48 protein-coding genes, 1 tRNA gene and 2 pseudogenes (1 of these 51 cut by a window edge) are annotated in these 57,671 nt (G+C 71.8%); 33 read left to right on the top strand and 18 right to left on the bottom strand.

The genetic code is table 11. The features are described from left to right. From NQO67_RS15630 to NQO67_RS15565, 14 genes are all read left to right on the top strand, one after another. On the top strand, positions 1–1,381 hold the 3' portion of the coding sequence (locus NQO67_RS15630; RefSeq protein WP_255950577.1) for an amino acid adenylation domain-containing protein. Its footprint begins 146 nt before the window's first position; the window shows 1,381 of its 1,527 coding nt (coding positions 147–1,527); its start codon lies off the left edge, out of view; the stop codon is at positions 1,379–1,381. Positions 1,382–1,501: 120 nt separating this feature from the next. Beyond that, complete coding sequence (locus NQO67_RS15625) at positions 1,502–1,726, top strand: MbtH family protein (protein WP_255950576.1); 225 nt, start codon at positions 1,502–1,504, stop codon at positions 1,724–1,726. A 34-nt stretch (positions 1,727–1,760) separates the two neighbouring features. Further along, complete coding sequence (locus NQO67_RS15620; RefSeq protein WP_255950575.1) at positions 1,761–2,723, top strand: fatty acid desaturase family protein; 963 nt, start codon at positions 1,761–1,763, stop codon at positions 2,721–2,723. Between the two features lie 2 nt (positions 2,724–2,725). Continuing rightward, complete coding sequence (locus tag NQO67_RS15615; RefSeq protein ID WP_255950574.1) at positions 2,726–3,808, top strand: class I SAM-dependent methyltransferase; 1,083 nt, start codon at positions 2,726–2,728, stop codon at positions 3,806–3,808. A gap of 3 nt (positions 3,809–3,811) precedes the next feature. After that, entirely contained in the window at positions 3,812–5,593 is a 1,782-nt protein-coding gene (locus NQO67_RS15610; protein ID WP_255950573.1) for a non-ribosomal peptide synthetase, read from the top strand. A gap of 14 nt (positions 5,594–5,607) precedes the next feature. Then, on the top strand, positions 5,608–6,843 hold the full coding sequence (locus NQO67_RS15605) for a condensation domain-containing protein (protein WP_255950572.1): 1,236 nt from the start codon (positions 5,608–5,610) through the stop codon (positions 6,841–6,843). A 38-nt stretch (positions 6,844–6,881) separates the two neighbouring features. Beyond that, positions 6,882–8,636 carry a condensation domain-containing protein gene (locus tag NQO67_RS15600; RefSeq protein ID WP_255950571.1) on the top strand — a complete coding sequence of 585 codons (1,755 nt, stop codon included), beginning with the start codon at positions 6,882–6,884 and terminating at the stop codon, positions 8,634–8,636. Positions 8,637–8,686: 50 nt separating this feature from the next. Then, positions 8,687–9,991, top strand: a complete 1,305-nt coding sequence (locus NQO67_RS15595; protein WP_255950570.1) for an MFS transporter — start codon at positions 8,687–8,689, stop codon at positions 9,989–9,991. Positions 9,992–10,162: 171 nt separating this feature from the next. Further along, a complete protein-coding gene (locus tag NQO67_RS15590) occupies positions 10,163–10,720 on the top strand; it encodes a DUF2087 domain-containing protein (RefSeq protein ID WP_255950569.1) in 558 nt (185 codons plus the stop codon). Between the two features lie 194 nt (positions 10,721–10,914). Beyond that, entirely contained in the window at positions 10,915–15,351 is a 4,437-nt protein-coding gene (locus NQO67_RS15585) for a non-ribosomal peptide synthetase (protein ID WP_255950568.1), read from the top strand. 160 nt (positions 15,352–15,511) lie between these two features. Further along, positions 15,512–16,369: an oxygenase MpaB family protein gene (locus tag NQO67_RS15580; protein ID WP_255950567.1), complete on the top strand. Its 858-nt coding sequence runs from the start codon at positions 15,512–15,514 to the stop codon at positions 16,367–16,369. Between the two features lie 159 nt (positions 16,370–16,528). Next, entirely contained in the window at positions 16,529–18,154 is a 1,626-nt protein-coding gene (locus tag NQO67_RS15575) for an alkaline phosphatase D family protein (RefSeq protein WP_255950566.1), read from the top strand. A gap of 109 nt (positions 18,155–18,263) precedes the next feature. After that, entirely contained in the window at positions 18,264–19,073 is an 810-nt protein-coding gene (locus tag NQO67_RS15570; RefSeq protein WP_255950565.1) for a DUF427 domain-containing protein, read from the top strand. A gap of 85 nt (positions 19,074–19,158) precedes the next feature. After that, positions 19,159–19,716: a pyridoxamine 5'-phosphate oxidase family protein gene (locus tag NQO67_RS15565; RefSeq protein WP_255950564.1), complete on the top strand. Its 558-nt coding sequence runs from the start codon at positions 19,159–19,161 to the stop codon at positions 19,714–19,716. A 6-nt stretch (positions 19,717–19,722) separates the two neighbouring features. Here NQO67_RS15565 and NQO67_RS15560 read toward each other — a convergent pair whose 3' ends face one another. Together NQO67_RS15560 and NQO67_RS15555 are read right to left on the bottom strand one after the other, a co-directional pair. Beyond that, positions 19,723–20,631, bottom strand: a complete 909-nt coding sequence (locus NQO67_RS15560) for an acetamidase/formamidase family protein (RefSeq protein ID WP_255950563.1) — start codon at positions 20,629–20,631, stop codon at positions 19,723–19,725. Further along, positions 20,628–22,001: an MFS transporter gene (locus NQO67_RS15555; protein ID WP_255950562.1), complete on the bottom strand. Its 1,374-nt coding sequence runs from the start codon at positions 21,999–22,001 to the stop codon at positions 20,628–20,630. The genes NQO67_RS15560 and NQO67_RS15555 overlap by 4 nt, the downstream gene beginning before the upstream one ends. Positions 22,002–22,465: 464 nt before the next feature. Between NQO67_RS15555 and NQO67_RS15550 the strand changes: the two genes are divergently transcribed. Continuing rightward, the gene (locus tag NQO67_RS15550) at positions 22,466–23,719 is read left to right on the top strand and encodes a hypothetical protein (protein ID WP_255950561.1); all 1,254 of its coding nucleotides are present in this window, start codon (positions 22,466–22,468) and stop codon (positions 23,717–23,719) included. A gap of 66 nt (positions 23,720–23,785) precedes the next feature. Here NQO67_RS15550 and NQO67_RS15545 read toward each other — a convergent pair. Next, positions 23,786–24,166, bottom strand: a pseudogene (locus NQO67_RS15545) (alpha-L-arabinofuranosidase C-terminal domain-containing protein); the annotation flags it as partial. A 173-nt stretch (positions 24,167–24,339) separates the two neighbouring features. Here NQO67_RS15545 and NQO67_RS15540 point away from each other — a divergent pair. Next, positions 24,340–25,017, top strand: a complete 678-nt coding sequence (locus NQO67_RS15540) for an HAD family hydrolase (RefSeq protein ID WP_255950560.1) — start codon at positions 24,340–24,342, stop codon at positions 25,015–25,017. A gap of 118 nt (positions 25,018–25,135) precedes the next feature. Here NQO67_RS15540 and NQO67_RS15535 read toward each other — a convergent pair whose 3' ends face one another. The 3 genes from NQO67_RS15535 to NQO67_RS15525 form a co-directional block, all read right to left on the bottom strand. After that, entirely contained in the window at positions 25,136–26,620 is a 1,485-nt protein-coding gene (locus tag NQO67_RS15535; RefSeq protein ID WP_255950559.1) for a hypothetical protein, read from the bottom strand. 313 nt (positions 26,621–26,933) lie between these two features. After that, a complete protein-coding gene (locus NQO67_RS15530; RefSeq protein WP_255950558.1) occupies positions 26,934–27,314 on the bottom strand; it encodes an immunity protein CdiI family protein in 381 nt (126 codons plus the stop codon). A gap of 225 nt (positions 27,315–27,539) precedes the next feature. Next, positions 27,540–28,343, bottom strand: a complete 804-nt coding sequence (locus NQO67_RS15525) for an SDR family NAD(P)-dependent oxidoreductase (protein ID WP_255950557.1) — start codon at positions 28,341–28,343, stop codon at positions 27,540–27,542. An 87-nt stretch (positions 28,344–28,430) separates the two neighbouring features. Here NQO67_RS15525 and NQO67_RS15520 point away from each other — a divergent pair, with 87 nt between their 5' ends. Then, positions 28,431–29,282: a helix-turn-helix transcriptional regulator gene (locus NQO67_RS15520; protein ID WP_255950556.1), complete on the top strand. Its 852-nt coding sequence runs from the start codon at positions 28,431–28,433 to the stop codon at positions 29,280–29,282. A 409-nt stretch (positions 29,283–29,691) separates the two neighbouring features. On the opposite strand, the gene NQO67_RS15515 is transcribed toward NQO67_RS15520, so the two are convergent. Genes NQO67_RS15515 through NQO67_RS15500 form a run of 4 tightly spaced genes read right to left on the bottom strand, consistent with a single transcriptional unit; the run spans position 29,692 to position 33,743 of the window. Next, positions 29,692–30,990: an FAD-dependent oxidoreductase gene (locus NQO67_RS15515; RefSeq protein ID WP_255950555.1), complete on the bottom strand. Its 1,299-nt coding sequence runs from the start codon at positions 30,988–30,990 to the stop codon at positions 29,692–29,694. 37 nt (positions 30,991–31,027) lie between these two features. Beyond that, entirely contained in the window at positions 31,028–31,720 is a 693-nt protein-coding gene (locus NQO67_RS15510; RefSeq protein WP_255950554.1) for a maleylpyruvate isomerase family mycothiol-dependent enzyme, read from the bottom strand. After that, positions 31,720–32,577: a fumarylacetoacetate hydrolase family protein gene (locus tag NQO67_RS15505; protein ID WP_255950553.1), complete on the bottom strand. Its 858-nt coding sequence runs from the start codon at positions 32,575–32,577 to the stop codon at positions 31,720–31,722. Before NQO67_RS15505 ends, NQO67_RS15510 begins: the two co-directional genes overlap by 1 nt. After that, positions 32,574–33,743 carry a cupin domain-containing protein gene (locus tag NQO67_RS15500; RefSeq protein WP_255950552.1) on the bottom strand — a complete coding sequence of 390 codons (1,170 nt, stop codon included), beginning with the start codon at positions 33,741–33,743 and terminating at the stop codon, positions 32,574–32,576. Before NQO67_RS15500 ends, NQO67_RS15505 begins: the two co-directional genes overlap by 4 nt. 149 nt (positions 33,744–33,892) lie before the next feature. Here NQO67_RS15500 and NQO67_RS15495 point away from each other — a divergent pair, with 149 nt between their 5' ends. From NQO67_RS15495 to NQO67_RS15480, 4 genes are all read left to right on the top strand, one after another. Then, the gene (locus tag NQO67_RS15495) at positions 33,893–34,666 is read left to right on the top strand and encodes an IclR family transcriptional regulator (RefSeq protein WP_255950551.1); all 774 of its coding nucleotides are present in this window, start codon (positions 33,893–33,895) and stop codon (positions 34,664–34,666) included. Between the two features lie 167 nt (positions 34,667–34,833). Continuing rightward, positions 34,834–35,751 (top strand): dioxygenase family protein, encoded by a 918-nt coding sequence (locus NQO67_RS15490; RefSeq protein WP_255950550.1) that lies wholly within the window; start codon positions 34,834–34,836, stop codon positions 35,749–35,751. A gap of 153 nt (positions 35,752–35,904) precedes the next feature. Continuing rightward, on the top strand, positions 35,905–36,492 hold the full coding sequence (locus NQO67_RS15485) for an NADPH-dependent FMN reductase (RefSeq protein ID WP_255950549.1): 588 nt from the start codon (positions 35,905–35,907) through the stop codon (positions 36,490–36,492). Between the two features lie 58 nt (positions 36,493–36,550). Next, positions 36,551–37,606 carry a maleylacetate reductase gene (locus NQO67_RS15480; RefSeq protein WP_255950548.1) on the top strand — a complete coding sequence of 352 codons (1,056 nt, stop codon included), beginning with the start codon at positions 36,551–36,553 and terminating at the stop codon, positions 37,604–37,606. Between the two features lie 33 nt (positions 37,607–37,639). Here NQO67_RS15480 and NQO67_RS15475 read toward each other — a convergent pair whose 3' ends face one another. The 3 genes from NQO67_RS15475 to NQO67_RS15465 are packed head-to-tail and all read right to left on the bottom strand — an operon-like array spanning position 37,640 to position 40,384. Continuing rightward, a complete protein-coding gene (locus NQO67_RS15475) occupies positions 37,640–38,074 on the bottom strand; it encodes a GNAT family N-acetyltransferase (protein ID WP_255950547.1) in 435 nt (144 codons plus the stop codon). Positions 38,075–38,133: 59 nt separating this feature from the next. Beyond that, positions 38,134–39,261, bottom strand: coding sequence for a hypothetical protein (locus NQO67_RS15470; protein ID WP_255950546.1), 1,128 nt, complete (start codon positions 39,259–39,261; stop codon positions 38,134–38,136). 1 nt (position 39,262) lies between these two features. Beyond that, complete coding sequence (locus tag NQO67_RS15465) at positions 39,263–40,384, bottom strand: TRAFAC clade GTPase domain-containing protein (protein ID WP_255950545.1); 1,122 nt, start codon at positions 40,382–40,384, stop codon at positions 39,263–39,265. Positions 40,385–40,867: 483 nt separating this feature from the next. Here NQO67_RS15465 and NQO67_RS15460 point away from each other — a divergent pair, with 483 nt between their 5' ends. Further along, on the top strand, positions 40,868–41,860 hold the full coding sequence (locus tag NQO67_RS15460; protein ID WP_255950544.1) for an AraC family transcriptional regulator: 993 nt from the start codon (positions 40,868–40,870) through the stop codon (positions 41,858–41,860). A gap of 45 nt (positions 41,861–41,905) precedes the next feature. Here NQO67_RS15460 and NQO67_RS15455 read toward each other — a convergent pair whose 3' ends face one another. Together NQO67_RS15455 and NQO67_RS15450 are read right to left on the bottom strand one after the other, a co-directional pair. Next, positions 41,906–42,850: a hypothetical protein gene (locus tag NQO67_RS15455; RefSeq protein ID WP_255950543.1), complete on the bottom strand. Its 945-nt coding sequence runs from the start codon at positions 42,848–42,850 to the stop codon at positions 41,906–41,908. 227 nt (positions 42,851–43,077) lie between these two features. Next, entirely contained in the window at positions 43,078–43,875 is a 798-nt protein-coding gene (locus NQO67_RS15450; protein ID WP_255950542.1) for an IclR family transcriptional regulator domain-containing protein, read from the bottom strand. Positions 43,876–44,043: 168 nt separating this feature from the next. Here NQO67_RS15450 and NQO67_RS15445 point away from each other — a divergent pair, with 168 nt between their 5' ends. The 7 genes from NQO67_RS15445 to NQO67_RS15415 all read left to right on the top strand — a co-directional run bounded on the left by NQO67_RS15445 (position 44,044) and on the right by NQO67_RS15415 (position 51,864). Beyond that, positions 44,044–45,465 carry a Rieske 2Fe-2S domain-containing protein gene (locus NQO67_RS15445; protein ID WP_255950541.1) on the top strand — a complete coding sequence of 474 codons (1,422 nt, stop codon included), beginning with the start codon at positions 44,044–44,046 and terminating at the stop codon, positions 45,463–45,465. Between the two features lie 10 nt (positions 45,466–45,475). Then, entirely contained in the window at positions 45,476–46,918 is a 1,443-nt protein-coding gene (locus NQO67_RS15440) for a glutamine synthetase family protein (RefSeq protein ID WP_255950540.1), read from the top strand. Positions 46,919–46,992: 74 nt separating this feature from the next. Continuing rightward, entirely contained in the window at positions 46,993–47,538 is a 546-nt protein-coding gene (locus tag NQO67_RS15435; RefSeq protein WP_255950539.1) for a cupin domain-containing protein, read from the top strand. 359 nt (positions 47,539–47,897) lie between these two features. Next, positions 47,898–48,752, top strand: a complete 855-nt coding sequence (locus tag NQO67_RS15430; protein ID WP_255950538.1) for a carbohydrate ABC transporter permease — start codon at positions 47,898–47,900, stop codon at positions 48,750–48,752. A 107-nt stretch (positions 48,753–48,859) separates the two neighbouring features. Then, positions 48,860–49,675: a carbohydrate ABC transporter permease gene (locus tag NQO67_RS15425; RefSeq protein ID WP_255950537.1), complete on the top strand. Its 816-nt coding sequence runs from the start codon at positions 48,860–48,862 to the stop codon at positions 49,673–49,675. Between the two features lie 39 nt (positions 49,676–49,714). Beyond that, complete coding sequence (locus NQO67_RS15420) at positions 49,715–51,121, top strand: ABC transporter substrate-binding protein (RefSeq protein WP_255950536.1); 1,407 nt, start codon at positions 49,715–49,717, stop codon at positions 51,119–51,121. Positions 51,122–51,309: 188 nt separating this feature from the next. After that, positions 51,310–51,864, top strand: coding sequence for a hypothetical protein (locus NQO67_RS15415; RefSeq protein ID WP_255950535.1), 555 nt, complete (start codon positions 51,310–51,312; stop codon positions 51,862–51,864). Between the two features lie 64 nt (positions 51,865–51,928). Here the strand turns inward: NQO67_RS15415 and NQO67_RS15410 are convergent, their stop codons facing one another. Together NQO67_RS15410 and NQO67_RS15405 are read right to left on the bottom strand one after the other, a co-directional pair. Continuing rightward, positions 51,929–53,164 (bottom strand): type III PLP-dependent enzyme, encoded by a 1,236-nt coding sequence (locus tag NQO67_RS15410; protein WP_255950534.1) that lies wholly within the window; start codon positions 53,162–53,164, stop codon positions 51,929–51,931. Then, positions 53,161–53,742 (bottom strand): annotated as a pseudogene (locus tag NQO67_RS15405) (IucA/IucC family C-terminal-domain containing protein); the annotation flags it as partial. The gene NQO67_RS15410 and the pseudogene NQO67_RS15405, both read right to left, overlap by 4 nt. Here NQO67_RS15405 and NQO67_RS44575 point away from each other — a divergent pair. Both NQO67_RS44575 and NQO67_RS15400 read left to right on the top strand, forming a co-directional pair. Next, positions 53,701–54,267, top strand: a complete 567-nt coding sequence (locus tag NQO67_RS44575; RefSeq protein WP_374119001.1) for a phosphotransferase — start codon at positions 53,701–53,703, stop codon at positions 54,265–54,267. The pseudogene NQO67_RS15405 and the gene NQO67_RS44575 overlap by 42 nt on opposite strands. Next, positions 54,162–54,737 (top strand): phosphotransferase, encoded by a 576-nt coding sequence (locus NQO67_RS15400; protein WP_374119007.1) that lies wholly within the window; start codon positions 54,162–54,164, stop codon positions 54,735–54,737. Before NQO67_RS44575 ends, NQO67_RS15400 begins: the two co-directional genes overlap by 106 nt. A gap of 9 nt (positions 54,738–54,746) precedes the next feature. On the opposite strand, the gene NQO67_RS15395 is transcribed toward NQO67_RS15400, so the two are convergent. Next, a tRNA-OTHER gene (locus tag NQO67_RS15395) sits at positions 54,747–54,845 on the bottom strand. Positions 54,846–55,093: 248 nt separating this feature from the next. Between NQO67_RS15395 and NQO67_RS15390 the strand changes: the two genes are divergently transcribed. Next, positions 55,094–55,762 carry a sortase domain-containing protein gene (locus tag NQO67_RS15390; RefSeq protein ID WP_255950532.1) on the top strand — a complete coding sequence of 223 codons (669 nt, stop codon included), beginning with the start codon at positions 55,094–55,096 and terminating at the stop codon, positions 55,760–55,762. Positions 55,763–56,267: 505 nt separating this feature from the next. Continuing rightward, positions 56,268–57,575: an MFS transporter gene (locus tag NQO67_RS15385; protein WP_255950531.1), complete on the top strand. Its 1,308-nt coding sequence runs from the start codon at positions 56,268–56,270 to the stop codon at positions 57,573–57,575. Positions 57,576–57,671: the final 96 nt, after the last annotated feature.

The following is a 57,671-nucleotide window of genomic DNA, read 5'->3' as shown; positions in this document are numbered from 1 at the left end:
TGTCGGCCGGCGGCGTCGCGTCGGGTTGCTCGCCAACCGCAGCGTGGTCACCTATGCCGGCTATCTGGCGGTGCTCCGGTCCGGCGGCGCCGTGGTGCCGCTCAACCCCGCGTACCCGGCTGCCCGCAACCGCGAGGTGCTGCGGCTGGCCGGCGTGGACGCCGTACTGGTCTGCGCGGGCCAGGACACGGCGTTCGCGGACGGGACCGGCGTCCCCGTCCTCGTGGGAGGGCCCGACCAACCGGACCCCGACCCGTGTGACACGCCCGACGTGCCCGAACCCGCGGGGCCACCGAGCCCCGACGACCTCGCGTACATCCTGTTCACCTCGGGATCCAGCGGCGTGCCCAAGGGCGTGCCCATCCGGCACCGCAACCTGCACGCCTTCCTGCGTCACAACATCGCACGGTACGAGGTCGGGCCGGGCTGCCGGATGTCCCAGACGTTCGGGCTGACCTTCGACCCGTCGGTGTTCGACATGTTCGTCGCGTGGGGCGGCGGCGCGGCCCTCGTGGTGCCCACCGAAGAGGAACTGCTCGACCCTGTGGGGTTCGTGACCGAGAACGACCTCACCCACTGGTACTCCGTGCCGTCGATCATCACCCTCACGCGTACCGCGGGCATCCTGCCCCCCGGCAGCATGCCGTCGCTGCGCTGGAGCCTGTTCGCGGGGGAGCAGCTGACCTTGGACCAGGCGGCCGCCTGGTCGGCCGCGGCACCGCGCAGCACCCTGGAGAACCTGTACGGGCCCACGGAGCTGTCGGTCACGGTGACGGCCTGCCGGCTACCACCTGATGAGCAGCGCTGGCCCCGCACGTCGAACGGCACGGTCCCGATCGGCACCGTCTACCCGCACCTGGACCACCGGACGGACCCGTGCACCGGAGAGCTGCTGGTCCGTGGGCCCCAGCGGTTCTCCGGCTACCTGGACCCCGCGGACAACACGGGCCGTTTCACCCGCGACGCCACGGACGGCTCCGCTGCCATCGACGCCATCGACGTCGCCGGTGGGCCCGGCCCGAAGGACTGGTACCGCACCGGTGACCGGGTCGCGGTCGAGGACGGCCTGCTCGTCCATCTGGGCCGGCTCGACCACCAGGTCAAGATCCGGGGACAGCGAGTGGAGCTCGGGGAGATCGAGGCCGCGCTGCGCAGCTACGCCGGACTGGCACAGGTGGTGGTGTCGACCGGGGTGGGGCGGGGTGGTGCGGCGCAGCTGTCAGCCGTCTACAGCGGAGCAGAGGTGCCGCCCGCGGAACTGCGCCGACGGCTGCGGGCCCGGCTGCCGGCTCACATGATCCCGAAACGGTTCGTCCATCTCGACCAGCTCCCCCTGAACGCGAACGGCAAGGTCGACCGCGATGCCTGCGGGCGGCTGTGACCGACCCAACTGCCGCAAAGCTACCTGCCCTCGTGCCTCCGCTCCCTTCCCGTCCGGAATTAATCTCCGAGGGACGGTCCGGGAATTGGACTCGATCGGAGAATCCCGCAGAGGAGAGGCATGGCGAATCCCTTCGATGACGATCAGGGCGTGTTCCTCGTGGTGGTGAACGAGGAGAACCAGCATTCATTGTGGCCGAATTCCCATGACATACCCGCAGGTTGGAGGCGAGTATTCGGGCCGGACAAGCGGAAGGACTGCCTGGAATTCGTCGAAGAGAACTGGACGGATCTCCGCCCGGCGAGCCTGGTCGCACACGCCATATCCGCTGGGAAATCCATGTGAGATCCCCTCCTTTCCCGCTCGACGAGGAGCGCGTATGACGTCAGAAACGGTGCGTCCCACCGCACCGGTACCCCGGCTCGTTTTCCAGCGGAGCCGGACGAGCGCGCGTGACCAGACGGCATTCCTCGGCAAGCTCGTCCTCGTCCTCGTGCTCGGCGCGGCCGGCGCGGCCCTGGTGCTCACCGGCGATGCCCTCATGACCACGGCGGGAGTCGTCGTCCTCGGCGGCCTCTACGCGCACATGGTGGAGTTGCAGCACCAGTGCCTGCACCACTCCGCCTTCCTGCGCACCGGCCCGCACCGTCCGGTGGGGGTGCTGCTCGGCCTGCCGATGTTCGTCGCGCACAGCCACTACCGGATCCGTCACCTGCAACACCACCGCTATCTCGGCACCGAGCGCGACAGCGAGTTCTTCGGATTCGACACCCGGCAGCCGTTGACCCCCACCGCGTTGCTGGCGGGCCTGTTCGACTACCGGCGGTTCCTCACGGTCGCCGTCGACGTGCAGCGCAGCTGGCGGGGGAAGTGGCGGTACGAGGACGGCCAGATATCGCCTCGGATGAGCCGGGCCTGCATGGCCGAGTACCGGCTGATGACCCTGACCGCGCTGGGCGGCACCGCCGCATGCGTGGCCGGCTGGACCGAGCAGGTCCTCCTGCTGTGGGTGCTCCCCGTGCTCCTGGTCTCCACCCCGGTGCACTTCCTGATCGAACTGCCCGAGCACATCAAGTGCGACGACGACACGACCGACGTGCTGCGGAACACCCGGTCCATCAGCGGCAGCCGGTTCAGCAGGTGGTTCACCAACGGCAACAACCTGCACGTCGAACACCATGCGGCGATGACCGTCCCCATCAACCGCCTCACCGAACGCCACGCCGAGGTACGGCAGTTCGCAAGGTACGTCGAGCACAGCTACTGGACCTTCTACCGGCGCGTGATCCGCGAGGCGACACATGCCGCGCGGCGCAGGCCCGGCCCCGACTCAGCGGAGTGACGATGACCCCTCCCGGCGATGCCGCCGTACTGCCCGAGAGCGCCGCGGCCGGACCCGCGCTGCCCGACGGGGACGCCGGCCGTTCCTACCTGCCCGGTATGACACTGGACGACTACGTGCGCGACGTCGTGGCACCGGACGCGTTGCTGCGGTCGGTGCTCGACTTCGGCCGACCGGGCAGCCGGGACGTCCTGAGCGCCCTCGCGTCGAAGGTCAACGAGTTCGACGACGACGACACCGGACGCGGTGACTCCTACCGCCGTGCACAGCGCGACGCCACGGTCCGCTGGACCGGGATGCGCCGGATGCTGCGGCTGTGCGCGCCCACCGCTGCCACGCGCGAGAGCGTCGTGCTGGACGTGCTCGGCGGGGACGGGACGGTGGCCCGCGCGGTCGCGGTGCAGGACGACGCGTCCCTGCCCGGCCTCACCCTGCTGACCGGGGACGTCTCCGCACGGATGATCGCGCAGGCGCTCGGCCACGGTCTGCCCGCCGTGCGGCAGCCCGCCGACTTCCTCTTCCTGCGGGACGCGTCGGTGGACGCGGTACTGCTCGCCTACGGAAGCCACCACATCTCCCCGCGGGATCGTCCCGCCGCCGTCCGGGAGGCGCTGCGGGTCGTCCGTCCCGGCGGTCGGGTGGTGCTGCACGACTTCCACCGGGCCAGTCCCATGGCCCGGTTCTTCTCCGCCGTGGTCCATCCGCACACCGAGGCCGGGCACGACTACGCCCACTTCTCCCGGTCGGAGATGACCGGCCTCTTCGCCGGGGCCGGCGTCCCGGCGCAGGTCGAGGACCTCTACGACCCGCTCGTCGTGGCCGGCGCCACCGAGGGGGAGGCCCGCCGCCGGCTGTGCGACTACGTCGGCGCCATGTACGGCGTCGGGCACGTGCTGGGGACGCAGGAGGGCACGGACGGGGCGTGGCGCCTGCTCCAGGACGTCTTCGACCATGGCGAGTACGTCGCCCAGCACGCCGTGGACCCCACTCTCCCGCGCACCCCCGCCGTCCGCCCCGCGCGCCACGGCTGGCTGGCCGAGCTGCCGCGGTGGGCGCTGGTGGCCGTCGCGCGGAAGGCGGTGTGAGCCATGGACCGTCCGAACCTCGTCGACCTGGTCCGGCGCCCGCACGAGAGCGGCGACGGGCCCGCCGTCATCAGCGCGGACGGAACGCTCGGCTACGACGAGATGTGGCGGCGCGTCGGAGCGACCGCCGCCTGCCTCGCTGACCGGGGGGTGCGGGCGGGTGACCGCGTAGGCCTCTACTTCCACCGGTCGGCGGAGTACGTGACGTCCCTGCTGGCGACCCTGTCGACCGGGGCCGTCGCCGTCCCCGTCGATCCCGAGTACCCCGCCGACCGTGTCGAGCAGATGCTGCGCGCCGCGGCACCCCGCCTCGTCCTGCACGGCGGCGACCACCGGCACGACGGCACTCCGGCGCGACCTCACGACTGGGTCGACGTCAGCGGCCCGGAGGTCGACGACACCGCGACGCGGCAACGTGCCCGGACCGTCCCGGCCCGCCGGGAGGGCCGCTGGTCGCGGGACCCGGCGCTCATCCTGTTCACCTCCGGTTCCACGGGCCGCCCGAAGGGCGTGGTCCTGCACCACGCCGGGGTGGTCAACCGCCTGGTGTGGGGCCACCGGCAGTACCGCCTGGACGACACCGACCGGGTACTGCACAAGGCATCGATCGCCTTCGACGCGTCCCTGCACGAGATCATGGCCCCGCTGATCGCCGGCGGCACGCTCGTCATCGCCCCCGCCGGACTGCAGTTCGACGGCCGCGGACTGGCCCGGCTCATGCAGGACACCGCCACCACCACCGCGCATTTCGTGCCGAGCATGCTCCGGCACATGCTCGACGAACCGGAGCTGGAGTTCTGCACCGACCTGAGACGGGTCTACAGCGGTGGGGAACCGCTCGACATGGACCTGGTCCGTCGCCTGCGGACGCTGCTCCCGCAGTGCGCCGTGTTCAACCAGTACGGCCCCACCGAGACCTCGCTGAGCGTCACCTACTGGGACGCCGACGAGCCCTTCGACGGACGGATCGCCCCGCTCGGCCGGGCCATCGACGGCGTCGACCTCCATGTCCTGGGCCCGGACATGGCCCCGGTCGCCGAGGGCGGGACGGGCGAGCTGTGGGTCGGCGGTACCGGGGTGGGCTGCGGATACCTCGACGACGAGGAGCAGACCGACGCCCGCTTCCGGCCGGACCCCTACGGGCCACCCGGCGGGCGGCTCTACCGCACCGGAGACCTGGTGTCCGTGGCCCCCGCCGGCTACCTGGAGTTCCGTGGCCGCGTCGACGACCAGGTCAAGGTTCGGGGAGTCCGGGTGGAGCCCGGCGAGGTCGCCTCCGTACTGCGCGGCCACCCCCAGGTGCGGGACGCCGCCGTGGTGAGCGTGCCGGATGCGGCCAGCGGTGTCCGGCTGGTCGCCTACGTCGCCGCCCGGCCCGGTGCGCCGCTCACCGCGGGGGACCTGCGGTCCCACACGGCCCCGGTGCTCCCGCCCGCCATGCAGCCGCAGCAGGTCGTCTTCCTGGCGGACCTGCCGCGACTGCCCAACGGCAAGCTGTCGCGGCTCGACCTCCCGGACCCTCCGGAGTTCCCGGCGGCCACCGAGGACCCCGGTGCCGTAGGGACGGCGGCGCGGCTGCGTGAGATCTGGCGGCAGACCCTCGGCGTCGACGCGATCGCGGACGACGACGACTTCGTGGCGCTGGGCGGCCACTCCCTGACGGCCCTGCGCATCAGCGCCCGGGCACGCGAGGAGACCGGGATCGAGACGGCACCGGTCAGCTGCCTGGAAGCGCCGAGCTTCGGGGAGTGGCTGGCTGCCGCCACCACCGCCGTACACGGATGACAGGGGAGCCCACCGTGCCCGTTCACCGGCCGCTCACGGATCTCCAGCAGTCCATGCTGGCCCACGAGGCACTCCAAGGGGTGCCTCTCTACAACGTGCCGCGGCTCTTCCGGCTCAGCGGACCGGTGGACGTCGATGCGTTGCAGGAGGCGTTCCGGCATGTGGTGCGCCGGCACCCGGTGTTGCGGTGCACCTTCGACGCGGACCACGCCGTGGAAGCCGGTGACGTGGTGCCGCTGCCCGAACTGGACCTGCGTGGCGGGCTCGCGCGGCACGATGCGGTGTCCGCCCTGGCGCCCGTCTGGGAGACACCGTTCCGGCCGGCCGAGGAGGTACCGGTGCGCGCCGTGCTCGCCACGGTGTCGCCCGACGAGCACCACCTGGCGCTGTGCCTCCACCACGTCGTGGCGGACAGCTGGTCCCTCTCCCTGTTGCTGCGCGACCTGGCTGCCGCCTACGTCCGGTTGCTGCACGGCGGGAAGCCCGACGACACCGCCGCCCCGGACTTCTTCGCGCTGGCCGCCGCCGAGCGAGCCCGGACATGGGACACCGCGTGGTGGCGGGAGCGGCTCGCGGGCGCGCCGCCGCAGCCCCGGCCCCGCGAGGAGCCGCCGCCACACGACCAGCAAGGCACTCACACCCGGATGGACCTCCGCCTGGACGCCGCGGCCACCCGGGGACTGCGGAGCCTGGCGCGCCTGGCGCGGGTCTCGCCGGCCGTGGTGCTGTTCACGGCCGTCAGCACGGCCGTGGCCACCGCCGAGGCCCCCCACGAGAGCACCCTCGGGCTGCCGGCCGTCCTGCGGGACACCCTGGAGCGGCAGGAGACCGTCGGACCGCTCCTCAACACCCTGCCCGTGCGCACGTCGTGGACCGGCGCCCACTCGGGCACCGCCCTCGTGCAGGAGCACCACGCGTCGGTGGAGGCGGCCCTCGCCCACAAGGGGGTGCCCTACTCCCGCATCATCAAGGCGTCCGGCGCCCGCCGCCGCCCCACCCCGCTGTACCTGCACGTCGTCAACGTCGACAACGAGGCCCCGCGGCTCCGCCTGCCGCGGGTGCGGGTGACGCCGACGCCGATCCTCCCGCGCTGGGCCGTCTTCCCCGCGCACTGGGTGTTCAGCTGGGGAACGGTCGGCAACATCACCGGTGTGCTGCACGCCGGCCTCGACGCCTTCACCCACGACCAGGCCACCACGTACGGCGAGAGGTTCCGGTCGAGCCTTCGCCGGCTACTGCGCGGCGTCTGACCATGCTCCCGTCCGCCGATCCGACATCGAGGGTTCCCGTGACTTCACCGCACCACGTCGAACACCCGGACACCGCCGCAGGGCGTGCACCGCACCGGCCTCAGGAGGAGATCCTGCGCGGACTCTTCGCGGAGGTCCTGGACCTCCCCCACGTCGGGCTCGACGACGACTTCTTCGACCTGGACGGCGACTCGCTGGACGCGATGCGGCTGATCAGCAGGGTACGGGCGGTACTCGGCCGGGAGCTGAACATCCGTGTGCTCTTCCGCAGCCCGACGGTCGCCGGCGTCGCACGTGCGCTCACCGCGGCCGCACCCGCCGCCGCCCCCGCGCCCGCCCCGCTCGAAGCGCGTCCCCGCCCCGACCGGATCCCGCTGTCCCACGCCCAGCAACGGCTGAAGTTCCTCGCCATGCTGGAGGGCCCCGCCCCCACCTACAACATCCCCGTCGCCCTGCGACTGACGGGCAGCGTCGACCCCGCCGCCCTGGAACGCGCGCTCGGTGACGTGGTCGAACGCCACGAGGCCCTGCGCACGGTCTTCCCCGACCAGTTCGGGGAGGCCCACCAGCACGTCCTCGACCCGCACGAGGCGCGATGCGTCCTGCACACGGCCCGCGTTCCCCGTGCGGACCTGGAACGGGAACTCGCGCGGGCGGCAGACCACGCCTTCGACATCGCCGTCGAACCGCCGCTGCGGGCCCGGCTGCTGACGACCCAGGAAGCGCCGGAGGAACACGTCCTCCTGCTCCTCCTGCACCACATCGTGGCCGACGGCTGGTCGCTGCGCCCGTTGCTGCGCGACCTCTCCCGGGCCTACCGCGCCCGCACCGCCGGCTCCGCACCCGGCTGGGACCCGCTGCCGGTCCAGTACGCGGACTACGCCCTGTGGCAGCGGGACGCGCTGGGCGGCCCGGACCGCCCGGACAGCCCGCTCGCCGCCCAGGTCGCCTACTGGCGCCGCGCCCTGGACGGCCTGCCCGAGCAACTGGCGCTCCCCTTCGACCGGCCGCGCCCCCGGGCCGCCGACCACGCCGGCGCCGGAGTGCCGGTCGCCCTCGACCCGACGCTGCACCGGGCGGTGGCGGGGCTGGCCCAGCGGGCCGGCGTCACCCGGTTCATGCTGTTCCAGGCCGCGCTGGCCGCGGTGTTCACCCGGGTGGGCGCGGGAGAGGACATCGCCGTGGGCACCGCCGTCGCCGGACGGGCGCAGGAGTCCCTGCACGACCTCGTCGGCTGCTTCGTCAACCTGCTGGTGCTGCGCACCGACACCTCGCGGAACCCGACCTTCCGGGAACTGCTCGAGCGGGTGCGGGCGGCGGACCTGGAGGCGTACGCACACCAGGACGCCCCCTTCGACCTCCTCGTGACAGAGCTGAAGCCCAGGCGGTCGTCCGCCCACCACCCGCTCTTCCAGGTGGTGTTGACCGTCGACGGCGGTGCCGCCGAGGCATGGGAGACGGACGGCCTGCGTGGTGCGGCGGAGTTCCCACCGACATCCGTGGCCAAGTTCGACCTCGGGCTGTACCTGCACGAGGCGACGCTCCCGGACGGAACCCCGCACGGCGTCAACGGCGTGCTCCAGTACGCGACGAGCCTGTTCGACCAGGCCACGGTCCAGGACCTCGCCGATCGGTTCGTGCACCTGCTGAGGGAGGTGGTCGACGATCCGGACCGCCCGGTCACGGCCGTCGACTCCGACCAGGGGGGTCCGTCGGGGCCTGAACGCCCGCCCGTCGGCACACCACCGGCAGCTTGGGCGAAGGTGGCTGCCCGCGGGCCGCGTCGCCGGTAGCTTCTCGAGACGGCCCGCACTCATCCACCCGACCCCGAACGGACGACGCCGTGACCGACACGACCACGCCCCAGCCGGCGCCGCCCCCGGCCACCGAGCCGGCCCGACGGCAGAGGGACGAGCGGCCCCGGTCATTGTGGCGCCACCGCAACTTCATGTTGCTCTTCAGCGCCCAGACCCTCAGCGAGACCGGCACCCGCATCTCCGGCGTCGCCGTTCCGCTGCTGGCGCTCACCGTTCTGCACGCCTCCGCGTTCGAGGTGTCCCTGCTCACCGCCCTGGCGTGGCTGCCCTACGTGCTCTTCGCACTGCCGGCCGGCGTGTACGTCGACCGGGTGCGCAAGCGCCGGCTCATGGTGGTGTGCGACCTGATCCGCATGGCGCTGACGGCATCCCTGCCGGTCACCGCCCTGCTGGGGACCGTGACCATCGCACAGTTGTATGTGGTCGTCGGCCTCTGCGGCGTCCTCACCGTGTTCTTCAACGTCGCCCAACGGACCCAGCTGCCCCTGCTCGTCGCCGGCGAACAACTGGTCGAGGGTCGTGGCAAGCAGGAGACGGCCGAAGGCGCCGCCGAACTGGTCGGCCCCGCCCTGGGCGGCCTGCTGGTCGGCCTCATCGGTGCGACCAGGACCGTGCTGGCCGACGCGGTGTCCTTCCTCGTCAGCGCCTGCGCCGTAGCGGCGATCCGCACCGAGGCGCAGGAGGCGCGGATCGACGAGGACGACCGCCTACCGTTCCGCGCCGCCGTGCGCGAGGGACTCTCGTTCGTGCTCGGGCACCCGATTCTGCGCCGCTTCCTGGGATGCAGCGCCACCAACAACTTCTTCGTCATGGCGATGACCGGCATCGAGGTCGTCTTCCTCGTGGACGACCTGAACGCCCGGCCGTTCGTCGTCGGCCTCGTCTTCACCGGTGGCGCCGTCGGTGGGCTGGTCACCGGCCTCGTCGCCCAGCCGCTGGCCGACCGCATCGGCTCCGCCCGGGTGATCTGGGTGGCCATGGCGGCTCCCGGTCCCCTGTACCTGCTCATGCCGCTGGCCTCACAGGGCTGGGGCGTCACGCTGTACGCGGTCGGCCTGACGGCCTTCTCCGCGAACGCCGTCCTCTACAACTCGGCCATGGGCGCCTACATGCAGCGAATCTGCCCCACGCCGATGCTGGGCCGAATGAACGCCTCCAACATGTGGGTGTCCTTCGGGGTGGTCCCGCTCGGGGCACTTTTCGGTGGCGCGCTCGGTACCTGGATCGGGCTGCGGGCCACGCTGCTCGTCTGCGTGCTCGGCGCCTGGTCCGCCTGCCTGTTCCTCGTCCTCTCGCCGCTCCGCACCATGCGCGACGTTCCCGAGGACTGACCGCACGGCCGCGGTGCCCGGCCGGCGTGCGGACGAGCGCGGCACCTTCCCGTCGGGTTCCGGACGGCGCACAACAATTCGGCTGCACAAGAAAAGCGGGTGGCGTGGCGGAGCCGACGATATCGTGCGCACAGCGATTTACATGCGTCAATTTCGACAGAAAGCAGGCCTATGAAGTCTGATGAAATTGTCGGTCTGCTCGCCGAGCCCGCGCGGCTGCGGGTCTTCTCCGCCGTGGTGCTCGGAGCCTCCTCCGCCGCACAGGCGGCCGCATCAGCGGGCACGTCGGCGAAGGAGACGAACGCGGCGCTTCGCCGGCTGCGTCGGGGAGGCTTGATAGCGGAGACCGACGGCGTGCTCCGGCCCCGGACCGATCACCTCAGGGAGATCGTCCGCGAGACGCGTCCCGCGCGTCCCGAGGAGAGCCACGGCTACGCGGACCAGCGCGTGGAGTCGCTGCTGCGCACGTTCGTGCGGGACGGCCGGCTGGTCAGCATGCCCTCGCACTTCCGCCGCCGCAGGGTGGTGCTCCAACACCTCGTGGAGCGGACGTTCGAGGTCGGGCGGACCTACGACGAGCGGACCGTCAACGAGAAGCTCAAAGTGTGGTGCGAGGGTGCCGAGACGGACCACGTCACCGTGCGGCGCTATCTGATCGACCTCTGCCTGCTCGGCCGCAGGGACGGCGGGGACTACTGGCGCCGCACGGACGTCCAACCAGCGCTCTGAGCAACTGCCTCTGCGATGCCGGTCGACGTGCCCCGTCGCCCGGTGTCCGCGGAGCTAGGGTGCGACACAGGGGGCGGCCGCCGCAGCGCAGCCGGAAAGAAACCGGCCGATGGATTTCCTCCCGCCCTTTTCCGGGTGCCGCCGGCTCCTTGTGCAACCGCTTCGCGGATCTGTGAGGAGAGACATTGATTCCGTTGTCCTACGCCCAACAACGGTTGTGGTTCCTCAACCGGCTGGAGGGGCCGAACGCGACGTACAACGCGCCGCTGCTGCTCCAGCTCACCGGGCGGTTGGACGTACCGGCACTGCAAGCGGCGTGGCGCGACGTGCTCGGCCGGCACGAGAGCCTGCGGACGGTGTTCCGCGACATCGACGGCGAGCCGCACCAGGTCGTGCTGCCCGCCGACGAGGCCGGGCTGGGGCTCACGGTCCGCACGCCCCCGCCCGGGGACGCGGCCGAGGAGCTGCGGCGACTCCAGGTGGAGCCCTTCGACCTGGCGGTCGACCTGCCCGTGCGCCCCTGGCTCGTGGGCACCGGCACCACGCGGTGGGTGCTCGCGCTGGTGACCCACCACATCGTCAGCGACGGCTGGTCCGCGACGTTGCTGCTGCGCGACCTGGCGCAGGCGTACACCGCCCGGGTGCAGACCGGCCGGGCACCGGTCTGGGAGGCGCTGCCCGTCCAGTACGCCGACTACACGCTGTGGCAACGGGACCTGCTGGGGGACGCCGCTGACCCGGAGAGCCTGCTGAGCCGGCAACTGGGCTTCTGGCGCGGCGCGCTGGCCGGCATGCCCGACGAGCTCTCGCTGCCGGCCGACCGCGCACGCCCCTCCACCGCGAACCACCACGGAGGAACCGTCCGCTTCGACCTGGGGCCCGATCTGGCCGCAGCACTGCGGACGGTGGCGCAGCAGGGGGGAGCCACCCTGTTCATGGCCCTCCAGGCAGGTGTCGCCGCACTGCTCACGCGCCTCGGCAGCGGAACGGACATCCCGCTGGCCACCGCCGTCGCCGGCCGCACCGACGAGGCGCTGGACGACGTGGTGGGCTTCTTCGTCAACACGCTCGTGCTGCGCACGGACACCTCCGGAGACCCGACGTTCCGTCAGTTGCTCGCCCGGGTCCGGAAGACCGACATCGCCGCCCTCGACCACCAGGACGTGCCCTTCGAACGGCTGGTGGAGGAGCTGAACCCGGCCCGCTCCCACTCCCGCAACCCGCTGGTCCAGGTCGCGGTGGAACTGCACAGCGGATCCGCCACGGACGTCCGCATGCCCCAGGTGGCGTGCACGGAACTCGCGGGCGACATCGCAGACGCCGTCAAGCTCGATCTGAACTGGGACTTCGTCGAATCCGGCACGGATCTCAGGGGCGTCCTGGGATATGCGCGCGACCTCTTCGACCGGGAGACGGCGGTGGACCTGACCGGGCGGCTGGCCCGGCTGCTTCGGGAGGCGACCGGCCGACCGGACACCCCGCTGTCCCGGCTCCCGCTGCTCGACGAGGCAGAAGAGCGCACTCTCCTGCACGACGGACACCGCACCCAGCACCAGGACCTCGCGCATGGAGTCGTGCAACGCGTCCGGGAACACGCGGCCGCGCGCCCCGAGGCCATGGCGGTGACAGGCGGCCGTCAGGACGTCACCTACCGGACCCTGGTCGGCCGTGCGAGCGCGCTCGCCCGACGCCTGCGCCGCACCGCGGCATCGGCGCCGGGCATCGTCGCGGTGCTCGCCGATCGCGGCCCCGACGTGGTCACCGCCCTGCTCGGCATCCTCGGCGCCGGGTGCGCCTACCTGCCGCTGGACACCGCAGCGCCACCCGCACGCAACGCCGCCCGGCTGGCGGACACCCACGCCTCGTGCCTGCTCACCGACTCCGGACACGCCGGCTTCGCACAGAAGGTGGCCGATCGTGCCGACCACCCGATCGACGTGCTGGTCCTGGACGACGCCGTGGACCCGCCCGACGACCTCGCCCCGGTCCTGCACGGGCCCGACGACCTGGCGTACGTCCTGTTCACCTCCGGATCGACCGGTCGTCCCAAAGGGGCGATGGTGACGCACCGGGGCCTGGTCAACAACCTGCTGGGCGAGGCCGAGGCCATCGGCATCACCGACGCCACCGAGGTGGTCGTCTCCAGTGCGCCGCTGACCTTCGACATCTCGATCTGGCAGATGCTCACCGCGTTGGTCTTCGGCGGACGCGTCCACGCGGTCGGCCAGGCCGAGGCCCGGGACCCCCAGGCGCTGTTCGACGAGGTGATCGCCACGGGGGCCACGGTGTTGCAGGTGGTGCCGAGCCTGCTCCAGACGACGCTGGACCAGTGGGATGTGCACGGCGGCGGGCCCGCACGGCTTCCGCTGCGGCGTCTGGCCGTCACCGGCGAGGCGCTGCCCGCGGACCTGTGCCGCCGCTGGCTGGCCCGCCACCCAGACGTTCCGCTCGTGAACTGCTACGGCCCCACGGAGTGCTCCGACGACGTCGCGCAGGCACTCATCACCGCGCGGACGCCCCCGGAGGGCACCCGCGCCCCCATCGGGGTCGCTACGCGGGGCCTGCGCCTGTACGTCCTCGACGACGGGCTCCGGCTCGTTCCCCCCGGCACACCCGGTGAGCTGTACGTCGGTGGCGTCGGTGTCGGCCTCGGCTACCTGGACGATCCCGCGCGCACCGCGACCGTCTTCGTTCCCGATCCGTACGGCGGCGAGCCGGGCCGGCGCATGTACCGCACCGGCGATGTCGCCCGCCGGCGCAGGGACGGCCAGCTGGAGTTCCTCGGCCGCCAGGACCACCAGGTGAAGATCCGGGGCCGGCGCATCGAACTGGGCGAGGTGGAGTTCGCGCTGAGGGAGCTCGCGGGCGTGCGGGAGGCCGTCGTCGCCGTGGCGGACGGCCCCGGCGGGCATCCGGTACTCGTCGGCTACTACACCGGAACCCCGGAGCCGGCTGACGTACGGGCCCGGCTGGCGACGGTGCTCACGGACGCCATGGTGCCCGGTGTCCTGCTGCCGCTGGACGAACTGCCGCTCACCGCGAACGGCAAGGTGGACCGCGACGCGTTGCCGTTGCCCGACCTCTCCGCCCGCGCGAAGGGGCGGCCGCCGAGGACCGCGCGGGAGCGTGCACTGTGCCGGGCCTTCGAGGAGACGCTGGGACTGGACGGCGTCGGGGCGGACGAGGGCTTCTTCGACCTCGGCGGCCAGTCCCTGCTGGCCGTGCGGTTGATCAGCAGCGTCAACAGGAGGCTTGACGCCCGGCTTCCGCTGGCCGCCGTCTTCGAGCGGCAGACGCCCGCGGGGCTCGCCGCCCTGCTGGACGAAGGCGCCGCCTGCAGGCCGGCCGTGACGGACCTGCGCCGCGAGATCCGACTCGACCCCGAGATACGAGCGTCGACGGTCCCCATCGCCGGGCCCGTGCCCGATCCCAGCGACGTCCTGCTCACCGGAGCCACCGGGTTCCTCGGCGCTTTCGTCCTCCGGGAGACGCTCGAGCGCACCTCCGCCACCGTCCACTGCCTGGTGCGTGCAGCGGACGACACCGCCGCCCTGCGGCGGATCGAGGCCGCGCTGACCGCCTACGGCCTGTGGGAGGACCGGCTGCGCGACCGCGTCGTGGCCGTGGCCGGAGACCTGACACAGCGCCTGCTGGGCCTGACCGAGAAGCGCTTCGATGCACTGGCGCGGACCGTGGACGTGGTCTTCCACAACGGTGCCCGGGTCAACCTGATGGAGTCCTACGAGACGCTGCGGCCCACGAACGTGAACGGCGTCCAGGAGATCCTTCGGCTGGCTGCCCGGCACCGCACCGTGCCGGTCCACTACGTGTCGACGATCAGCACGGTCGTGGCCGGCGAGGACGACCCTGAGATCCTTCCGGAGGACTGGGTCAGCGATCCGGCGCTGCTGGACCCGTACGGCTACGTGCGGACCAAGTGGGTGGCCGAAGGCCTCGTCCGGCTGGCACGGCAGCGCGGGATCCCGACGGCCGTGTACCGCCCGTCGCGCATCGGCAGCCACGCGCAGACCGGAGTCATGGGGGGCGACGACGCCTTCTGGCACTTCGTGCGGGCCTGCGTGGAACTCGGTGTCCGCCCCGAACCCGGCCTTGACGGCGAGGGACTGCGCGAGAACATCGTGCCGGTCGACTTCGCCGCCGCCGCGTTCGTCCACCTCGCGCTCACCGGGCGGGCCGACGGCGTCGTCTACAGCCTGACCAGCCCGGTGCAGACCGAGCTGAGCGCCGTGCTGGAACACGCCCAGCGCCTCGGATACCCGACCGTTCCCGTTCCGTACGAGCAGTGGCGGCACGTCCTGCGCACGGCGGCGGACGCCGTACCCGGCGCCGGTGGGTCCGTGCAGGCGGTGGCGCTGCTGGACAGCACGCTGGGGGAGACGCCGGGGCGCTACCCGGACGTCTTCGACCGGGCGAACACGCAACGCGGCCTGGACGGTACCGGGCTGATGTGCCCGACCATCGGCCCCGACCTGCTCGAACCGTGTCTCGCGTATTTCACCCGGCAGGGACTCCTGCGTCCGCCCCCTGCCGCGCCCGACCGGAACCCGCGTCAGTCCACCGCCTCCTGCGGCCCGTCCTCCGCCACCGGCCGGAAGCCGGCCAGGAGGTGACCGGGCCGGGTCGACGGCGCCCGACGGAACGGGTGCTCTGACCGGCGACGAGGAAACGCACGGTGACCAGCGAGCGGCGAGGCACGAGGGAACCCGGGGCGGGCCGAACACCGAAATCCGCGGCGTGCCGGACACTGGAAGGAGAGGGTGGTGGCCGACGATGCTGACGGATGTGCGCGAGCACCTGGGCAGAGCCCTGTTCGAGCGGGTCGCTGGCCCCGAAGGACCGGCCACCCGTGCCCGCATCCACGGCACCGAGGGCCCGCGCTGGTTCGCGCCCGACCGCCCGATCCGAACCGTGCACGGGGACGCCTCGATGTTCATCGGCGGGATCAGCGCCTTGCTGTTGCAGTCCCTGCACCCGCGCGCCATGGCCGCCGTCGCCGCCCACTCCGGATACCGCAGCGACCCGTGGGGCCGGTTGCAGCGCACCAGTGCCTTCCTCGCCGTCACGACGTACGGCACGGCCGACGATGCGCAGGCGGCCGTCGACCACGTCCGCGGCATCCACGAGCGGGTGCGTGGGACGACCGCCGAGGGACTGGCGTACCACGCGGCCGACCCGCACCTGCTGGGCTGGGTGCACGCCGCCGAGACGGACAGCTTCCTGCGCGCCCACCGTCGCTACGGAGCCCGGCCGCTCGACGCCACCGGCTACGACGCGTACGTCGCCGACACCGCCCGGGTCGCCGAGGCCCTGGGAGTGGTCGACGCACCCCGCGACCGCCGCGAGCTGGCCGACCGGCTGGCGGCCTACCGGCCCGAGCTGCGGGTCACCCCCGAGGCCCGCGCCGCCGCGCGCTTCCTGCTGCTGCGGCCCCCACTGCCCCTGCCGGCACGGCCGTTCTACGCCGGCCTGGCCGCGAACGCCGTCGCGCTGCTGCCGCCGTGGGCCCGGAGCATGCTGCGGCTGCCCCGTCTCCCCGTCGTCGAGGACATCGCCGTACGCCCAGCGGGCCAGGTCCTGACCCGGACCATCCGCTGGGCCATGGCCCCGTCCCGGCCACCCGCGCACTGACGACCGCCATCCGGTCCCGGCTCGGCGTCCCCCACACCGCGCCCCCACGGTGATCGACGGGTCTCCCGGGTATGCGCACCGCATCCCCGCCCCCTGCCCCTCGCCTGCCTCACCGGTTCGGGTTACCGTCGTCGCGCCTGGAAGGAGGGGCGATCAGTCGTGGCTGAGCTGGTTTTGGGACCGTTGTTGAGGTACGCGGACGCTTCGTTGGCGACCGTGTGGGTCGAGACGAGCCGTCCGTGCGTCGCCGAGGTGCGCTGTTCGAACGGCGCGGGCGGGGCGGCCGCCACCTTCCAGGTGGCCGGGCACCACTACGCCCTGGTCACGGTGACGGGACTCGAACCCGACACCGCACCGTCGTACGAGGTCTTCTTGGACGACGCCCCGGTGTGGCCGCTGGCCGATTCCGGCTTTCCGCCCTCCGTCATCCGAAGCCCCGCCGGCGGTGACGCCGTCCGGGTCACCTTCGGCTCCTGCCGCTGGGCCACACCCATGGCGGGCGGCAAGGCCCTGGGCACGGACGCCCTCGACTCGCTCGCCACCCGCCTGGCGGCCGACCCCGACGCCGAACGCCCCGACGTGCTGCTGCTCCTGGGCGATCAGGTGTACGCGGACGAGACCTCGGAGGAGACCCGGAAATGGCTGGCCACCCGGCGCGATCTCGCCGAGGCCCCCGGCGGCCAGGTCGTCGACTACGAGGAGTACTGCCACCTCTACTACGAGTCCTGGCTCGACCCGGAGATCCGCTGGCTGCTGTCCACCGTGCCCAGCTGCATGATCTTCGACGACCATGACGTCATCGACGACTGGAACACCTCCGCGGCCTGGCTCGCCGACATGCGCGCCACCCACTGGTGGCAGGAACGGCTGCTGAGCGGCCTGATGACGTACTGGGTGTACCAGCACCTCGGCAACCTCTCCCCGGCCGACCTCGCGGACGACCCGACCTACGCCGCGGTGCGTGCCACCCCGGACGGCACGGACGCGCTGCGCAGCTTCGCCCTGCGGGCCGACGCCGACGCCACCGCCGTCCGGTGGAGCTACCGGCGCGACTTCGGCCGGGTGAGGCTGGTGATGGTGGACTCGCGTGCGGCGCGGGTGCTCGGCGAGGACGACCGCGCCATGCTGGACGACGGCGAGGCGGCCTGGCTGCGCAAGCAGGTGCAGACCGACCCGGACGCCTACGACCACCTCCTGGTCGGCACCTCCCTGCCGTGGCTGCTGCCGCACCTGGTGCACGATGCCGAGGCGTGGGACGCGGCCCTGTGCGCGGGGGAGCACGGAACCCGCTGGGCCCGCTTCGGCGAGCGGCTGCGCCGGACGGCCGACCTGGAGCACTGGGCCGCCTTTCCGCGCTCCTTCGCCGACCTCGCCGACCTGCTCGTGGAGACCGCCTCCGCCCCACAGGGCCCCGCGAGCGTGTGCGTGCTCTCCGGCGACGTGCACCACGGCTACGTCGCCCGGGCCACCTGGCCGTCCGCCGGGCAGGACGCACGGGTCCTCCAGCTCACCTGCTCACCCGTGCACAACCGCGTGCCCCTGTACATGCGACTGGGGTTCCGTTTCGGTTGGAGCGCCCTGGCCCGCCGGATGGGCCGGGCCCTCGCCCGGCACGGCCGCTGCCCCGCCCTGCCGGTGCAGTGGCGCAAGCAGGGCGGCCCATGGTTCGGCAACCAGCTCATGACCCTCACCCTGTGCGGCCGTTCCGCCCGGCTCCGGCTGGAACAGGCTGCCCTCGACGGCACGTTGCACACCGCGCACGACTCCACCCTGACCCCCTCCTGAGCGGCGCGTGCGCGTCGGTGGTGGTCCTATCCACGCCCGCTGGGGAGACTGGGCGCACGGGAGCAGCCGGTGCGGACGGTGCAGCCGGCGCGGACGGAGGTGATCGCCGATGGCGGACGAACGTGCGGGCTACCCGGGTCTCATCGTGCCGGTCGGGCACGTCGAGCCCGTGCCGCGTCGCATCCGTGCCCAGGTCGGCGGCCGGTGGGTGCTCGACACCCGGCGCGCGCTGTACGTGTGGGAGTGGCCCGGCTATCCGCAGTACAGCATTCCGCTGCGGGATCTGGCCGAGGGCGTCCTCACCGACGACGGCCGCACCGGCCGGCTGAAACCCGGCCCGGCACGGCGGCACTCGCTGCGGGTCGGCTCCGAGGTCCGCGAGGGCGCGGCGTGGGTCTGGGACGAGGGGGCCCCGGAGGAGCTCCTCGGCACCGCCCGGTTCCGGTGGGACGCGCTCGACGCCTGGTACGAGGAGGAAGAGCAGGTCTTCGTGCACCCGAGGAGCCCGTACACGAGGGTGGACGCGCTGCGCTCGTCCAGCAGCGTGCGCGTCGAGGTGGACGGCACCGTCCTCGCGGACGCACCGTCCTCGGTGACGCTCTTCGAGACCGGCCTGCCGACCCGCTACTACGTGGAGCGCACGTACGTCGACTGGACCCGGCTGCGCCCCTCGGACACGGTGACGGCATGCCCGTACAAGGGGAGGACCAGCGGGTACTGGTCGTTCGCGAGCGGGACCGCCGGCCACGACGACCTCGCCTGGGCGTACGACTTCCCGACGGTGGCGTGCGCCGCCGTCGCGGGGCGGGTCGCCTTCTACAACGAGCACGTCGACCTGTACGTGGACGGTGTCCTGCTCCCGAGACCCACCGCCCTCTCACGGACCCAGTGGGACAAGGAACAACACGCGCGTTCCTGAGCCGAGGCGTGACGAACCGGGCCCGACCGATGACTGTGGCGCCGGCAGCCGGTCGTCAAGGGGGAAGAGGAAAGGAGATCCACCCATGTCGACACACGGACCCGCAAAGCAACCCACGACCGAGCTCGACGCCCGTTACAGCTCCGCGCTCCACCCCCGCCCGGGCGCGGCGGACGCCACGGCCACCGAGTGGGCCGAGGCCCAGCGGCAGTTGGCGACCGCCGAGATCTTCTGGGTGTCCACGGTGCGCCCGGACGGCCGGCTGCACGTCACGCCCGTGATCGCCGCCTGGCACGACGGGGTGCTGTACTTCTCCACCGGAGCCGGGGAGCAGAAGGCGAGGAACCTCGCCCATGACGGGCACTGCGCGCTGACCACGGGGCGGAACTCGCTCACCGAAGGGCTCGACCTCGTGGTCGAGGGCAGGGCGGAGCCGGTCGCCGATCCGGCGGTGCTCGACGAGGTGATCGCGGCGTACGAGGCGAAGTACGGGGCGCACATCACCTCCCCCGAGGGCACCTTCCACGGGATCGGGGACGCGTTCCGCAAGGGCGACGTGGTGGTGTTCGCGGTGGCACCGGACACGGCGTACGGCTTCGGTCGGGACGACGGCGTGTACACCCACACCCGGTGGGCGTTCTGAGCCGGGTCAGGGCCGCACACCGAGGTGGGCCGGCAACTCCAGTCGCAGGGTCACGTCGACGCCGCCGGTCGCCTGGCCCACGCGTAGGTCGCCGACCGCGGAGAGCAGCGCCAGCGCGTCGGCCGGGTCGAGACCGCGGGCCCGGCCCAGTGCCGTGATCATGGCGTCGACCGCGGCGCGGCGTGCCTCATCGAACGTGGGTCCGCTGGTCAGCACCGCCACCCGGTCCGCGGTCGTCACCCAGGGCCAGCGGAGTGCCGCGCCGCGCTCGAGGTCGACGCGCAGCGCCACCTCGGCGCGGACCTCCACCCCGGTCCCGGACAGCTCCCCGTCGCCCTGGACGGCATGCGCATCACCTACGTAGAGCAGGGCGTCAGGGACGAGGACCGGCAGGTGGACGGTGGCGCCGGCGCGCACGATGGAGTGGTCCATGTTGCCGCCGTGCCTGCCCGGCACGGAACTCGGCAGCGACTCACCCGGCAGGGCGACGCCGAGACACCCCACCATCGGGGCCAGCGGCAGGGTGATGCCGCCGGCGAACGTGACACCGTCTTCCGTGAGCTCGCAGATCCTGCCGTGGGAGCCGGTGATCACCCCGGCGGAGGCCGGATTCCTGCCCTCCCGGGCGCACAACCATCCTGGTGAGACGCAGGTGATCTCCTCGATGGTGACGACGAGGGCGTCCCCGGGGCGTGCGCCCCGCACGGCCAGCGGTCCGGTGAGCGGGTTGCCCTCCCCGGCCGGGAGCTCCGGCAGCTCGAACGGACCTGCCGGGTGGGCGAACATCCGCCCGGCCCGGGCGTCCCAGGTCTCCACCAGCACCCGCTCGCCCGGGTCGAGCGTGCAGCTCGGAGGGCGCGCGGCGCTGTACGCGTAGGCGGGCGACGACGGCCTGGAGATCCGTTCCCGCGTCATGCCGGCGGCCCGCTTTCGGCGGCGATGCGGCCACTCTCCGGGGGCCGACCCGCCGGGCCGCCTTCCGTTCCGGCACCCGCCGCTCTGCCGTCTGGAGCGCGCTTGACCGCCAGCGCGGCCAGGAGGCTGATCAGCGCCCCCGCCATGAGGAAGTACGCGGGCGCGCGCCGGTCGTGCGTCAGGTTGATGAGCAGCCCGGAGACATACAGCGCGGGCCCGCCGAGCGCGGCCGCCGCCAGGTTGTAGCCGATGGCGAACGTGGTGGCCCGGACCCTGGCCGGTACGGCCTCGGTGTAGGCGGCGGGAGCGACGGCCGTGTAGGCGGCCGGGCCGATCGCCATGACGGCGCACACCAGGATCACGACGGCAAGGTTGCCGGTGGCGCTGAGCAGCGCGAACAACGGGTAGGCGAAGACCACCAGCGCGGCGCACGCCGCCACCAGGATCGGGCGTCGCCCCACGCGGTCGGACCAGGGGCCGACGCAGGCCACGACGACCATCGCGACGATCAGCGCCAGCAGGGTGGCGAGCGTCGCCCGGTCGGTCGAGTGACCCAGCCTGATCAGGTAGGTCTGCACATAGCTGAACACCACGTAGTAGCCGACCTGCTGGATCGCGGCCAGCCCGAACACCACGAGCAGTGCCTCGCGATGGTGGGTGAACGTCTCACGCAGCGGCGCCCGCTCGACCGCGGCCTGCTGCTGGATCTGCTGGAACTCCGGTGTCTCGTCGAGGGTGAGCCGGACGACCAGGCCGATGACGCCCATGGGCAGTGCGGCGAGGAACGCCAGCCGCCACCCCCAGGCCGCCATGGCGCCGTCGCCCAGCAGGGAACCGAGCAGCAGCACCAACGTGGCGGCCAGGACCAGGCCGAGGATGCTACCGATCTGCACACGACTGGTCAGGGCGCCTCTGCGCGTCGTCGAGTGCTCGGCGACGTAGGTGACGGCCGTGCTGTACTCGCCTCCGGTCGCCAGCCCCTGGAGCAGCCGGCACAGGACGAGGAGGACGGGCGCGAGCACACCGGCGGTGTGCGCGGTCGGCAGCACGCCGATCGCTGCGGTGGAGCCGGCGATGAGGGCGAGCGTGAGAACCAGCGCGGCACGACGCCCCAAGCGGTCCCCCATCGCCCCGAACAGCACGGATCCGAGTGGACGGACGACGAAGGCGACGCCGAAGACGGCGAGCGTCGAGAGCAGTGCCGTGCCCGGTGTCTGTTCCGGGAAGAAGCGGCTGGCAAGGATGGTCGTGAGGTAGCCGTAGACGCCGTAGTCGAATGTCTCGATCGTGTTGCCCGCGGCGGCGGCGATCGTGGCCTTGCGGACCGTGGCCGGGGACTCGCGCGTGTCCTGGGCGTGTCCCGCGGTCATCGGCGCGCTCCTTCCTGGTGCCGTGGACCGCCGCGGTAGGAGCCGGTGCCGGGTTCGACGGGGGCTGCGGCCGAGCGTTCTTGAAGATAACCGCCGACGATGCGGCGCACAGTCCCGTTTTCGGTCGGCGTCCAGGGGGTGCGGGCGCGCAGGACGGCGGTGCGCGGGCCCGCTTTCACCGGCATCTGGCAGGCACCTTCGCACACGCGGGAGTGGCGGCCGCGGACCCCCTGTTAGCCTCCGCTTCACCCTTTTATGACCTGAGGAGGCCGAGTAAGATGCGATTAGCTGCTGAAAGTCGACTTTATGCGGTTGCTGTCGGTGTACTGGGCCTGGCGTTGGCCACCGGGGCGACATTTGCTCCGTCGGCGGTGGCGGCACCGCACGCCCGGGCCGCCGGGGCAGCCGTCTGTGCCTACGCGTCGGGAACCCCGAGTCCGGGGCAGGCCACCAACGCGCCGTGCGTGGAGCCGGCCGGTGAAGCCGGCAAGTGGAAGCTCCGGAAGGACACCTCCGTCGACTACGCCGCCGAGGTCGCCGACCTTGAGGCGCACGCCGGCGCGGGGGACACACCGCAGGCGCCGGCACCCAGCTGGAGCGGCATCCTCGGCACCGGGTCGCAGTACCGGCTGCCGTACACGAGCCCGTGCCGCAGCGCGTCGGCGTCACTGACCTCGCAGGGTTTCTGCTTCTCCGCAACCGATCAGAGCGCCTCGACCGGGCCCCTGACCTGGAACGGTGAAGGGGTCGAGCTACGCCCGCAGGGCCAGACCACGTCGGCGGACGCGGCGGGCCTCGACGGTGCCGACGACATGTACTGGGGCCGGCAGATCGTCGCGACCGGATGGTCGGCCTACAAGGGTGCCAACGGTTCCGGCGGAAGCGGCGACCCGGCCTACAACCAGATCAGCGCCCTCACATTCGCCGAGTGGCAGGGCACCCGTTCGGACTCCGAGGACCCCCGCTACCGCAAGGTCGTCCTCACGGAGAACACCGCGACCGGCGGCGCGTCCCAGCTGACGGATCCGGTGCTGCACCTCGGCGGTATCGCCTGGTACGGGCACTACCTCTACGCCACCGACGTGCACACCGGGAGTTCGCTGCACGGCGTGACCGTCTTCGACCTGGACCACATCGTCTACATCGGGGCCAACTCCCGCCTGGTGGCGGCGGCGCACGGCGCCCACTACGTGATGCCGGTGGTGGCCCGGTGGATCTCCACCGGCACGGGCAGCTACTACGTGCCCGGTGGGTCCATGTCGCTCGACCGAGGCCCCACCGGACCGAGCCTGCTCATCGGCGCCGGAAGCGCCAGACCGGCCACCGAGGTCATGCGGTTCGCGCTGCACACCGCCGACAGCGCCGCCGGCCCGACCCTGGTCACGGACTCCGGCGGCACCGCCAGCGCCGTGGCCGCCTACCAGTTGAACAACCCGGTGAACGATCAAGGAACACCCGAGGTGCCGTCGGGCGTCGTCTCGAACAACGGCGTGTTCTACTACCACATCGAGAACGCGCACGGAACGTCGAGCCGCCTGGACGCCTGGAACTCCACCACCGGGGCGCACTGCTCCGTGACGAAGTGGCCGAAGGCCTCGGAGGGCCTGTCGTTCTGGCATGCGGCCGACGGTGACCACCTGTTCGGCGCCACCGCGAACGCCGGCACCCGCACGGCGTACGACGCACAGCTGACGACCGTCTTCCCGGGCGGGTGCTGACCGGTACGTGCACGGTCCGCCGAAGCGGTGGGCGGTCGGGCCGCCCACCGCCACGGCCGGGTCCGGCTACCGCTCCTCGATCCTCATGAACGTCACCGAGTTCGCCGGGAAGGTGTACGTGAACCGGTCGGCGACCCCGGTGAACGTGGACCTCTTCGGTGCGACGAGGGTGTCCGTCTCGGTCTTCACCGCGTCGGGACCGGCCGCAAGCTTGGTCACGCCCGCCCGCGGCGCCACGTCACCGCCGCCGAGGTCGATCGCGGTGCGGGCGGCGGTGGACTGGTCGTTGACGGCCTTGAGGATCAGTTCGCCGGTCCGGTCGTCCCGGGTGACGACCTGGCGGAAGGGCTCGACCGGCTTGTCGTCGGTGAAGCCGCTCCACTCCTCGCCGTCGAGGAAGAGGCTGACCTGACGGCCCCGTACCTTGATGTCGACGTCGCCAGGCCGTAGGACTGAGAGCACGGGCATGGGCGCGTCAACACGCGGGACGCCGTCCGGACCGACCGACCAACAACCAGCCGACCGACCGGCCCGCACCCCACCCACGTGCCTCGAACGACGCCACCGGGCCGTCGCATAGATAATGGTCCCGCCCTGTCCGCGCACCCCGGGGAAGGTCGATGAGCGAGAAGCGTTGGGCCACCTTCGACTGCTTCGGCACCCTCGTGGACTGGCGTCACGGCATCGCCACCGGCATCGAGCTGGTGGTGCCCGGCAGGGGCCGGGAGCTGCTGGACGTCTACAACCGCCACGAGCCGGAGGTGCAGCGCACGCACCCCTCCCTGCGCTACGGCGACGTCCTGGCCGAGGCGTTCAGGCGCACCGTTGCCGAGGCGAAGGTCGAGCTGGTGGAGGACGACCTGCGCGTGCTGACGGCCGGAATCCCGTTCTGGCCCGTCTTCCCGGAGACCCGGCAGGCGCTGCGCGAGCTGCGGGCGGCCGGCTGGAACCTGGCCCTGCTCACCAACTGCGACCGCGTCATCATCGGAGAGACCCAGCGCCGCCTCCAGGTGCGGTTCGACGCGATCGTCACCGCCGAGGACTGCGGCGCCTACAAGCCGGCCCACCACCACTTCACGTTCTTCGAGCAGTCCCTCGGCGTCACCCGTGACCGCTGGGTCCACGTGGCGCAGAGCTACTTCCACGACATGGTGCCGGCCGGCGAACTCGGTGTCACCCGGGTGTGGATCAACCGTCTGGACGCGCGGGACGACCCCTCGATCGCCCACGCCGTCCGCCCCGACCTGAGGGACCTGGCGGCCACCGTCGACGAGGTCCACCAGAGGTTCAACGGCTGACCCGCACGGGGAGCGTGGCGGGCCCCGGGCCACCCTGACGGTGTCGCCACCAGCGGGGTGGCCCCGGGCCGCTCGCCGGACCCGGGGTGTCCGGTGTCCGCGCGCTTCGGCGCCCGCCTCAGCCGGTGGCACTCCACAGCACGGCGGTCGGGGCCTGCTGGGTGAGGGTCTGGCTGCCGTTCCACGTCACGAACGAAGTACCGGGGAGGTAGTCCTCGCCGAGGAAGAACGCCCGGCTGACCTGGCTGACCGTCAGCGTGGCACCGGTCTCCGTGATGGGCGTGCGCAGCGCCACGATCTCGGCGACGTCCGAGGCCTGGGTGCCTGCGGGCAACTCGACGGTGGTCGCGGCCGTGCCGTCCCGGTTCACCGAGGACGTGGCGACGTCGTGGTGGGAGGTGTACAGGGTGTCGTCGTTCTTGAGCCGCACGCCGATGCCCAGCCCGACCGCCGCGGTGTCGGCGGTCGGCGTGGCCGTGTGGGTCACCGCGATGTACAGGTAGGTGCGCTGGTCCCCGACCGCCGCGGTCTGCGGATCGGACGGTGACTCGATCTGCCCCTCGCGCAGCATCTCCTGCGCCATGACCTGGTACGTCCAGGGGTTCACGTCCATCTGGTGCTCGCGGGCCGCCCCGGCGGGCAGCTCCTCGAGCGGGGACAGCGAGAAGCGCATGGGGTCGTCGACCTTGTCGCACATGTTGTTGTTCGACGTGCAGGTCTCCAGCAGGGGACGGTCGCCTTCGAGGGTGCCTGCGAAGACGAGCGTCTGGTGGTTGGGCGCCTGGTAGACATCGGTGCCGGGCACCGTGTTGCCGTCCGCGTCGACTTCGACCCGGTAGGCCCACTCGATGTCCGTGGTGCGGCCCCACCGCGCCATCAGCGCGGGGGAGTCGGTGCCGCCGTCCTCGTTGCTCCAGACGATCGTGTACTGGAGCACCTTGTGCCCGGGCGTCGCTGCCGGAAGCACCTCGTGGTAGGAGATCAACGGGGTGTCGGTGGTGGCGCTCTGGAACCGGTCGCCCAGCTCGGCGATGTTCCTCCCGTACAGCACGGGGGAGTGCCTCAGCACCAGACCCTCCTCGCTGTCCTCACCGTGCACCTGCACGGAGACGTCGCCCAGCCGGGCACTGCTCACCCCGCTCGGCGACCGGTCGGACGCGAACTCCAGCTGAAGGGTGTGCTTCCCCGCGGCGAGGTGCCCGACGGTGAAGCTCCGCGTGGTCTCCTGGTCGGACGGGATCACGATGTCCGTGACGTAGCGGTGGTCGACGTGCACCGACACCACACCGGACTCGCTGCCTTCGGTCTGCCAGGAGGCGCCGGCCGCCCGCGAGGTCAGGGTGAGCACGGCCTCGCCCGTGCTCCGCACCGAGAAGGGCAGGGCCTTGGCGTGCTGCCCGCGCTTGACCGTGACGTCGGACGCGACGTGGGAACCGGTCTGCCGGCCCTGCTCCGGGCTGGCCGCCGCGCTCGACGAGGCGACGGCCAGGGCCGAGGCGCCGAGGACCGCTGCGAGCATCCCCCTGCTGAGCCTGGTCCCGAACGTGGACCTGGCCCCGGACGTGGACGAAGTCCGCCGTGGTGATCTGTCGTTGTCGTTCATGTGCGCCCTTCCGCTTGATCCGCCACGCCTCTATACCGTGTTGCGGCGTGGGCCGCCAGAGAGGATGCGGCAGCCGGCGGACGCCTGTCGGACCCGGATGCGAACGCGGGTTGAATGCTGGAGATCGGCCGGGCGGACGGCGCCGTTCCCTCACGGCGTGGTGCGGGAGCGCCGGCGTACGTCTGTGAACGGGATATGAAGAGCCCGTACGTCGCAGGGCCAGCAGCTGCGCTCAGGGGCGGGCTCGGCGTCGCCCTCATGGGCGCGGCCGCAGCCGCCTGCACCGGATGGTCCCTGCTGCTGTCGGCCGGCGTCAGCTCCGGTTCGGGCGGCAGGTGGCGCAGTCCGGATCGGTCGGCCGCCCGTAGACCACCGCGGCGCCCGTCTCGGCCTCCAGCCGTTCTGCGAGTCGTCGACCCAGCAGCGTGTGCTCGGCCCACTGCGCGGCGGTCGCCGAACGGCCGCCGCCCCACTGGCTGTGCGCATCCTGCCAGGTGGACCAGGCCCGCAACGCGTCCGTCAGCTCGGCCGAGACACCGAGGTGCTCCGGGCCCACCATGGCGTCCACCTGCCGCTCCTCGTGCCACGCCCAGACGGGGAACGCCCCGTAGTCGAACTGCACGTCCAGCCGCCGCACCCCGACCGGGCGCCCGTGCGGGCAGAATCGCGCGTGCCGCCGGAAATCGTCGTCCATCCGCACAGGGTAGGTGCGTCGCGAACCGGGTGGTCCCTGACCGTCCCGGGTGGCCGGCACCCGGGCGAACACCCGGGGTTCCGCCGGAGGACCGGCCTCGGTTCCGCTCACGCCGGCGGACTCCGAGACGCGCGAGCGGCTGGAGCTGCTGCGGGTCCCGGGCATCGAGGACTGCCCTTCGGGAACGCCCGACTGGTCCGCACGGTGGAGCCCGGCCGGCGCCGCTCAGGTCAGCGCGCCGCCGTCGACGCGCAGCACCGTGCCGGTCACGAAGGAGGAGCGGTCGCTGAGGAACCAGGCCGCGGCCTGGGCGATTTCCTCCGGGTCGGCCATGCGGCGCAACGGGTTGCCCGCCGAGAGCCGCTCGGTGAGACCGGGTGACTCCGCCTCCCAGGCACGGATCATCGCGGTCAGCGTGGCGCCGGGCGCGATGGCGTTGACGCGGATGCCCTCCGGGCCGTACGTGACGGCGGCCGATTCGGTGAGGCTGTTGACCGCCCGCTTCATCGCGGCGTAGGCGGGCAGCTCGGGGTTGCCCCGCAGGCTGCCGACCGACGAGTTGTTGACGATGGCGCCCGTCCCGGCGGTGGCTCGGATGGCGGCCACCTCGGCGACCATGGCCAGCCAGACGCCCTTGAGGTTGACGCTGTAGACGCGGTCGAAGTCGGGCTCCGGCATCCCGTCCAGCGGGCCGGGGTGCTGGATCGTCGCGCCGTTGTTGAAGGCGACGTCGAGGCGGCCGTACAGGTCCACGGCGTGGTCGACGGCGGCCCGCACGCCGGCCGCGTCCGCCAGGTCGCAGGTCACGTACTCCGCGGTGCCACCCGCCGCCCTGACCTCCTCGGTCACCGCCTTCAGCTCGGCCTCCGTCCGGGCGGCGAGGAGGACACGGGCGCCCTCGCGGGCGAACAGCCGGGCCGCGGCGGCGCCGATGCCGCGCCCGGCACCGGTGATGAACGCGACCTTGCCGGCCAGCAGGCCCAGGGCGGCCGGGGCGGCGGGTGCGGTGGAGGCGGGTGTGTTGTCCATGGCAGCGAGCCTGGAACGACCCGCGGAACCCATCCAGGCACCGGCAGTACCTGGCTGGGCCGGCCGGCGTGCGGCCACACTGGAGGCATGGACCGACGAGAGCTGGCGGCGTTCCTGCGGAGCAGGCGCGAGCGGATCACCCCGGCCGACGTGGGGCTGCCCGCCGGCCCGCGCCGCCGAACCCCGGGGCTGCGCCGCGAGGAGGTGGCGCAGCTCGCGTACATCTCGACCGAGTACTACACACGTCTCGAGCAGGCCCGCGCGCCGCGCCCGTCTCGGGAGGTGCTGGCCGGGCTGGCCCGGGCGCTGCGCCTGCCGGATGCCGAGCGCGACCATCTCCACCACCTCGCCGGTGCGCCGCCGCTGCCGCCGGCCGGCCCCTCGCGTGAGGTGCGCCAGAGCATCCTCGACCTGCTGCACCGGTTGCCGCAGGCGGCGGCGACCGTGATGTCCGCGACCCTCGAGGTGCTGGCGTGGAACGATCTGGCGGCGGCCCTGATGGAGGACTTCTCCGCGCTGCCGCGGCGCGACCGCAACCTCGTGCGCCGGGTCTTCCTCGGACCGCACTCGCACGGCCAGCGGCTGTACGGCGTCTCGGACGGGGACGCGTTCGCCCGCAACGCGACACGGCGCCTGCGTGCCGCAGCCGCGCGCTATCCCGACGATCCGGAGGTCGCCGAGCTGGTGGGCGATCTTCTCGCCGGCAGCGAGGAGTTCACCCGTCTGTGGGAGTCCCGCGAGGTGACCCCCTGGTCCACGCTGTGCAAGACCTTCCAGCACCGGCTGGTGGGCCCGGTCACCGTCAACTGCGACGTCCTCGACGTCACCGACCGCGACCAGCAGGTCGTGATCTACACCGCGACCCCGGGCTCGCCGTCCGCGGAGGCGCTCCAGCTGCTGTCGGTCATCGGCACCCAGCGCATGGACGTCATCGGCTGAGCCACCCCGGCCACCCGTCATTCCTGCTGGCCTCCGGCCCGGTACCGCGCCCGTGTCGGCCCTCGGACAAGGCCGCGCAGCGCCTCGTCGTCCGTGCTGCCGGGCGCCGCCGCGGCCCATCGGTCCGGTCCACCGTCGGTGACTTCCGCACCGCAGTGCTGCACCGCGCGGGACCGGCCGGCGTCGAGCGACTCCGTCGGGCTCTCCCTCAGCGCCTCGCCAGCGGTACGGCCGGGCGCTCGGGCCGCGCTGCTCCCGGTCTCCCGCGGCCCTGCCGGAACGCGACGTTCGTGACGTCCGCACGCTCTGGCACGCCGGGCTCGACGCCGACCCGGTGCAGCGGTGGCCGGCTGCGCGACGGCATCCGGCACGCCGTCTGACGGCCGTCGGGCGGCCCCCGCCGGCCGGGCTACCGGGCCCCTTCCCCGGCGAGTCCCGCCCCGTCGTCCTCCAGCGCCGCCGAGGACAGCGGGACCGGTGTGAACATCGCGGGTTCCTCGTCGGGGGTGAGCGCGGTCGGGCCGTACACCCAGTCGGTGAAGCCGTAGTCGTAGGTGTCGCGGGCGCGCATGATCGTGTTGCGCTGGCGGCGCGGCAGGTCGTCGAGATGCCACAACCTGCCCCAGGCGCGCGCCGTCGTCTGCACCCGGTGGCAGTGCTCGACGCGCACCGCCTGGTAGGCGGCGAGCGCCGCCGACCAGTTGGGCGATGCGCCGACCTGCTGCCGGGACAGGTGCTGGGCGAGCACCCAGCCGTCCTCGATCGCCATGATCGCGCCCTGCGCCATGTACTGGAGCGGCGGATGGGCGGCGTCGCCGAGCAGCGCGACCCGGCCGTGCACCCAGGTGTCGATCGGGTCGCGGTCGAGCATCTGCCACCAGCGGTCCCGCCACATCAGCGGGATGCCCTTGCGTACCGGGTCGCAGGTGACAGCGAACGCCGCGTCGAGCTCGTCCGGGCCACCCCACCGCTCGATGCCCGAATCGGCCGTCGGCGACTCGAACACGGCGACCTGGTTGAGCATCTCGCCGCCGCGCAACGGGTACTGCACGAAGTGGCAGCGCGGGCCGATGTACACGACGACGTCCTTCTCCGCGATGCCGTTGTCCCGCACCTCCTCGATGGGAACGGCCGCCCGGTAGGCGACATAGCGGGAGCTGACCACGTCGTCGCCGACCAGCGTGGCCCGCGCCGTGGAGTGCAGCCCGTCGGCGGCGACGACGAGCGGGGCCTCCTGGGTGCGGCCGTCCGCCAGGGTGACCCGGGCGCCGGCGCCGGTGTTCTCGTAGCCGACGACCTTCTGGTCGGTCAGCAGGTCGACGCCGGCCCGGCGGCAGGCGCGCAGGAAGAGGGCGTGCAGGTCGCTGCGGTGGATGACCATGTACGGGTAGCCGTAGCGGCGTTCCAGGTCGGCCAGGTCGAGCCGGGTGAGTTCGCGGGCGTCGAGCGCGTCCCGCATCACGATGTTCTCCGGGAGCACCCCGAGGCCCTTGGCCTCGTCGAGCAGACCGTAGTCGTCCAGGATCCGGGTGCAGTTGGGGGCGAGCTGGATGCCCGCGCCGACCTCGCCGAACTCCTTGGCCCTTTCGAGCACGCGCACGGAAAGGCCCGCACGGGTCAGGGCGAACGCGGTGCTGAGGCCGCCGATGCCGCCGCCGACGACGAGGACGTCGGGCCGGTCGCTGGTGGGGGATGTCGCTGCGGTCATGGTCGCTTCCTTGAGTCCCGGTGGGGTGGTGGCCCGCTCACAGCCAGGGGCCGAGGGCCGGTGCGGGTGCGCCGCCCACGTCACCGACCCGCCCGGTGAGGTAGGCCGTGATGTCGGGGAGGCTGCCGGTGACGTCGACGGGCTCGCCCTCGCCGGGCAGTTCCCAGCGGGCGTCCGGCGCCGTGAGGAGCAACGCGGGGCCGGGCGCCTTGCCGCGCTTGCCCACCACGTCGTCGCAGAGCGCGGTGAGGAAGTCGTCCGGCAGGTCGGCGAAGGACAGGCCGGTGCCCAGGTCGATCGCGTGCACGCAGACCTCGCGCGAGCGCATCCACGGCAGTTCGGTCGCCGGCACGGTGCGGCCCTGCGCGGTCAGCACCGGCGTCTGCCACTGCGCGGCGTCGAGCGCGTCCATGCCGGCGGCGAGCCGGTCGGCGGAGCGGCGCAGCCAGGCGGTGAGCTCGGCCGCGGGCAGCCGGGCTCCCGTCTCGATCCCGGCGGACCGCTCCTCGGGCGAGGAGTACATCGGGGTCGGCTCGCCCGTCGCTGCCCAGTGGACGAGGTTGCCCAGCGCATCGGCGTTGGCCGCCACGTGGGCCACCAGCTGCTTGCGGTTCCACTCGGGCAGCGCGCTGGGCGCACCGAGCCCCGCCTCGTCCAGGCCGGCCGCCTTCACGAACAGCGCGGTGCCCAGGTCGGCCCAGTGGCGGGCGTCGTCGAAGCTCCGTGGCATCAGGCGGACGCCTCCTTGACCACGCGGTTCTCCAGCCGGCCGATGCCCTCGATCTCGGTGACGACGGTCTCTCCGCCGACGAGGAAGCGCTGCGGGGTGCGTGCCTGGCCGACCCCGCCGGGCGTGCCGGTGGCGATGAGGTCGCCCGGGTTGAGCCGGATCACGGTGGAGACGTACTCCACGAGGGCCACCGGGTCGAAGAGCAGGTCCCCGGTGGAGTCGGACTGCATGACCTCGCCGTCGACCAGCAGTATCACGTCGAGCGACGGACGGACACCGCCCGGCAGCTCGTCCGGGGTGACCAGGTAGGGGCCGACGGGCGTGCTGGAGTCCCACATCTTGCCCTGGAGCCACTCACGGGTGCGGAACTGCCAGTCCCGGCAGGTGATGTCGTTCAGGACGGTGAACCCGGCGATCGCCGCCTCCGCCTCGGCCCCCCGCACCCGGCGCGCCGCCTTGCCGACGACCACCGCCAGCTCGACCTCCCAGTCGAACTTCTCGGTCTCCGCCGGCTTGACGATCGGGTCGCCGGCGCCGATCAGGCAGTCCGCGAACTTGGCGAAGAGCGTGGGGTGCTCGGGCAGGTCGCGGCCCATCTCCTGGATGTGGTTGCGGTAGTTGAGGCCGACGCACACCACCTTCGAGGGGGTGGGGACCACGGGCGCGAACGCGGCGCCGGCGACGGGGTACGCCGTCCCGGTGGCCGACGCGGCCCGCTCCGCCCAGCCGTCCTGCGCGAGCAGCGTGCCCACGTCCGGGACACCGAGGTCGACCAGGACGTCGCCGTCCAGCCGGACGGCACGGGTGGCGCCGTCGGCGCCGTCGGGGCCTGCGAGGCGCAGCGTCGCGAGCTTCATCGGGTGGTTCCTTCCACATGGGTGCGGCCCAGCGAGAGGGCCTCGAAGACGGGGGAGTCGCTGAACCGGAACAGGTCCAGGGCGCCGGAGTCGGAGTCGCTCGCCCCGGCCTCGGAGCGCACCGAGAGCGGCTCCCAGGACGGCACCACGAACAGGTCACCCCGCGTGACCGACCAGGTACGCTCGCCGACGGTGACCGTGCCGGAGCCGTCGAAGACCTGGTAGACCGACGAGCCGGTCTCCCGCACCGGCGCCGTCTCGGCACCCCGCGCCAGGCGGTGCATCTCGGCGCGGATCGTGGGCAGCACATCGGCGCCGGTGGCCGGGTCGGTGAAGCGGACGGCGGCGTGGCCGGGCTCGACGGTGCCGCCGTGGCCCTCGGCCTCGATGGCGAGCTGGTCGGCCAGCGCACGGTCGGTGTGCTCCCAGCGGTAGGCCAGCAGGGGCGAGCCGGGGGCCGTCGTGGTACCCGCCGAGACGGGTCGCAGGCCGGGGTGGCCCCACAGCCGCTCGGCGCGCGAGCGGTCGGGGGTGGTCCGCTCGGCGTCGCTGACCTCGTCACGGCCGAACTCGAAGAACTGGGCCTCGGTGACGTACTGGAACGGGATGTCGAGCCCGTCGATCCACGCCATCGGCTCCGCGGTGGCGTTGTGGTGGGCGTGCCAGTTCCAGCCGGCCTGCGGCAGGAAGTCACCGCGCCGCATCGCCACCGGGTCACCGCCGACGACCGTCCACACACCCTCGCCCTCCACGACGAAACGGAAGGCGTGCTGGGTGTGCCGGTGCTCGGGGGCGTCCTCGCCGGGCATCAGGTACTGGATGGCGGCCCACAGCGTCGGCGTCGCGAAGGGCCGGCCGCCGAGCGACGGGTTGGCCAGCGCGATGGCGCGGCGCTCGCCGCCGCGCCCCACCGGGACCAGGTGTCCGGCCCGGTCGGCGAGCTGTCGCAGCTGGTCCCAGTGCCACAAGTGGGGGACGGCACGGGAGCGCGGGTGGGCGGGCATCAGGTCGCCGATCTCGGTCCACAGCGGGACGAGCAGCTCCTTCTCGAATCCCCGGTACAGATCTTCGAGCGCCGGGGTGACCTCGGGCTGACCCGGCGCCGAGACCGCGTCGAGGTGGACCGGTGAATCCGCGACCACGTCGGTAGGAGAGATCTGAGTCATGGCGCCAGCCTGCGCTCCGTTCACCAGGAAGACATATAGATTCTGGACAGCAGAACCAGCCAGCAGAAGCAGCACCAGAGAGCAGGATCATCCGAACCGCCGGCCGTGGCGACCGTGCCCGGGCGCCCCCGTCCCCGTCGAAAGCCGCCATGGACAAGCCCCTGAAGAACCCGCCGCCCTACGCCATCGCCAGCGTCGACCACGCCCTGCGGGCCGCGACGATGCTCCAGCTGGAGGGCGGGCTGACCGTGTCGCAGGTCGCGGAGCGGCTGGGCGTCGCCCGCTCGACCGCGCACCGGCTGCTGGCGATGCTCGTCTACCGGGACTTCGCCGTGCAGGACGAGAGCCGCGTCTACCGCGCGGGACCCGTGCTCGAACTGGCCGCGCACTCCCAGTCCCAGGTCTCCCGGCTGCGCGCCGTCGCGCTGCCCCATCTGCGCCGGCTGGTGGACGTGCTGGAGGAGACCGCGAACCTCACCATCCGCACGGGCGACACGGCCCGGTTCATCGCCAGCGTCGAGTGCGCGCAGGCGCTGCGGGTCAGCTCCCGGGAGGGCATGGTCTTCCCGGCGCACCGCACCACCGCAGGACTGCTGCTGCTCGCCGACCTGACGGACGCGGAGCTCGACGAGGTGTACGCCGTCGAGCGCTACCGCGACCGGCCGGGCGAGCGCCCCGACCTCGCCGCCCTGCGGTCCGAGCTGGCCCGGGTGCGGCGCGGCGGCTTCGCCGTCAACCAGGAGCGTTCCGAACGCGGTCTGGTCGCCGTGGGCGTCCCGGTGCGCGGCGTGGACGCCGCGGCGCTGGCGGGCGTGTCGGTGTCGATGCCCAGCGTGCGCTACGACTCCGCCCACCTCCAGGCCGTGGTCGCCACCCTCAACGCGGCTGCGCGCGCCATGGAAGCCGACCTGGCCTCGCCGTAGCGCAGGGCCGGGACGGTCCCACGGCATCCGCCGTACGCTGGCACCGGCCGAAGCGACGCCGTCGCCCGCGCCCCGCCGCGGGCGACGGCGGTCCTGCCGTAAACCTTCACCGTCCAGCCGGCCGCGGGGTGCTTGCGCGACGGGGCCGACCGGGAAGACGAAAGGACATGACCGACCACACCGCTGACGTGACACCCAGCCCGACCTCCGGCCTGTTCGAGGCGGAGCGCTCCGCAGAGATCGTCGCCGCCAGTTTCGTCGGCACCGCTGACGACCGCCTCAAGGAGATCCTCACCGCCCTGGTGCGGCACGCCCACGCCTTCGTCAAGGACACCGGACTCACCGTCGAGGAGTGGGCCCAGGGCATCCGCTTCCTCACCCGGACCGGCCAGAAGTGCGACGCCACCCGGCAGGAGTTCATCCTGCTCTCCGATGTGCTGGGCGTGTCCATGCTGGTCGAGACGCTCAACAACCCGGCCGACGGCCAGTTCACCGAGTCCACCGTGGAAGGGCCCTTCCACATGGTCGACTCGCCGCCGCGCGCGCTCGGGGACAGCATCGACGAGGTGCACGGGGGCGGCGAACCCTGCCTGGTCACGGGCCGGATCACCGACGCGGACGGCATACCGGTCGCGGGCGCCGCCGTCGACGTGTGGCAGGCCGACGCCGACGGCTACTACGACGTGCAGCGGCCCGGCGAGGTACCGGACCGCAATCTGCGCGGGCTGTTCACCGCCGACGCCGACGGCCGGTTCCGGTTCCGCACCATCGTGCCGCGCTACTACCCCATCCCCACCGACGGGCCGGTCGGCGATCTGCTCAAGGCCACCGGACGCCACCCCAACCGCGCCGCACACCTCCACATCGAGGTGTCCGCACCCGGCATCCGCACGCTGACCACCCACCTGTTCGTCGACGAGTCGCCGTACCTGGACTCCGACGCCGTCTTCGGCGTCAAGGAGAGCCTGATCCGCACGTTCACGCAGGTCGACGACCCGGCCATGGCCGCCGAGCACGGGCTGCCCAACCCGTTCCGGCACGTCGACTTCCCCGTCACCGTCCAGCGCCGCGCCCCTGGTGGCTGAGCGCGCCGACGCCGCGCCCCGCCGGAGGGCGCCCCCCGACGCCGGTGCCTTGTGCCGGCCGTGTGACGAGCAGTTCCCCTGCCGTGCGTCCAGGGACGAGACTCCCCTCAGTGCCTGACGCCGGCACCCCTCACAGATCGGAGCATCACCAGCATGTCCAAGCCCGTCCTGCTGATCATCCTCGGCAGCACCCGCCCCGGCCGCGCCGGGCAGGCCGTCACCGAGTGGTTCACCGAACAGGCCCGTGCGCACGGCGGTTTCGAGGTGGACGTCGCCGACCTCGCCGAGCTGGACCTGCCGCTGTTCGACGAGCCCAACCACCCCATGACCGGCAATTACGTCCACGAGCACACCAGGGCCTGGAGCGCGCGGGTGGCCCGCGCGAACGCGTTCGTCCTCGTCACCCCCGAGTACAACCACGGCTACCCCGCGGCGCTGAAGAACGCCCTCGACTACCTCAACCGCGAATGGCGCTACAAGGCCGTCGGGTTCGTGTCCTACGGCGGTGTCTCGGCCGGTTCGCGCGCCGTCCAGCAGCTCAAGCAGGTCGTCACCGCGCTGCGCATGGTCCCGGTCGTCGACGCCGTCGCCGTCCCCTTCATCGCGCAGCGCCTCGACGAGTCGCGCACCTTCCGACGCGACGAGATAACCGACTCCGCCGCGAAGCAGATGCTCGACGAACTGCTCAACGTCGGCACCCCGCTGGCCCCCCTCCAGACCACCCCGGACCCGTCCAGCTGAAGCAGCCCGTCCCACCGAAGCAGCCCCGTCCCACCGAAGCAGAGAGGACCGACCGGCCATGTCCGAGCCCGCCACCGGGCGTCCGATCGTCCACGAGACCCTGCCCCACCGCGTGCTGGTGGGCCCCGGGGCACGCCACGCGATCCCCGAGGAGACCGAACGCCTCGGCGTGCGCCGCGTGCTGGTCGTCGCGACCGGCTCGGCGAGGACGGCCGCCGACGAACTCGCCCGTGCCCTGGGTCCCCGACTGGCGGCGCGGTTCGACGGGCCCGTGGTGCACACACCGGTCGCGGTCACCGCCGAGGCGATGGAACTCCTGCGGGACCGGGCCGCCGACAGCGTGGTGGCGATCGGCGGCGGCTCGGCCATCGGCCTCGCCAAGGCGCTGGCGGTGCGCGCCGGGCTGCCGCAGATCGCCGTCCCCACGACCTACGCCGGATCGGAGGTGACCCCCGTGCTCGGCGAGACCGAGGGCGGCGTGAAGACGACGCGCCGGGATCCGGCGATCGCGCCCGGCACGGTCGTCTACGACCCGGAGCTCACGTGGACGATGCCGCCCGGCCTCACCAGGACCAGCGCCCTGAACGCGCTCGCCCACGCGGTCGAGGCGCTGTGGGCGCCGGACGCGACCGTCGTGAGCGACGCCCTGGCGACCGAGGCGGCCGACGGCATCCTCACCGCACTGCCCGAGGTGCTGGCCGACCCGTCAGGGCCGGCCGGCCGCGCCCGCCTCCAGCAGGCCGCCTGGCTCGCCGGCGGCTGCCTGGCCCAGACCCGGATGGGCCTGCACCACCAGCTCGCCCACGCCCTCGGCGGCACCTTCGACCTGCCGCACGCCGAACTCCACGCCCTGCTCCTGGCCCACGTCCTGGCCTACAACCTCCCCGCCGCACCGAAGGCCGCAGCCCGCCTCGAACGGATCACCGGCGGCGACCCCGTGACGGTCATCGGCGAACTGGCCCGCGGTCACACCGGCCCGACCACCCTCGGTGCACTGGGCGTCCCGCGCGACGGCCTGCGCGCCATCGCCGAACGCATCGCGGCCCAGCCCTACCCGAATCCACGTACACTGCAGGTCGACGCGCTCGTGCGGCTCCTGGACGAGGCCTGGTAGGCGCCATCCGGGGAGGCACCGACCCGCCGCCCCTCACCCCGGGACGAAGCGGTAGACCCTGGAATCCCTCGCCTCGAAGCCGAGGCGCTCGTAGAGCCGGTTCGCCGCCGGCCTCGACGGACGCGAGGTGAGGTCCACCGTGCGGGCGCCCGCCTCCGCCGCCAGGCGCAGCGCCTCCTCGGTCAGGGCACCCCCCACGCCATGTCCCCGGGCGGCCTCGTCCACGACCACGTCCTCGATGCGGGCCCGCAGACCGGACGGCAGGGGGAGCAGCACCAGCGTCAGGAGCCCCACCACTGTGCCCTCGACCCGCGCCGCAAGCAGCGTGTTCGCGTTGCAGCCGAGCAGCTGCCCCACCGCGTCGCGGTCCAGGGCGCCGGCCGTGCTCGACAACTGGGGCAGCAAGCGGGCAAAGGCCGCGACCAACTCGTCGTCCGCCGCACGGACCACCACCACCTCGACGCTCATGATCCCGACCCTACCGAGCGAGTCCGCCCGCGGGACGGCAGAACACGGACGCGGGAAGCTCAGACCGGGTGCGTGCGCCACCACGCGTACAGCGCGTCCGCGTTCCTGCCGGATGCCCGCACGATGAAGTACTTCTGGTGCGCGTCGGTGAAGCTTCCCGTCGTGAACGACCAGACGACCCATGCCTTGCCGTCGGCAGCCCGGTAGGTGATGACGCGCCCGGTGCTCCCGCTGGCGCCCTTCCACTCCTCGGCACGTGCGAACGGCTTCCCATCCTGTGTGCCCTTTTGGCGGTCGGCGCGTTCCCTGCGTTCCTCCGTGGCCAGGAAGACGTTCAGCGCCTTCGCCGTGGTGAAACTTGCCGCGAAGAGGGGGGAATCGGGTCGCCGGTCCGTGACCGAGCAGCCCAGGGTGGCGTCCGCGCCGCCGATCCGGTCGGCACCCCGGGCCGGCACGCAGGCCTTCACATGCCCGGAAAGCCTGTCGTACAGCATCCGTTCGGCCGGCGGGAACCGCCTCGTGCTCGCCGGCGCGGAGCTGCTCCCGGACGCGGACACCCGCGGATTCCTCCGGTGCTCGTCGGAGGTGCCCAGCGAGGTCAGCACCAGCACCAGCGCACAGACCACGGCCAGGGCCGCGCCCGCGAGGACCAGGAGCGGTCCCCGCCGCCCCGGATCGGACACCGGACCGCGTGCCTGCTTCCCGTCCGCCTTCCCGCCCCGCACAGGTCCGTCGACCGGTGGCGAGACCCGGAGCCGGAACCCGCTCTCGTCGGCGATGAACGCCCGGAACGCCTCGGTCGCGGCCCGCTCGGCCTGGTCCAGTCGAGACAACGGAACGTCACGGGGGGTGCGGCCCTGGTACGCGACGCCGTAGACGATGCGGAGCGGACGGCCGAAGGCGTCCCGCGGAGGGGACCCCAGACGCCGCAGGCCCTGCTCGTCCAGATCGTCGGCCGTGACAGGACGGCTGGTGTAGGAGACGAAGACCGACCGCCCCCCGGTGAGCTCCGCACTGTCGTGGACGACTTCTCCGTCGGGATGGCCGGCGGAGGCCAGGTCGGAGAGGACATGGGTCCGGTGGCCCGTCACCAGGAACTCCGGAGCCGTCAGGACGCGGTATCCCTCGTCCCGACCGCGTGCGAGGGTGAAGGTGGCGGCCTGCGCGGCGCGTTCGCGTACGCTCACGTCAGCCGACCCTCCTCAGGACGCACTTCGGCAACGTGCCTTCCATGGCGTCCATCTCCCGGCGCATTTCCTTGACGATGGCCCGCGCGGCCTCCAACCCCGCACCGTCCTGCGCGTCGTGCGTCTCCAGCCAGGCCACGTCCGGCGGCAGGCCGGCCTCCTGCGCGATGCCCGGGTCCACGCCGACGATCCAGCGCACGATGTGCGCCGACAGCCCGCCCCCCGGCACCAGACCACTCAACTGGTCCAGGGCGGAGGTCAGGACGTTGAAGCGGAGTTCGGCCTGCTGCTGGCGGGCGCGGGCCTCCTGCGTGTGCTGACGGTGCAGGCGGGCCCGGTGGCGCGCCGCCACCTCGGTGCGGTCGAAGAGATCGGGGAGCACGGAGACGAACGGCAGCGTCACCCCGGTCGGACGGGTGGTGGCCGCCGCCGTCTTGATCACCTGCCCGGCGTCGTCGACCGTGGCGAAGCCGGGACCCACCGCGCTCACCGGGAACAACCGAACGGTGAATTCGGCGTCCTGCCGCTCCACCAGCCAGCGGAAGGCGTCATTGGACCAGAGGAGATCGCGTACCTCGTCGACGAGTTCGGCATCGGTCCGCCCGGTCTGCTGGAGCAGGTCCCACTTGGTGACGACGAAGCTGACGGAGGAGTCGACGTGCCGCAGCGCGTTGACGAACGTGCTGACGGCGTACTGGAGCCGCCCTTTCGCGTTGCTGACGCCGTTGATGCTCCGCAGTACGTCGTACCCGTCGAGGAGCGCCATGACCGCGTGCGCCTCGGAGAGTGCGTCCTGAAGCAGACCCTGGTTCCGGCCGCCGTCCTGGGAATTCGCCACGAGGAGTTCGCCGGCGTATTCGGTGTAGCGGATGGTGAAAGCACGATGGAACCCACTTCCGCGGACGGGAGCCGCAGCAGCGAAGTAGAACTGGTTGAATTCACCTGTGCTGGTCCCGGCCGGCCAGGGCGCCGAGGTGTCATTGATCCTGTGAAATGCGGCGTTCAGGTCGCGCGCCTGCGCGTCTGAGGCCTCCAAGTAGTAGCTCCGGCCACCCGCCGGGGTCTGGAACCGGTTGTAGATGCTCGCCAGCAGCACCGTCTTGCCCGCCCCGGGGAGGCCCACGGCGACGATGTTGAACTGCGGCAGTGGCGGCTGTGTGGGAGGAGCCCCGGTCCGTGTCCCCTGCTGCCCTCGTGGTGCACGCCGCCTTCGGTGGACCAGCAGCCCGGCCAGGACGCCACCGCCAACGACAACGACTCCGACAATCGCTGTTAATTCCATTTCGCTTCATTCCCCGCATTGATGTGCGTCATGGGCCTGCTGGCGGCCCCTGGGGCGAGTGGTTCGTTCGGTTCCCGTCCCTCGACGGCAGCAGCCGGCCACGGCGAAGGAATTCTTCGTCGTGTGGACATCCGCTCTCCCCTGCCGGCGCCGCTCGCATAAAATGGCGGAGGTCCACTCCCGACGGAAACCCCGCGCCAACCCTCCACCGCAGGACCAGTGTTCAGCGCGGGGCGATCGCCGGATATCCACTTGGCGCGGGCCTTGTACGGTTTGCGTGGCGTGGTCGGCCAGCCGCCCGACGACAATCCCATGGAGGCGCTCATGAGCCCGCCGCCGCCCGCCACGCGTCTGCCGCTGTCCCGTTTCGAGCAACTCCACACCGCGGACGTGGACCAGGCCCGGCATGTGGTGGCCGAGGCCTTCTGCCCGCACCGGCTCACCGCGCTGGACAAGGCGCGCCGGTTCGAGACCAGATTCCACGCGATACGCACCAGTCAGGTGAGCCTGTGCTACCTGGACTACGGCGGCCGTGTCCATATCGCGCCCCATGAACAGGAGAGCTTCTATCTGGTGCTGATCCCGTTGGCCGGCCAGGCGGAGCTCAGCCACGGCCGCGAACGGGCCCTGTACGACGCCAAAGGGGCGGGAGTGCCCCCGGTGGACCGCACGTACCACATCCACGTCAGTGCAGGAAGCCCTCACCTCGTGGTACGGATCGCACGGGACCGGCTCGAGGAACACCTGCGCTCGATGCTGGCACGCCCGGTGGACGCACCGATCCGGTTCGACCTCGGGATGGACATGACGGCACCCGCGATCCGGTCGTGGCGCAGGGTCGTGAACCTGCTCCTCGACGAGATCGACGGCGATGGCCTGATCCCCCGCCAGCCCCTGGCCATGCGAGAGCTGGAGCGGCTGCTCCTGGGCCAGTTACTGCTCGCCCAACCCAACAACTACTCCGCCCTGCTGCACGGACCACCACGCGGCACGGCGCCCAAGGCGATCCGCCGCGCCGCCGAGCTGATCGAAACGCATGCCGCGGAACCGCTCACCGTGGAGGACCTCGCCGAGGCCACCGGCCTCAGCGTGCGTACGCTCCAGGAAGGCTTCCGACGCTTCCTGGACACCACTCCCATGAGCCACCTGCGCGAGATCCGGCTCCGGCACGCCCGCGAAGAACTCACCGCAGCCGACCCCACCAGCACAACCGTGACCGAGATCGCGGCACGCTGGGGTTTCCTGCACGCCGGTCGTTTCTCGGCGCGGTACCACAAGCGTTTCGGCGAGTCTCCATCAGTGACACTGCGCCACTGACACGGCAGCGAACGTGTACCGGTAGGGCGGATGGTCCGACGGCGATCAGCCCTGCTGGGCGATCTTCAGCAAGAGCTCTCGCGCCGCCTTCTCGTCTCCCTCGGCCGCCAGCCACTGCGCGTACCGGGACGCCGCGTAGGAGTCCGCTTCGGGTCCGGGGCCGTGCAGCCGGACCAGCTTGCCTTCGAGGATGTCGAGGTCGGCCGGTGTCCCGTCCTCGTCGCGTATCCGGGCGATGGCGGCGGTCACCCGGTCTTCGACGTGGCCGGCCACCTCCTCACGTGCCTCCCGTGCTTCGCGGACGTGGTCGGCCACTGCTTCGTACGCCGCGCCGGCCGTCTCGACATCACCGGTCTCGTCGAGCAACCGGGCGAGCCTGACGGTGGCCATGGCCTCCGCCGCCGTACGACCGAGGTCGCGGACCCATACGTAGGCGGCACGTGCCGCAGCGGTGTCACCGGCGTCGTGGAGCAGGCGGCCGAGCTCGAGGACGGCCCCGTCCGCCGCCTCGACACCGCCGAGCTCGCGGACGCATGTCCAGTACGCCTCGTGGCACCAGTCGTATGACCGTGTGCCGTACACCTCGTAGTCGGACGGCGGCAGCGACGACGGCGCGGTCAGCTTCCTCCCGATGGTGGCCACGGCGTCAAGGGGGTGGGCGGAACCGTTGTCCAGGGCGTAATGCCATGCGCCGAGCGCGAACTCGTTCCGGCTGAGCAACTTCAGAGCGGCTTCCATCGCCGGGTCGTCGGCCGCGCGGGCGTGGCGGAAGGCCAGGTCGACGGCCACGCATCCCACATGAACTTCCTCGAGGTCGCCGCCGATCCGCCCCAGCGCTGCCTCCGCCGCGTCGAAGTCCCCGGCGTACAGCGCCAGGCCGAAGTCGACGGGAACGGAATGGGGTTCGTAGGCCCGCCGCAACTCCGCCGCCGCCGCGGCACGGTTGCCCTCCTGCGCGAGGCGGTAGCCGTGTTCGGCGGGTGTCTCCATGCCGGCTCGCTGCCGGGCCTCCGCGAGGAGGGCGGGGTCGCCCGCCTGGTGGACGATCAGGTACGCGGCCCGTGCCTAGGCCAATCGACATGTGTACGGTCCCGATCAGGAGGAGGCTTCACATCGCCACGTGCCGCGGCTTCCGCAACGCTACGAGCCACCTGTGACATCGCGGCTGACTCCCGTTCGGGGGCCGCGATCCCGCGGCCATCGCCCGGAACCGGGCCTCAGACGAGCTGGGGCTGGAGCGCGGCGGCGGTCTCCCGCAGCACCGGCAGAACCCGCTCGTGCATCTGCGCCGCGGGTATCCGCTCCACACCGGTGCCCATGTTCAGGGCCGCGACCACGGTGCCGTCCCAGCGGCGCAGGGGTACCGCGAGAGAGTGGAAGCCGGCCTCCACGTCGTCGGCGACATACGCGTGGCCTGCCTCCGCCGCCGCGGCGATCCTCGTCTCCAGTGCCGCCACCGCCCCGTCGTCGAGTCCTGCATGTGCCACCAGGTGGTGGTGGCGGCGTTCCTCGTCGAGGCCGCTCAACAGGGCGAGGCCCAGGGCGGATCGGGCGGCGGGCACCTGGAAGCCGATGCCCTGGCCGAGCGGGAGTGCGTGCCGCGGCAGCGCCCGGGCGATCATCACGGCCGCCGCGCCGTCGAGTACCGCGACGGTGCACGAGGCCTGGAACTCCTCGGCCAGCCGGTCGCACACCGGCTGCACCACCTGGCTCACCGGATTCGTGGTCAGGTAGGCCGAGGCGAGCGTGAGGACCTTGGGGCCGAGCCGGTAGGCCCGGTCCTCCGGAACCACGTAGCCGAGGTGGGCCAGGGTGAGCAGGGCGCGACGCACGGTCGCACGGGGGAGCTCGAGCTTGCGGGCCACCTGCGCCTGCGTGAGCCGTTCCTCGGCGCGCTCGAAGGCGGTCAGGACGAGCAGACCGCGTTCGAGCGCTTCGGAGTAGTCCGCCCGGTTGCTGCCCGCCACCTCGCGTGCGGCCCGCCGTTCCTCGTCCCGCGCGTTGAGCTTCGCCACACCCAGCTCCGTTCGATTAACGCACACAGTGCCCTGGAATATAGCAGTGGCGTGTTCGAGGCCTTGTGGCGGACGATCACGGCTGCCTACAGTGCTCATATTGGAGTCAAGAGTTCGCTAATCGAACTCACTCTGGGCTACCTGGAGAGATCTCAGGGGAGGGCTGTCATGCGCGCGGAGGACAACCGGAAGATCACCGAGACCGGTCCCGGCACCCCCGGCGGTGCCTGGATGCGCCTGTACTGGCAGCCGGTGGCGCTGTCGGAGGAACTCCAGACGCCACGCCCCGTCGTCCCGGTCCGGGTCCTGGGGGAGGACCTGGTGCTGTTCCGCAACGACGACGGGACGCTCGGCCTCGTCGGCCGCCGCTGCGCGCACCGCAGTGCCGATCTGTCCCTGGGCCGCCTGGAGGACGGCGGGTTGCGCTGCTACTTCCACGGCTGGCTCTTCGACGCCGGCGGCTCCTGCCTGGACACCCCCGCCGAACCGCCGGACGGCCGGCTCAAGTCGAAGGTGCGGATCCGTGCGTACCCGGTACGGGAGTGCAACGGGATCGTGTGGGCGTTCCTCGGCGACGGGCCCGCACCGAGCCTGCCCGCGCTCGACTGCTTCATCGCCCCCGAGCCGTACACCTTCGCCTTCAAGGGCTACCTGGACTGCAACTGGCTCCAGGCGCTGGAGGTCGGCATCGACCCCGCGCACGCCTCCTACCTGCACCGCTTCGAACAGGACGAGGACACCGGTGCCGCTTACGGCAGGCAGTTCCGGGGCGCCTCCCTCGGCACCGACCTGCCGATGACCAGGATCCTCCGTGAGTACGGCCGGCCCGACATCCGCAACGCGCGCACCGAGTACGGCCAGCGGATCGTGGCCCTGCGCACGCTCGACAAGGACGGCCTCGACGGCACGTCCACGCACGTCCGGATCACGCACCAGGTCTTCCCGCACGGCATCACGATCCCGCTGAGCGCCACGATGGCGATCACGCAGTGGCACGTACCGATCGACGACGTGTCCTGCTACTGGTACGCGATGTTCACCAGCCTCGACGAGCCGGTGGACAAGGAGGTCATGCGGGCCCAGCGCCTGGAGGGCGTCACCCTGCCGGACTACAAGCCGGTGCGGAACCGCGCCAACAACTACCGCTTCGACCCGGAGGAGCAGCGCACCCTGACGTACACCGGGCTCGGCCCCGACATCAACGTCCACGACCAGATGGCGGTGGAGGGGCAGGGCCGCATCCACGACCGTACCCGCGAGCACCTGAGCCGGTCCGACCGGGCGATCGTCACCTACCGGCGGATGGCCCTCCAGGCGATCGACACCGTGGCCGAAGGCGGCAGCCCGGCCACGCTGCTCAGGGACACCGCGGACGTGGAGAGCCGCGGCCCCATCCCGATGGACGGCATCGGGCCCACCGGGCAGTGGGAGGAGTACTGGGCGCGGTCCATCGCCGACCTGCGCAAGGCGAGCCCGTGGGCGTCCGGCCTCCAGGCCGCGCTGGCGACCGGGCCGGCCGGCGTGCCCGGGACACCGGTCGAGCCCGACCGCTCCGCGTCGCCGGACGCCTACGACCTCTCGGACGGCTGAGGCGGGCGGCATGGGATTCATCGAGAAGTTCGGCCTGTGGAGCGAGGCACAGCAGGAGGCGGCCCGCGCGGTCCTGGCCCGTGTCGACGAGGCGGGCCTGCGGTCCGTGCGGGTGTCGTTCGTGGACCAGCACGGGCTGCTGCGCGGCAAGACGATCCCGGCGAGCGGCCTGGCGGCCGTGTTCCGCAGCGGCATGACCTGCGTGTCGACGCTGCTGTCGAAGGACACCTCCGGCACCACCGTCTTCGCGGCCTTCAACGCGGACGGCGGCCTCGGTGTCGCCGAGATGGCCGGCGCCGCCGACCTGGTGATGGTCCCGGACCCGGCCACCTTCCATGACGTGCCGTGGGCGGAGGGGACCGGCCGCATCCTGTGCGACCTGCGCCTGAAGAACGGGGAGCAGGTGCCGTTCTGCAGCCGCGGGGTGTTCCGCACGGCCCTGGACCGTGCCGCGGCCGCCGGCTACGACTACCAGACGGGCCTGGAGATCGAGTTCCACCTGTACCGGCGGGCGGAGCACGTCCCGAACGCCGACGGCATCGGCAGATGCGTGCATCCGACACCGGTCGAACCGGTCAACCAGGGCAACCAACTGCTCGCCGAGGACCGCGGCGACGAGGTCGAGCCCGTCACCCGGCGGATCCGCGAGGCGCTGGACCGGATGGGGATCGAGCTGCGCAGCATCGAGGTCGAGTACGGTGCCAACCAGCTGGAGGTCACGCTCGATCCGGCCACCGGCATCGGTTCGGCGGATGCCATGGTGCTGCTGCGCAGCACCATCAAGCAGCTGGCGCGGCGCACCGGATACCACGCCACGTTCATGTGCCGCCCGCAGCTGGCGGAGAGCAAGTCGAGCGGCTGGCACCTGCACCAGAGCCTGCTCCGCACCGGTGCGGACGCCGACCGCAACGCGTTCGTCCCCGCGGACGGCGAGGGCCCGATCGCTCCGGTGGGACGGCACTTCATAGCGGGTCAGCTGGCGCACGCGCGGGCGGCGTGCGCGTTCGCGAACCCGACGATCAACGGTTACAAGAGGTTCCAGCCGTACTCCATGGCTCCCGACCGGATCGCCTGGGGGCACGACAACCGGGGCGCGATGATCCGGGTGGTCGGCTCGGCCGACGACGGCAGCACCCACCTGGAGAACCGGATCGGCGAGTCCGCTGCCAATCCCTACCTGTACATGGCCTCCCAGCTGCACTCCGGCCTCGAGGGCGTCGACGCCGCCCTGCCGCTGCCCCCGTCGGCCGACGACCCGTACACCACCGAGGCCGGGCGGCTGCCCGCCAACCTGCGGGAGGCCGTGGACTCGCTGGCGGCGGACAGCGGTCTGACCAAGGCGATGGGCGCGCAGTTCGTCGCGTACTACACGGCCATCAAGCGCGCCGAGATCGCCCGCTTCGAGCGCGCGGTCACCGACTGGGAGCAGCGCGAGTACTTCGACCTCTACTGAGGATGATCACGGCCTGACGGCATCTTATGGGATGATTGCTGGCGCAATGTCATGATTTTACGGAGGTGGGTGCGATGACCGACGAGGACCGCATCGGAGTCACGGTGGTGTCACCCGGGGAGGGTGACACCGTGCCGCTGCCGGGGTTCGGGGCCGTGTTCAAGCTGTCCAGCCGGACCAACGGGGGAGAGGTGGCGATCGTCGAGCACCCCTTCGAGGTCGGCACCATCACCGCGGCGCACCGGCACACCCGTGAGGACGAGCACTCGATCGTGCTCGAAGGGGAGATCGGCTTCCGCTCCGACGACAGCGAGGTGGTCCTCGGGCCCGGTGGCTACATCACCAAACCGCGCGGCCAGATGCACGCCATGTGGAACGCCGGGGACCGGCCCGGGCGCATCGTCGAGGTCATCACGCCGGGCGGATTCGAGAACTACTTCCGGGAACTGGGCGAACTGCTCGTCGCGCACTCCGGCGGTACGGCGGGCCAGAGTGCGGGACCCCTTCACGCGCTGCCCGAATTCGACGAGCTGGCACAGAAGTACGGGCTGACCTACGGCACGCCGGACTGGATGGACGACGTGGTACGCCGCTACGGCCTGCGGTCGCCCTCGCACTGACGCCGGTGCAGGACGAGCCGGCCGCGACGCCGAACGGCCGGCCGTCCGCGCCGCGTAGCCCCCGGTAACTACCGTGCGGAGCCGGTGCGGCACGGCGAGCTGCATTCCGGGCGGGTCTTCGTCGGACACCGCCGCACGGTGTCATGCACATCGCACAACGATGCGAACACAACGATGTTCCCGGCCCGCTACTCGCCATTAATATGCCCGCCATGATCAAGAGGGGTGACGGTCACCAAGCGCGTTCAAGGCCCCGCGGTGTGACGTCTTCTACGATCGATTCCGATCGACCGGCGACGCCTGAGCCGGAGTCCGGGCCATCAGCTCGACCGGGCCGCTTCCCGCTGCGCGAAGCCCTGTTGGGCGCCTTGTTCTGCATACCCGCGCTGGCCGGACTGGGAACCTTCGTGGTCTTCCCGCTGTTCCAGGCGATCTTCCTGTCCACCCGCGGGACCGACATCAACGGCAACCCCTCGCGCTCGGTGGGCGGGGCCAACTTCTCCGCCCTGTTCACCTCGGAGTTCGGCACGGTTCTGCTGCACACGCTGGTGTTCACGGTGTTCGTCGTGGTGGTCGGGGTGGCCCTGCCGATGGTGCTCGCGGTGCCGATGGCGCAACGCCTGCCGGGGATGCGGGTGTTCAGGACGCTGTTCACGCTGCCGTTCGCCTACTCGGCGTCGGCCGCGAGCGTGGTGTGGCTGCTGATGCTCGATCCCTCCCTGTCGCCGGTGAACTGGCTGCTCAGGATGTTCGGGGTGACCGCGCCCGGCTGGACCACCGACTCGCGGTGGGCGCTGATCACGGTGGCCTGGGCGACCACCTGGGTGGTGGCCGGATTCAATCTGCTGGTGTTGGGAGCCGGCCTGGCCGGTATCGACGAGGAGGTACTGGAGGCCGCGAAGATCGACGGGGCCACCGGGCTGCGGAACTTCTTCAGCGTGGTGCTGCCGATGATCTCGCCCAGCGTGTTCTTCGTCGTGGTCACCACCACGCTCAACGCCCTCCAGGCACTCGGGCAGGTCCAGGTCATGACCGACGGCGGACCCAACGAGAGCACCACGACCCTGGTGTTCTCGATCTTCCACAACGCCTTCGAGCACGGGAGCAACGACTACGGACTGGCCAGCGCGCAGGGCCTGGTCCTGCTGGTCGTCGGCATCGTGCTGGCGGCGATCCAATTCGGCGTCGTCGAAAGGCGGGTGCACTACCGGTGAGCCAGGCGATCGAACAACGGGCCCCTTCCGGAGCCGCTGCACCCCCGGCCCGCACGCGCACCGGGCGCCGCCGTCCTCCCAAGTCACTGAGCCGGCCGAGCACCACGGTGAGCACCTTCACCTACGTGTGGCTGGTGCTGGCCGCGGCGGTGCTGCTGTTCCCGGTGCTGCTCACCGTCATCGGCGGTCTGCTGCCCGAGGGGCAACTGGTGCGGCAGCCGCCGGCGCTGCTGAGCGGTCACTACTCGTTCGGCAACTACAGCGCGGCACTGCGGCAGACGGTCGTGCCGCTGATGCCCGCGCTGTTCAACTCGCTGTTCGTGGGCCTGGTGATCATGCTGGCGCACCTGGCGACCTCGTGCCTGGCCGCCTACGCGCTGGTGTTCGTGCGGATGCCGCTGCAAAAGCCGATCTTCTGGCTGTTCCTGGCCACGATCATGGTGCCGTACGAGTCGATCGTCGTGCCGAACGTGCTGTTCGTCCGCAGTCTGGGCCTGGAGAACAACCGCTGGAGCCTGGTCCTGCCCTTCCTGGCCAACGGGTTCGGCGTGTTCCTGATGCGGCAGGCGTTCAAGCAGTTCCCCACCGAACTGCGGCAGGCGTCCCTGATCGATGGCTGCGGCCATCTGCGGTTCCTCTGGCAGATCGTGTTGCCGTCGGTGCGTCCGTCGCTCACCGCGCTCGCGGTCTGGTCGTTCCTCCAGGGCTGGAACATGTACTTCTGGCCACTGATCATCTCCTCGTCCAACAACTCCATGAACACGCTCCAGACGGCGGTGTTCGCTCTGAAGGCCGACGGAAGCGGGACCCAGCACGCGCTCGTCCTCGCCGGGGTCACCCTCACGTTGCTCCCCACGCTGCTGCTGGTGATCTTCGGCCAGCGGTGGCTCGTACGCGGCTTCATGGCGGGAGCCGTGAAGTGATCCCCACCCATGCTTGATCATTTCGAGGAAGGAAACACCGTGCGGAACAAGCTCCGCCGCAGCGCCTGCGCGCTCGCACTCGCCCTCACCACGGCCATGGCAGCCGGGTGCTCGTCCGCCGCGAACTCGTCCGACTCGGACGACTCCGGCGCCACCACGGCGCCCGGCGCGGACGCGCTCAAGGGCAAGGGAGAGGTCGACGTCTCGTTCTGGCACGCCATGAGCGGCGTCAACGGCGACACCCTCAAGAAGCTGGTGGACTCGTTCAACCAGCAGCACAAGGGCAAGATCAAGGTCACCCTGAGCTACAAGGGCCAGTACGACACCGCACTGGCCTCCTACAAGAACGCCTCGTCCCAGCAGCGCCCGAACCTGATGCAGATGTACGACGTCGGCACCCGGTACATGATCGACTCCAAGACGGTCGTCCCCATACAGTCGTTCCTCGACACCGACGGCACCAAAGCGTCCGACATCCAGCCGAACATCGCCGGTTACTACACCGTCGACGACAAGCTGTACTCGATGCCGTTCAACACCTCGATGCCGCTGCTCTACATCAACCGCGAGGCGTTCGAGAAGGCCGGCCTCGACCCGGACAAGCCGCCGACGACGCTCGACGAGATCAGGACCGCCGCCGAGAAGATCAAGAAGACCTCGGGCGAGACGGTCCGCTACGGCTTCGGCGCGACGCTCTACGGCTGGTTCTTCGAGCAGTGGGACGCCATCGCCGAGAAGACCCTGTGCAACGCCGACAACGGCCGCACCGGGCGCGCCTCCAAGGCCACCCTCGCCACCGACACCAACGTCAAGCTGCTGACCTGGTGGCGGAAGATGGTCGACGACGGCCTGGCGATGAAGCTGGACAGCAACACCGACAACGGTGACGCGGCGTTCTCCTCCGGCACCGTGGCGATGGCCCTGGAGTCCACCGGCTCCCTCGGTGGCTTCATCCAGGGCGCGGCGACCGCGAAGAACCCCTTCAAGGTGGCCGTCGGCAACTTCCCCAAGGTCAACGCCTCCGACCCCGGCGGCCCGATCATCGGCGGCGCCTCGCTGTGGGTGGTGCGGGGCAAGGACTCCGCCAAGGAGCGTGCGGCGTGGGAGCTGACGAAGTTCCTGGCGGCCAAGGAGTCCCAGGTGACCTGGCACACCTCGACCGGCTACTTCCCGATCAGCAAGGCGGCCCTGAACGACCCGGCCGACAAGAAGTGGGTGAAGAAGCAGCCGCAGTTCGCCACCGCGATCAAGGAGCTTGAGGGCACCAAGCTGACGCACGCCACCCAGGGCTGCTCGGTCGGCGAGATGCCCGCCGTCCGCAAGGACGTCGAGAACGCCCTCCAGGCGGTCGTGCTCCAGGGCAAGGACCCCAAGCAGGCCCTGACCGCCGCGGAGAAGACCGCCGACAAGCAGATCGCTGCGTACGACGCCAAGCTCGGCGGCTGAGTCCTCGAAAGCTGCCGGCCGGACCGTTCTCGTGCCCTGCCCCGCGAGGTCCTCCCCGTGGCGGGGCCCGGTCCGGCCCGCGGCGTCCCCCCTCGGGCGGGCACGGGACCGTCGAAATTGGCGCGACGGCCGCCCGCGGCCGCTGGTACACCAGGTGATCCGGTGTCCAGCCATGGGGGAGAAGCGACATGCGCAAGATTGCCACCCTGTTCGTACGGGATCCGGAGCACCGTTCCCGCGTACTGCCCACCGTCACCCCTGGCTGTGCCTGGGTGCTCCAGGGCGAAGGCACGCCGACCAGGAAATGGGACGGCACATGCGTGATGCTCGACGCCGCCGGCGCGTGGTGGGCGCGCCGTGAGGTGAAACCCGGCAAGACGGCGCCGCCCGGATACGTTCCGGTCGAGACCGACGAGGTGACCGGCAGGACCGTCGGCTGGGAGCCCGTCGGCCAGTCCGGTTTCGCGAAGCTGCACGCCGAGGCCGTCGCCCGCGGCGACGCCACCGCGCCCGGCACGTACGAGCTGCTCGGTCCGAAGATCAACCGGAATCCGGACGGTTGGGAGAGCCACGTGCTCATGCCGCACGGCTGGGCCCCGCCCGCCGTCCAGCAGGACTGCGCGACGGCGCCGCGTGACTTCGACGGCCTGCGTGTCTGGCTGCTGGACCGGCCCTACGAGGGCCTGGTCTGGCACCACGAGGACGGCCGGATGGCCAAGCTGAAGGCATGCGACTTCCGCTGAGGCGGACGGCCCCGCCGTGGGCCTTCGCCTGCGCCGGTGTCGGCGCCTAAGCCCGTGCCCGCGCCTAAGCCCGTGCCCGCGCCTCGGCGATGAAGTGCACGGTGGGGTGCGGGTGCATGAGGAAGTCGTGGTGGGAGATGTTCCACGCGTAGGCGCCGGCCAGCGCGAAGGCGACGCGGTCCCCGGCGCGCACCCCGCCGACCGGGACCCCGCGCGCCAGCACGTCCTTCGGCGTGCACAGCTGCCCGGCGAACGTCACCGCTCCTGCACCCGTCCCGGGACGCGGCCAGGGGTACGGCCAGTCGGCCACCGGCAGCACGGCGCACGGCTGGTCGTGGCCCCGGGTCGCGGGGGTGCGCAGGTGGTGGGTGCCGCCGCGTACGACCGCGAACTCCTCGCCGTGGCTGTGCTTCACGTCGAGCACCTCCGTGGCGTACCAGCCGCAGTACGCGGTCAGCGCACGCCCCGGTTCGACGCGCAGCAGCACGTCGGGATGGGCGTGCGCGACCCGGGCCAGGGCCGCCCCGTAGCCGGCCCAGTCGAACCGGGCGGCGGGATCGGCGTAGTCGACCCGCATGCCACCGCCGACGTTGACCTCCCGCAGCGTGACGCCGTACCGCCGCCCCAGAGCGGCCGTCCAGTCGGCCACCGCCATGGCGACGGCGGCCAGTTCGGTGGCGGCCAGGCCGCTGGCGAGGTGGGCGTGCACACCGACGAGCTCCAGCTGCGGGCAGGAGCCGTCGGTGAGCATCCGCACGGCCGTGCCGGCTTCGGCGGGGTCGAGCCCGAACGGTGCCGGCCGGCCGGCCATCGCCAGCGCCCCCGACGACAGGAGTTCCCCGGGCACGGCCAGGTTGAAGCGCAGCAGGACCCCCACCGGCCTGGCACGCGCCGGTGCGCTCCGCGGCGGGTGCGCCGCGAGGTGCGCCAGGGTGCGCAGTTCGTGCAGGCTCTCGACATGGCAGCGGCGCACTCCGCGGTCGAGGGCGGCGGCGATCTCGGTGGGGGTCTTGCCCGGTCCGCCGAAGGCGAGGGGATGCCCCGGAACGGCCTTGGCCACATGGGCGAGCTCGCCTCCGGACGCGACCTCGAAGCCGTCGGTGTGCGGCGCCAGGGCGGCCAGGATCCGCGGTTCCGGGTTGGCCTTGGCCGCGTAGTACAGCTCCACGTGCGGCGGCAGCGCCGCACGGACGGCCGCCGCATGGGCGGACAGCGCGGTCAGGTCGTAGACGTAGGCGGGCAGGGCGTCGGCCGGCAGCGCACGGACGAACTCCCGCACGCGCGGCTCAGGCTCGGTCATCGGGCGGCTCCGCTCGGTAGGTCCTGGCTGCCCTGGCGGGGCACCGGCGCGCCGACCTGCGGCACGGCCTCGCCCCGTGCCGTGCCACCGGACGTGGTGCGCGGGGGAGCCAGGGGCGACGGCAGCGGCACGTACGTCGCCTGCCGGTCGGCCGCACGCCCCCAGCGGGTGAGGAGGTTGGCCTTGGCGGGCAGCGGCTCGCCCGCGAGCAGTGCGTCCAGCCGGGGGTGGCGGCCGTAGCGGGTTGCGTACCCGCTCACGGTGCGGCGCACCGCGGACCACAGCGCGCCCTCCGTGCCGGGGGACAGGTCGGCGAGCGCGGCCAGCATGTCACCGATGTTGTTGACGAACAGGCAGTAGGCCAGCCGGTTCCAGGCCTGCTCGGCGTCGTAGCCGAGCGGGCCGGCGACCTGCGGCGGTAGCTTCGCCAGCGCGGTCGCGTGGTGTTCGGGGAGCAGCTTGGTGCCTTCCAGGTCACGGAAGAGGACCTGGCGGGGGAGCCCGTCGTCCCCGACGCACACCAGCACGTTCTGCAAGTGCGGTTCGAGGACGACGCCGTGGTCGACGTACGCCGCCAGGCAGCCCCAGCCCCCGACGCCCGCGGGGTCGCCCACGCCTTCCGCCTTCCCGAGCCGACCGGCCCACTCGTGCCCCTCCGCTACGGCAGCAGCGAGACGTGGCGGCTCGACACACGACGGGACCCGTACTTCGTCAAACGCCTCGTCGTCGGGGAGTGGCGCGACCAACTGGAACGCGCGATGTCCTTCGAACGGCGGGCGGCGGAGGCGGGCCTGCCCGTGTCCGTCCCCGTCGAACCCGTCACCCCGGCCTTCGGGCTGGCCGCCGATCTCGGTGACGGCCATGGCGTGGTCCGCGTCCACGCATGGTTGGACGCGGAGCCCTGCGGGAACGGGCTGTCCCGCTGGTTCGGCGCGACCCTGGCCGACCTGCACGTGCTTCGGGCTGCCGACGACGGACCGTCGACTCCCTCTGGCGGCTGTGGTACGGCGTCAATCCGCCCGATGCGTGGGACCGTTGGCTGGCCGCGGGACACGCAGGCGACAGGTCGTGGGCTCCTGCCCTCCGCCGCCACCGCGGACTGATCGACGACCTCACGGCACGCATAGACGCCGCCTACCGCGCCGTCGACGACCACGTCGTCACCCACCGTGACGTCGTACCGCACAACGTCCTGATCGACGCGGCGCGCGGCCCGGTGCTGATCGACTGGGACACCGCAGGCCCCGACAGCGCCACTCTGGAGACGGCGGCTACGGTCTTCGACGGCGCACGTCACGCCGGGGGCGGCCAAGAGCCCGACCCCGCCTGGATCGCCGCTGCCCTGGACGCCTACCAGGCGCGCGGTGGGCAGATCAGGAGCAGCGAGTTCCTGCTCGCCCGCCGTCTCGGCGTCCATCTGGCACGCTGCGCCGAGCGGCTCCGGATAAGCCTCGGCGAGGATTCCGGCGGCTCGCTCGATCCGGCAGCCGCCGAGGAGCGCGCCGCGCGCCACCTCGCCGCCCTGCCGGAATTCTCGTCCTGGCTGCTGGACTGGTCCCGGCGACTGGTCTGAACGTAAGAGCGGAGAGGGCAGGATTCGAACCTGCGCAGACCCGCGAAGGGTCCGACCCATGAGGCCAAAGGCCCAAGGTCCCCGATAAACCACTCCGGGCACCTCTCCTTGTTTTCTGTTCCCCGTTTTCTGCTGTTTCTCTCGTTCTCTGTCCTTCGCTGTTCCCGGCTCGGTTTCCCGTGCCGGTCACATGAATACAGTGGCAGAGGTCGCTGATGCGCCCCTGACGTCTCCCTGACCGCGAAACGGAATGCGAATATTCGCGTTACCGGGGATATCCGGGATGAATCACCACACCCTTGGTACCCGCCGCGCGACAAGCGCGAGCCTGCGCCGGCGATCCTGAGGGGAGCATCATGATCCGTTTCCGGCTTGCCACGGTCCCGGTCCTGGGCGTGCTGGTGGCCGTACTCCTCGGCTTCCCCGGCAGCGCGGGCGGCATCACCACCGGCGCGTCGCACCCCGGCGCCGCAGCGTCCGCCCGCTCCGGCGCCGACCGCAGGATCGCCACCGCCTGGATGACGATCCCGGCCATCGGGATCCGGCACCTCCGCGTCATCCCCTACCGGGGCACCCCCGACGACTGGCCGGGCACCAGGATCCAGGACCGCGGACTGGCTGCCGCTCCCTACGGGAACCGCGGGGGCGTCGGGCCGGGCGACGTCGGCAACTACCTCGTCACCGGTCACCGGCTGTCCGCCGGCGGGCCCTTCCGTGCGGTCCCCAGGTTGCAGGCCGGCGAGAAGGTCTACATCACCTCCGGTGGCACGACCTACACGTACACGATCACCGACACCAGGAAGGTCGACTTCCGCTCGCCGCGCTCGCTGGCCGAACAGCGCGCAGCGGTGCCCGGATTCCCCGGGCGGAAACCCACCAAAGCCATGATCACGGTGTCCACCTGCGCCACGCTCGAGGACAACGCCGCCGGGAACTTCTGGCGCGATGCCAAGGACAACCCCCAGCACCGCATCGACAAGGTGGGCGTCCTGACCTCCCGGTCGAAGGCGTCGGGCCGCTCCTAGGTCCTGTCGTCAAACTCCCGTCGTTGCCCGAAGGGCGGCCCGGCGGCTCCCCCACTGCCTGAAGGGCGTGGGCGGTACCCCCAGTGCGTGCCTCTGGGGGTCCCCCCTGCTCGAAGAGCTTGGGGGAGTGCCGGGCGCGAGTCCGCGTACGCATGGGGGCACCTCCCACGCCGTTCAGGCAGTGGGGGAGTACGTGGGCTTGTGCCCGGTGCGGCGAGAGGGCGTGCATGACGCCGCCGGGCAGACGGGAGTTTGACGACAGGGCCTAGTTCCCCCGGCCGTCCTCCGTGCTCCCCGACGGCCCGCCCCCCCCACAACGAAACGCACATCAGTCGGTTTTGGAACGTGCCAACTCCCTTGACATCGGGCCGTTGCACCACGAACCTCTCGGAAACCCATTTGTGGATCAATGGTCCGCCTGCCCAGCAGAGGAGCCGTCATGACCACCCGTGTCCCGAGACAAGTCCCCCCAGCCGCGCCGCAACGCGGCCAGCGGTCTCGCGCAGTGATCGCCAGCACGGTGGGAACGGCCATCGAGTGGTACGACTTCTTCCTCTACGGCACCGCCGCCGCCCTCGTCTTCCCGGACCTCTTCTTCCCCGGCCACACCCCGTACGTCGGCGCTCTCGCGTCCTTCGGCACCCAGGCCGTCGGGTTCGCCGCGCGGCCCGTGGGAGCCGCGATCTTCGGCCATATCGGTGACCGTGTCGGCCGCAAGGCGACGCTGGTGGTCACGTTGCTCATGATGGGCATCAGCACCTTCCTCATGGGCCTGCTGCCGGGCTACTCGACGCTCGGCATCGCCGCCCCGGTGCTGCTCGTGCTCCTGCGCATCATCCAGGGGATCGGCGTGGGCGGTGAGTGGGGCGGATCGGTCCTGCTCTCCATGGAATGGGGCGAGCGGCGCCGTCGCGGATTCATGACCAGCTGGCCGCAACTGGGCGTGCCACTCGGCCTGCTCGCCTCGACCGGCATGGTCAACCTCATGGACTCCACGGCCGGGGACGACTTCGACAGCTGGGGCTGGCGGGTCCCGTTCCTCGCCAGCATCGTGCTCGTCGGCATCGGCCTCTACGTGCGGTTGCGCGTGATGGAGAGCCCGGTCTTCGACGAGGTCAAGAGGACCCGTGCAGTGGTGCGCATGCCGGTCCTCCAGGTGCTGCGCGAGCAGCCACGCGAGGTGCTGACCTCCGCCTTCGTCCGCCTCTCGGAACAGGCGCCGTTCTACCTCTTCATCACGTTCGTGCTCACGTACGGCACCGAGCAGGTCGGCCTGTCGCGTCAGGACCTGCTCGACGACACCATGGTGGCCGCGGCGATCGGACTGGTCGGCGTCCCCTTCTGGGGGTACGTCTCGGACCTCGTCGGCCGTCGCCTGGTCTACGGCGCCGGCATCGTCTGCGTCGGGGCGTTCGCCTTCCCCTACTTCTCGCTGCTCGACACCGCCGACTCCGGCCTGGTGCTGCTGGCCATCGTGCTCTCGCTGTTCTTCCACGACATGCAGTACGGGCCGCAGGCGGCGCTGATCGCCGAGGGCTTCGAGGCGAACCTCCGCTACAGCGGCGCGGGTCTCGGCTACCAGCTGGCCTCCGTCATCGCGGGAGGCCCGGCACCGCTCATCGCCGCCGCCATCCTGGAGGACACCGGCTCCAGCACCGGGATCAGCTGGTACATCCTGGGCTGCTGCGTCGCCGCCCTGATCGCGCTCGTGATGATGCCGAAGCCGCACCTCATGACGCTCCCTCAGGAGGACGACGGGCCCGCCGGCACCGACACCGCCACGTCCTCCGGCGGAACTCCCGAGAAGGCATAGCGAACCCGGCCGGTGCCGCCACGGTCACGCCCCGCCTGACGGCGGGACCCAGGACCCAGGACGTGACCGTGGCCGGCAGGTCCGGCCGGGGCCGCG

Source organism: Streptomyces odontomachi, assembly GCF_024435355.1.
Lineage (GTDB): Bacteria > Actinomycetota > Actinomycetes > Streptomycetales > Streptomycetaceae > Streptomyces > Streptomyces odontomachi.
The sequence above is the reverse complement of the archived record's forward strand: the minus strand, read 5'-3'. Positions and strand labels throughout refer to the sequence as shown.

Bases quoted from the DNA above. Each gene is read 5' to 3' on its own strand.
- NQO67_RS15410 (WP_255950534.1), bottom strand. From the start codon at position 53,164: ATGACCGAGCCTGAGCCGCGCGTGCGGGAGTTCGTCCGTGCGCTGCCG.
- NQO67_RS15475 (WP_255950547.1), bottom strand. From the start codon at position 38,074: ATGAGCGTCGAGGTGGTGGTGGTCCGTGCGGCGGACGACGAGTTGGTC.
- NQO67_RS15530 (WP_255950558.1), bottom strand. From the start codon at position 27,314: ATGGACGACGATTTCCGGCGGCACGCGCGATTCTGCCCGCACGGGCGC.
- NQO67_RS15610 (WP_255950573.1), top strand. From the start codon at position 3,812: ATGGACCGTCCGAACCTCGTCGACCTGGTCCGGCGCCCGCACGAGAGC.
- NQO67_RS15460 (WP_255950544.1), top strand. From the start codon at position 40,868: ATGAGCCCGCCGCCGCCCGCCACGCGTCTGCCGCTGTCCCGTTTCGAG.
- NQO67_RS15505 (WP_255950553.1), bottom strand. From the start codon at position 32,577: ATGAAGCTCGCGACGCTGCGCCTCGCAGGCCCCGACGGCGCCGACGGC.
- NQO67_RS15570 (WP_255950565.1), top strand. From the start codon at position 18,264: ATGGCGGACGAACGTGCGGGCTACCCGGGTCTCATCGTGCCGGTCGGG.
- NQO67_RS15515 (WP_255950555.1), bottom strand. From the start codon at position 30,990: ATGACCGCAGCGACATCCCCCACCAGCGACCGGCCCGACGTCCTCGTC.
- NQO67_RS15480 (WP_255950548.1), top strand. From the start codon at position 36,551: ATGTCCGAGCCCGCCACCGGGCGTCCGATCGTCCACGAGACCCTGCCC.
- NQO67_RS15535 (WP_255950559.1), bottom strand. From the start codon at position 26,620: ATGAACGACAACGACAGATCACCACGGCGGACTTCGTCCACGTCCGGG.
- NQO67_RS15485 (WP_255950549.1), top strand. From the start codon at position 35,905: ATGTCCAAGCCCGTCCTGCTGATCATCCTCGGCAGCACCCGCCCCGGC.
- NQO67_RS15560 (WP_255950563.1), bottom strand. From the start codon at position 20,631: ATGACGCGGGAACGGATCTCCAGGCCGTCGTCGCCCGCCTACGCGTAC.
- NQO67_RS15580 (WP_255950567.1), top strand. From the start codon at position 15,512: ATGCTGACGGATGTGCGCGAGCACCTGGGCAGAGCCCTGTTCGAGCGG.
- NQO67_RS15615 (WP_255950574.1), top strand. From the start codon at position 2,726: ATGACCCCTCCCGGCGATGCCGCCGTACTGCCCGAGAGCGCCGCGGCC.
- NQO67_RS15520 (WP_255950556.1), top strand. From the start codon at position 28,431: ATGGACCGACGAGAGCTGGCGGCGTTCCTGCGGAGCAGGCGCGAGCGG.
- NQO67_RS15455 (WP_255950543.1), bottom strand. From the start codon at position 42,850: ATGGAGACACCCGCCGAACACGGCTACCGCCTCGCGCAGGAGGGCAAC.
- NQO67_RS15525 (WP_255950557.1), bottom strand. From the start codon at position 28,343: ATGGACAACACACCCGCCTCCACCGCACCCGCCGCCCCGGCCGCCCTG.
- NQO67_RS15415 (WP_255950535.1), top strand. From the start codon at position 51,310: ATGCGCAAGATTGCCACCCTGTTCGTACGGGATCCGGAGCACCGTTCC.
- NQO67_RS15435 (WP_255950539.1), top strand. From the start codon at position 46,993: ATGACCGACGAGGACCGCATCGGAGTCACGGTGGTGTCACCCGGGGAG.
- NQO67_RS15445 (WP_255950541.1), top strand. From the start codon at position 44,044: ATGCGCGCGGAGGACAACCGGAAGATCACCGAGACCGGTCCCGGCACC.
- NQO67_RS15590 (WP_255950569.1), top strand. From the start codon at position 10,163: ATGAAGTCTGATGAAATTGTCGGTCTGCTCGCCGAGCCCGCGCGGCTG.
- NQO67_RS15490 (WP_255950550.1), top strand. From the start codon at position 34,834: ATGACCGACCACACCGCTGACGTGACACCCAGCCCGACCTCCGGCCTG.
- NQO67_RS15620 (WP_255950575.1), top strand. From the start codon at position 1,761: ATGACGTCAGAAACGGTGCGTCCCACCGCACCGGTACCCCGGCTCGTT.
- NQO67_RS15555 (WP_255950562.1), bottom strand. From the start codon at position 22,001: ATGACCGCGGGACACGCCCAGGACACGCGCGAGTCCCCGGCCACGGTC.
- NQO67_RS15625 (WP_255950576.1), top strand. From the start codon at position 1,502: ATGGCGAATCCCTTCGATGACGATCAGGGCGTGTTCCTCGTGGTGGTG.
- NQO67_RS15390 (WP_255950532.1), top strand. From the start codon at position 55,094: ATGATCCGTTTCCGGCTTGCCACGGTCCCGGTCCTGGGCGTGCTGGTG.
- NQO67_RS15510 (WP_255950554.1), bottom strand. From the start codon at position 31,720: ATGCCACGGAGCTTCGACGACGCCCGCCACTGGGCCGACCTGGGCACC.
- NQO67_RS15440 (WP_255950540.1), top strand. From the start codon at position 45,476: ATGGGATTCATCGAGAAGTTCGGCCTGTGGAGCGAGGCACAGCAGGAG.
- NQO67_RS15500 (WP_255950552.1), bottom strand. From the start codon at position 33,743: ATGACTCAGATCTCTCCTACCGACGTGGTCGCGGATTCACCGGTCCAC.
- NQO67_RS15495 (WP_255950551.1), top strand. From the start codon at position 33,893: ATGGACAAGCCCCTGAAGAACCCGCCGCCCTACGCCATCGCCAGCGTC.
- NQO67_RS15540 (WP_255950560.1), top strand. From the start codon at position 24,340: ATGAGCGAGAAGCGTTGGGCCACCTTCGACTGCTTCGGCACCCTCGTG.
- NQO67_RS15565 (WP_255950564.1), top strand. From the start codon at position 19,159: ATGTCGACACACGGACCCGCAAAGCAACCCACGACCGAGCTCGACGCC.